General features: G+C 42.0%; 42 protein-coding genes and 1 pseudogene. 28 read left to right on the top strand and 15 right to left on the bottom strand.

Annotated elements, in window-relative coordinates; translation table 11 throughout:
* A pseudogene (locus CDG77_RS16645) lies at positions 1–224 on the bottom strand (AAA family ATPase); the annotation flags it as partial.
* 499 nt (positions 225–723) lie between these two features.
* On the opposite strand from CDG77_RS16645, the gene CDG77_RS16640 reads away from it, so the two are divergent.
* The 7 genes from CDG77_RS16640 (at position 724) to CDG77_RS16610 (ending at position 12,848) form a co-directional block, all read left to right on the top strand.
* On the top strand, positions 724–1,344 hold the full coding sequence (locus CDG77_RS16640; protein WP_181154515.1) for an alpha/beta hydrolase: 621 nt from the start codon (positions 724–726) through the stop codon (positions 1,342–1,344).
* Between the two features lie 154 nt (positions 1,345–1,498).
* Positions 1,499–1,711 (top strand): protein IsiD, encoded by a 213-nt coding sequence (isiD, locus tag CDG77_RS16635; protein ID WP_094330458.1) that lies wholly within the window; start codon positions 1,499–1,501, stop codon positions 1,709–1,711.
* A 111-nt stretch (positions 1,712–1,822) separates the two neighbouring features.
* Positions 1,823–3,028: a bifunctional phosphopantothenoylcysteine decarboxylase/phosphopantothenate--cysteine ligase CoaBC gene (gene coaBC, locus CDG77_RS16630; RefSeq protein WP_094330457.1), complete on the top strand. Its 1,206-nt coding sequence runs from the start codon at positions 1,823–1,825 to the stop codon at positions 3,026–3,028.
* Between the two features lie 132 nt (positions 3,029–3,160).
* The gene (locus CDG77_RS16625; protein ID WP_094330456.1) at positions 3,161–4,678 is read left to right on the top strand and encodes a restriction endonuclease-related protein; all 1,518 of its coding nucleotides are present in this window, start codon (positions 3,161–3,163) and stop codon (positions 4,676–4,678) included.
* On the top strand, positions 4,662–8,075 hold the full coding sequence (locus CDG77_RS16620) for a hypothetical protein (RefSeq protein ID WP_094330455.1): 3,414 nt from the start codon (positions 4,662–4,664) through the stop codon (positions 8,073–8,075). The genes CDG77_RS16625 and CDG77_RS16620 overlap by 17 nt, the downstream gene beginning before the upstream one ends.
* A gap of 2 nt (positions 8,076–8,077) precedes the next feature.
* The gene (locus CDG77_RS16615; protein WP_094330454.1) at positions 8,078–11,218 is read left to right on the top strand and encodes an RNaseH domain-containing protein; all 3,141 of its coding nucleotides are present in this window, start codon (positions 8,078–8,080) and stop codon (positions 11,216–11,218) included.
* A gap of 148 nt (positions 11,219–11,366) precedes the next feature.
* On the top strand, positions 11,367–12,848 hold the full coding sequence (locus CDG77_RS16610) for a site-2 protease family protein (protein WP_094330453.1): 1,482 nt from the start codon (positions 11,367–11,369) through the stop codon (positions 12,846–12,848).
* Between the two features lie 194 nt (positions 12,849–13,042).
* On the opposite strand, the gene CDG77_RS16605 is transcribed toward CDG77_RS16610, so the two are convergent.
* From CDG77_RS16605 to CDG77_RS16575, 6 genes are all read right to left on the bottom strand, one after another.
* The gene (locus CDG77_RS16605; protein ID WP_094330452.1) at positions 13,043–14,299 is read right to left on the bottom strand and encodes a glycoside hydrolase family 10 protein; all 1,257 of its coding nucleotides are present in this window, start codon (positions 14,297–14,299) and stop codon (positions 13,043–13,045) included.
* A gap of 118 nt (positions 14,300–14,417) precedes the next feature.
* A complete protein-coding gene (locus CDG77_RS16600; RefSeq protein WP_094330451.1) occupies positions 14,418–15,281 on the bottom strand; it encodes a hypothetical protein in 864 nt (287 codons plus the stop codon).
* Between the two features lie 442 nt (positions 15,282–15,723).
* Complete coding sequence (locus tag CDG77_RS16595; RefSeq protein ID WP_094330450.1) at positions 15,724–16,227, bottom strand: hypothetical protein; 504 nt, start codon at positions 16,225–16,227, stop codon at positions 15,724–15,726.
* Positions 16,228–17,039: 812 nt separating this feature from the next.
* Positions 17,040–18,083, bottom strand: a complete 1,044-nt coding sequence (speB, locus tag CDG77_RS16585) for an agmatinase SpeB (protein WP_094330448.1) — start codon at positions 18,081–18,083, stop codon at positions 17,040–17,042.
* 85 nt (positions 18,084–18,168) lie between these two features.
* A complete protein-coding gene (locus CDG77_RS16580) occupies positions 18,169–19,746 on the bottom strand; it encodes an FAD-dependent oxidoreductase (protein WP_094330447.1) in 1,578 nt (525 codons plus the stop codon).
* 2 nt (positions 19,747–19,748) lie between these two features.
* Positions 19,749–20,051, bottom strand: coding sequence for a hypothetical protein (locus CDG77_RS16575; RefSeq protein ID WP_223269836.1), 303 nt, complete (start codon positions 20,049–20,051; stop codon positions 19,749–19,751).
* A 388-nt stretch (positions 20,052–20,439) separates the two neighbouring features.
* Here CDG77_RS16575 and CDG77_RS16570 point away from each other — a divergent pair, with 388 nt between their 5' ends.
* Positions 20,440–21,105 carry a nitroreductase family protein gene (locus CDG77_RS16570; RefSeq protein WP_094330446.1) on the top strand — a complete coding sequence of 222 codons (666 nt, stop codon included), beginning with the start codon at positions 20,440–20,442 and terminating at the stop codon, positions 21,103–21,105.
* Between the two features lie 56 nt (positions 21,106–21,161).
* On the opposite strand, the gene CDG77_RS35515 is transcribed toward CDG77_RS16570, so the two are convergent.
* Complete coding sequence (locus tag CDG77_RS35515) at positions 21,162–21,350, bottom strand: hypothetical protein (RefSeq protein WP_143857040.1); 189 nt, start codon at positions 21,348–21,350, stop codon at positions 21,162–21,164.
* A 134-nt stretch (positions 21,351–21,484) separates the two neighbouring features.
* Between CDG77_RS35515 and CDG77_RS16560 the strand changes: the two genes are divergently transcribed.
* From CDG77_RS16560 to CDG77_RS37640, 9 genes are all read left to right on the top strand, one after another.
* Positions 21,485–22,930 (top strand): MFS transporter, encoded by a 1,446-nt coding sequence (locus tag CDG77_RS16560; RefSeq protein ID WP_223269835.1) that lies wholly within the window; start codon positions 21,485–21,487, stop codon positions 22,928–22,930.
* A gap of 53 nt (positions 22,931–22,983) precedes the next feature.
* The gene (locus CDG77_RS16555) at positions 22,984–23,337 is read left to right on the top strand and encodes a formylglycine-generating enzyme family protein (protein WP_094330443.1); all 354 of its coding nucleotides are present in this window, start codon (positions 22,984–22,986) and stop codon (positions 23,335–23,337) included.
* A complete protein-coding gene (locus CDG77_RS16550; protein ID WP_223269834.1) occupies positions 23,313–23,747 on the top strand; it encodes an SDR family oxidoreductase in 435 nt (144 codons plus the stop codon). Before CDG77_RS16555 ends, CDG77_RS16550 begins: the two co-directional genes overlap by 25 nt.
* 34 nt (positions 23,748–23,781) lie before the next feature.
* Positions 23,782–24,558, top strand: coding sequence for a class I SAM-dependent methyltransferase (locus tag CDG77_RS16545; RefSeq protein ID WP_094330442.1), 777 nt, complete (start codon positions 23,782–23,784; stop codon positions 24,556–24,558).
* A 40-nt stretch (positions 24,559–24,598) separates the two neighbouring features.
* The gene (locus CDG77_RS16540; protein WP_094330441.1) at positions 24,599–25,297 is read left to right on the top strand and encodes a glutathione binding-like protein; all 699 of its coding nucleotides are present in this window, start codon (positions 24,599–24,601) and stop codon (positions 25,295–25,297) included.
* A 259-nt stretch (positions 25,298–25,556) separates the two neighbouring features.
* A complete protein-coding gene (locus CDG77_RS16535) occupies positions 25,557–25,769 on the top strand; it encodes a hypothetical protein (protein WP_181154131.1) in 213 nt (70 codons plus the stop codon).
* A 169-nt stretch (positions 25,770–25,938) separates the two neighbouring features.
* Entirely contained in the window at positions 25,939–26,799 is an 861-nt protein-coding gene (locus tag CDG77_RS16530) for a lysophospholipid acyltransferase family protein (RefSeq protein WP_094330440.1), read from the top strand.
* Positions 26,796–26,954 (top strand): hypothetical protein, encoded by a 159-nt coding sequence (locus CDG77_RS36560; protein WP_181154132.1) that lies wholly within the window; start codon positions 26,796–26,798, stop codon positions 26,952–26,954. The genes CDG77_RS16530 and CDG77_RS36560 overlap by 4 nt, the downstream gene beginning before the upstream one ends.
* Positions 26,955–27,048: 94 nt before the next feature.
* Positions 27,049–29,994, top strand: coding sequence for a lamin tail domain-containing protein (locus CDG77_RS37640; protein WP_104900345.1), 2,946 nt, complete (start codon positions 27,049–27,051; stop codon positions 29,992–29,994).
* A gap of 102 nt (positions 29,995–30,096) precedes the next feature.
* On the opposite strand, the gene CDG77_RS16520 is transcribed toward CDG77_RS37640, so the two are convergent.
* From CDG77_RS16520 to acs, 4 genes are all read right to left on the bottom strand, one after another.
* On the bottom strand, positions 30,097–30,357 hold the full coding sequence (locus CDG77_RS16520) for a MoaD/ThiS family protein (RefSeq protein ID WP_094330439.1): 261 nt from the start codon (positions 30,355–30,357) through the stop codon (positions 30,097–30,099).
* Positions 30,358–30,432: 75 nt separating this feature from the next.
* A complete protein-coding gene (locus CDG77_RS16515) occupies positions 30,433–30,714 on the bottom strand; it encodes a hypothetical protein (protein ID WP_094330438.1) in 282 nt (93 codons plus the stop codon).
* 200 nt (positions 30,715–30,914) lie between these two features.
* Positions 30,915–31,595 carry a tetratricopeptide repeat protein gene (locus CDG77_RS16510; protein ID WP_094330437.1) on the bottom strand — a complete coding sequence of 227 codons (681 nt, stop codon included), beginning with the start codon at positions 31,593–31,595 and terminating at the stop codon, positions 30,915–30,917.
* A gap of 104 nt (positions 31,596–31,699) precedes the next feature.
* On the bottom strand, positions 31,700–33,673 hold the full coding sequence (gene acs / locus CDG77_RS16505; protein WP_094330436.1) for an acetate--CoA ligase: 1,974 nt from the start codon (positions 33,671–33,673) through the stop codon (positions 31,700–31,702).
* Positions 33,674–33,905: 232 nt separating this feature from the next.
* Here acs and CDG77_RS16500 point away from each other — a divergent pair, with 232 nt between their 5' ends.
* From CDG77_RS16500 to CDG77_RS16465, 8 genes are all read left to right on the top strand, one after another.
* Positions 33,906–34,550 carry a restriction endonuclease subunit R gene (locus CDG77_RS16500; protein ID WP_094330435.1) on the top strand — a complete coding sequence of 215 codons (645 nt, stop codon included), beginning with the start codon at positions 33,906–33,908 and terminating at the stop codon, positions 34,548–34,550.
* A 22-nt stretch (positions 34,551–34,572) separates the two neighbouring features.
* Entirely contained in the window at positions 34,573–35,301 is a 729-nt protein-coding gene (locus CDG77_RS16495) for a Uma2 family endonuclease (protein WP_094330434.1), read from the top strand.
* Between the two features lie 92 nt (positions 35,302–35,393).
* Positions 35,394–36,086 carry a hypothetical protein gene (locus tag CDG77_RS16490; protein WP_190233986.1) on the top strand — a complete coding sequence of 231 codons (693 nt, stop codon included), beginning with the start codon at positions 35,394–35,396 and terminating at the stop codon, positions 36,084–36,086.
* Positions 36,087–36,153: 67 nt separating this feature from the next.
* Entirely contained in the window at positions 36,154–36,594 is a 441-nt protein-coding gene (locus CDG77_RS16485) for a hypothetical protein (RefSeq protein WP_094330432.1), read from the top strand.
* Between the two features lie 381 nt (positions 36,595–36,975).
* A complete protein-coding gene (locus CDG77_RS16480) occupies positions 36,976–37,323 on the top strand; it encodes a hypothetical protein (protein ID WP_181154134.1) in 348 nt (115 codons plus the stop codon).
* Positions 37,324–37,354: 31 nt separating this feature from the next.
* Complete coding sequence (locus tag CDG77_RS16475) at positions 37,355–39,478, top strand: hypothetical protein (protein WP_094330431.1); 2,124 nt, start codon at positions 37,355–37,357, stop codon at positions 39,476–39,478.
* A 31-nt stretch (positions 39,479–39,509) separates the two neighbouring features.
* Entirely contained in the window at positions 39,510–40,160 is a 651-nt protein-coding gene (locus tag CDG77_RS16470; RefSeq protein WP_094330430.1) for an OmpA/MotB family protein, read from the top strand.
* 13 nt (positions 40,161–40,173) lie between these two features.
* Entirely contained in the window at positions 40,174–41,583 is a 1,410-nt protein-coding gene (locus tag CDG77_RS16465; RefSeq protein ID WP_094330429.1) for an EH signature domain-containing protein, read from the top strand.
* A gap of 6 nt (positions 41,584–41,589) precedes the next feature.
* Here the strand turns inward: CDG77_RS16465 and CDG77_RS16460 are convergent, their stop codons facing one another.
* Positions 41,590–41,895, bottom strand: coding sequence for a type II toxin-antitoxin system RelE/ParE family toxin (locus CDG77_RS16460; protein WP_094330428.1), 306 nt, complete (start codon positions 41,893–41,895; stop codon positions 41,590–41,592).
* A complete protein-coding gene (locus CDG77_RS16455; protein ID WP_094330427.1) occupies positions 41,895–42,164 on the bottom strand; it encodes a type II toxin-antitoxin system ParD family antitoxin in 270 nt (89 codons plus the stop codon). Before CDG77_RS16455 ends, CDG77_RS16460 begins: the two co-directional genes overlap by 1 nt.
* A 40-nt stretch (positions 42,165–42,204) precedes the next feature.
* Between CDG77_RS16455 and CDG77_RS36555 the strand changes: the two genes are divergently transcribed.
* Both CDG77_RS36555 and CDG77_RS16450 read left to right on the top strand, forming a co-directional pair.
* Positions 42,205–42,345 carry a hypothetical protein gene (locus CDG77_RS36555; RefSeq protein WP_181154135.1) on the top strand — a complete coding sequence of 47 codons (141 nt, stop codon included), beginning with the start codon at positions 42,205–42,207 and terminating at the stop codon, positions 42,343–42,345.
* Positions 42,346–42,435: 90 nt separating this feature from the next.
* A complete protein-coding gene (locus tag CDG77_RS16450; protein WP_094330426.1) occupies positions 42,436–43,158 on the top strand; it encodes a TerC family protein in 723 nt (240 codons plus the stop codon).
* A gap of 63 nt (positions 43,159–43,221) precedes the next feature.
* Here CDG77_RS16450 and ndk read toward each other — a convergent pair whose 3' ends face one another.
* Positions 43,222–43,671, bottom strand: coding sequence for a nucleoside-diphosphate kinase (gene ndk / locus CDG77_RS16445; RefSeq protein ID WP_094330425.1), 450 nt, complete (start codon positions 43,669–43,671; stop codon positions 43,222–43,224).
* A gap of 273 nt (positions 43,672–43,944) precedes the next feature.
* Here ndk and speA point away from each other — a divergent pair, with 273 nt between their 5' ends.
* Positions 43,945–45,963, top strand: coding sequence for a biosynthetic arginine decarboxylase (gene speA, locus CDG77_RS16440; protein WP_094330424.1), 2,019 nt, complete (start codon positions 43,945–43,947; stop codon positions 45,961–45,963).
* Positions 45,964–45,992: the final 29 nt, after the last annotated feature.

Genomic DNA, 45,992 nt, shown 5'->3' with positions numbered 1-45,992 from the left:
CAACCCCGGACAATATCCCAAAATAAAAGCTGTCGTTTGGGCACAGAACGCAATGCAACTTGCTGCAACACTTCTTCTACAGGTTCTTCTTCAACAGAAATCACATACAGTAAGGGATACCTTGCCCGAATCATCAAATCAAGTTGCTCTACTAAAGAGGCGTATTGCTGATTCTCGCTGTTATGAGTTGTATCTCCTTTTCCATATTGATGAAAATTGCTCATTTCTCTTGAAAATGGGTGTAAGGGTATAGGAGAAACAGTTTTGGCATTAGTTTTTAGCTATTTACTTCTAAAAAGTACCTTTGCCATCATAAATATGTTTTTACAGACTAGATTAGTAATTAGTTTGTCTTAATTAAGACTACTATCCTTGATAAAATATACTAGTATAAATTTATCAAAAAAAAAGATAAAACTTCAGGGCTTCTTTAGAACAGTATATACCAGCCTAAAAAGGCTGGCGATCGCTCACTACCTCCTAACTCCATTACCCTCAGGACTTACGCAACTGGCACAGTGCGATCGCTACTTGTATCTGAAAAATGAACACAAACCATTCCGTATGCTGAGTACTGTATGACTGTCCCTATTTGCCCTAACCTTGGGTCTTTGTCTGTAATTGTTCTAATTCCTGAAAAAATAGGCGAACCGGGAGCGATCGTACTAAGTCTGCTTGAAGAGATAGGATCTATTAGAAAAGTTAAATTTTAGGAATAAACCTCTGTCTTTACAATTTATTACCGTTCCCCCCGGAACTTCTCAACCCGCCGCAGGCTTAATTGTTACTTTGCATGGTTGGGGTGCTAATGCTGAGGATGTAGCATCTTTGTTACCCTTGCTCAACTTACCTGATTACCAGTTTATATTACCCAATGCACCTTATCCTTATCCCTATTCCCCTATAGGGAGGGCATGGTATGACTTGCGGGTGGAAAATATGTATGAAGGATTGGCCGAAAGTCGGCAACTGCTAATAGATTTTTTACAATCTTTAGAAACTAGCACTGGTGTACCTTTGTCACGCACCATCTTAAGTGGATTTTCTCAAGGCGGAGCAATGACTTTAGATGTCGGCTCAAAATTGCCCCTAGCAGGTTTAGCTGTCATGAGTGGGTATTTACATCCTGACGCATTAAGGGCAGATCAAAAAGGGATTCCCCCGACTTTAATCAGCCACGGTAAATATGATGAAGTTGTGCCACTGCAAGCTGCTTTGAAGGCACGAGAAACTTTAAAATCTCTAGGAGTGGCGGTAGAATACCACGAATTTGATATGGGACATGAAATAAATCCACAAACGTTAGATGTGCTACGGAAATTCGTTGTAAATGTAATTGGCTAGTCAGAATTACGAATTTTTTATAAATTCTGGTATAAATGCTGAAAATTTTCACGAAATCTATGTCTTCTAATGAGTAATATATATAGGGTGGCTGCGTTCAGCGCAACTTAACCCATGCTGAAGGCGAGTGCTGCATAAGGGAGGGGCTAGCATTATGACAACTCTAAGCATTTCCAGAAAAGAAATTGCTGCCATAACTGCGGCAGAAGTAGAAGAACTGGCTACACGTCTGGATCTGGATAATTACAATAATGCTTTTGATGGTTTAAATGATTGGCATCTATTGCGAGCGATCGCATTTCAGCGTCCAGAGTTAGTTGAACCCTATATCTACCTCTTAGACTTGGAACCTTACGATGAAGCGTAGTTGAGAGTTAGGAGAGACGCGATTAATCGCGTCTGTACATGAGTTAGGAGTTGGAAATTAATATTAGTAACTACTTGCTCCTAAATTACTACTTACTCCTAACTTTTTACCATGACTAATCCAACATTAAACAGGGTTCTAATAGGTGTAGGCGGCGGTATCGCCGCCTACAAAATTTGTGAGCTAGTTTCGACGCTGTTTAAAACTGGGGTGGAAGTGCGAGTCATCCTCACCCGTTCGGCGCAAGAATTTATTACACCTCTGACAATAGCCACCCTCTCTCGTCATCCCGCCTACACAGATGATGATTTTTGGCAATCAACTCACTCTCGTCCTTTGCATATTGAGTTGGGTGAATGGGCAGATGTTATGGTAATTGCCCCTTTGACGGCTAATACATTAGCCAAGTTAGCATACGGCATGGCTGATAATTTACTTACAAATACCGTGCTGGCTTCTACTTGTCCCATGCTGTTAGCACCCGCAATGAATACGGATATGTGGGAACAGCTATCGGTGCAACGAAATTGGCAACAGCTATTAGTCGATCGCCGATATCATGGAATGAATACAGCATCGGGTTTATTAGCGTGCGATCGCATTGGTGCTGGTAGATTAGCAGAACCTCCAGAAATTTTGGCTCACATCCAATCGTTGTTAAACACTCAAGGTAAACGAGATTTAGCAGGTAAACGAGTGTTAATTAGTGCTGGGGGAACGCGAGAGTATCTTGACCCAGTTAGATTTATTGGCAATCCTTCCACAGGTAAAATGGGATTAGCTTTAGCACAAGCAGCACTTCACCGAGGTGCAAACGTCACTTTGGTGCATGGCCCAGCTAATTGGGATGTACCATTAGGAGTACAAGCGATTTCCGTAGTCAGTGCCGAGCAAATGCAGCACGTCATGGTGGAATGTTTACCCAACGCTGATGTAATCGTCATGTCAGCAGCCGTGGCAGATGTGAAGCCAAAATATTATAGTACAGAAAAATTGCCCAAGCGATCGCTCCCCCAAGCCTTACCCTTGGAACCAGTACCGGATATAGTCGCCCAATTAGCAAAACTCAAACAGCCGCATCAGATATTAATTGGTTTTGCAGCACAGACTGGTGATATTGTCAAACCTGCATTAGAAAAATTACAGAGTAAAAAACTAGATGCTATTGTTGCCAATCCCATCGATCAGCCTGATAGTGGTTTTGGGAGCGATCGCAATCAAGCGATATTTTTAGATATACAAGGACGGCAGGTAGAAATTGCACCTTGTTCTAAATTGGAAATGGCGCATCATTTATTTGATTTTGTCCTATTGTGAACAAGTTCCTCAATCTCTAGTACCGCGCCAAGATACAAAAATTTCTCTTTGCGTCTTGCTGATGTATTGACATTCTATTTTACATCATTTAATGTAAACAGTAATTAATGTAAAAATAATCATGTTACAGTTATGTACTTTGAGGACGTGCGTCAGTGGCAGGGAACTGCGGAGGCTCTGACAAAAGAGCTAAAACGCCAGATTAAACATCTTGAACTGTCTATAGAATCACCTGCCCTGCGTACTGTTCGGTCGTGGAGAGCAAAACAACTTTTATCACAACCCAAAGGACAAGAATTTGGCTTTCGGCAAATTTTGGAGGGTTTGGCAACTGCTCTCTTATTAAAGAAAGGTTGGACACTTGCAGCGATCGCTCAAGTTTTGCCTTCCTTTCCTGAAGATGTTTTAGAAAGGCAAATTATTGCAGAGGCTCAAGGACACGATCCAACATGGCTACCTGCAATTTCAGCAACTTCTTTGCCTTTACCTACAGGACACCGCCCAGCAAGGGATCTGGCTGAAGATGCTGTGATGTTACTTGCTCAGGGAATTCTTCGCCAATACGATCGGGTTCTCCCAGGTCGAGAAATTGTGCGCCAAGAGGATAGTACGCTGCCACCAGAACTCTATCAAGCAATGTGCAAATTGGGTCGTCTATATATTGAAGAAGGATTAAGCGATCGCGCTGCTTGTGTGCATACTGTTTTAGATAACGCTCGATACTCTCTTGGTGGCGATCGCTGGCAGTTAGGGGTTTTTAACCAATCAGACTTTCGCTTTTCTAGCGTTACCTTAATCGATCCAGATTTACGAGTACCTACCTCAGACTGTGCAGAGATTGCCAATCTGAGCGGGGGTTTTGGCGAAGACAATGTGATTGAGCATCGGTTATATACTGACTTATGCCAAGCAACTGAACGATTGGGCGGTCGTCGCCAACACAAAGCTTACACTGCACTACGAGAGTTATTTGGTAGGTACTCTCTGATAGGAGAACGGCAACTATTAGATTACTTGGTTGAAAATGACTTAACCCCTTTACAGCGAATGATCGTGGAAAATTTCTTCAACTTAGTACCAGATATATGGCTAGTTGATGGACTAGCACATCGCTGCGCCCACTGTGGGACACTGATGCGATCGCATCCCAACAAAAAACTTTTTTCACAAGGGCGGTGTCCAATTCGCCAGTGCATTGGCCACAACTCACCAAAAGTATCTGAAAAACTAGATCCCAAAGACATTTTACGAATTGCCGAGCCACGAATTCTTACCTACTGGACAGGCCCAGCAATTGACGAATTAGCCATTTTTGATACAGCCCGACAAAATAAGCTCAATGCTGAACTTTACCCGGAGTCGGATTTATGCGATGTGGCAATTAACGAACGGGCAATTGGAATTGATGCCAAATCTTACACAAGTCCGGTGACTCTGGCTTTGCGTCTCAATCGTAGTATTGGCGGGCTGATTCACTATCGCCGCCGGATTCTTGCGGTTAGCGATCGCTTAATTGAGGACAACCCAAGCTACATTTCTACCCTCATTTCAACATTAGATAAAAAGGGCGATCCCGCCAGTTTAGAAATTATGTCGGTTTCCTCTGTAATTGATTTTTTAAAGAAGATGCCTTATGCGAACCAAACCTGATTTTTGGAAAGGTGCAGACCGAATTTGCTGGCTTTGCGTCTTAATGGAGGAATTTATTGATACTAATTCACTGGAGTACGCACCAGTAATTATGTCAGGCATGGCGAGCATTTTAAATGCACCTACATTAAAGCCTGCCCGTCAAGCAATTTTCAATATGCGGCAGATGTCGCTGACTTTTGTTACACAGCAATCAGTTAAACACGCAATTGCTCTCTATAACAATCATCATTACTGCAACCACACTAAAGGGACGTATGAGATTGACATTGAAACACTTCACTTTAAAAGAACAGACCCTTTAGAAGATTCTTTAATTACACAAGCGCGTCAAATTTTAAGTACTCCTTTGTCATACGACTCCTATGGTTTTACATTTGCCGATCCTCGTCAGCCGATGGCGGTTGCGTTAGGTGAAGAGTCAACAGCAGTAAGGATGCCGATCGCTCCGATTACCGCCCCGATTGCTGCACGTCGTACACATTCCCTCAACCGCCAACCAAGAGGAAAAATTCGCATTCCCCTAAGTGAACTGCGCGATCTGGCTATTGAGATGGACGAGCGTGAAAGGCAAGATCCTGAGCGACGATCTGGTAGTTGGGCAGATCGTTTTGAACGCTTTGACCTGATGGTATCGGAAGCTGGAAAGGGTCTGCGGAAAGAAGAAGATGTTCTGGAATTAGAAGACATCAAGCACTTAATTGGTTTGCCAGGGTCAGGTAAAACAACCATCCTCGTGTTGATAGCTGTCTGGCTGGGACTACATGACTATAAAGCAATGTTTGTGTTTCCCTCCATAGAAGTTGCTAGACAGTACATGGCTGAACTGGCATTTCATCAAGTTAAGGTGGGAATGCTTGTCGGACAAAGTGATGAAACTCGCCGTGGCCATGCAGATAATATTGCTGAAGCTATAGCAACACGAGGTAATGGTGGCTTTGCCCATACCTTAGAACAGGCAGAAGTTTTTGGGATGAACTGCGTCCTACCAGCCTTTTCAACTGCCGATATGTCTCTGTGGGGGTTTGGTTACGCACCTTGCAACAAGATATTGCAAGGTGGAGGGAAACAGGGAAAGATGAAGAAATGCCTGTGTCCCTTATGGACAATGTGCGGTCGAAACAAAGCACCGCGAGATTTATTGGATGCTAATATTTGGGTTGGTCATGTGCGATCGCTCGATACTCAAATATCACCTCACGCGATTCAAGAACAAGTACGATATTTTGAATTAATTGCCCGTACCTTCGACGTGGTTGTTTTCGATGAAGGCGACATGGTGCAATCAGTGTTAGATGGTTATGGGGCAGCAACCTTAAGTATTTCAGGCTCAGAGCGATCCATTCATCGGGTAATTTTAGAACAAATTCATAACCGCTTTGCTCGTGGTGAGAATTATCGATTATTCGATCGGGATGTAGAACTTTACAGTCGTGACTTGTCAGAATTTGGCAACCATAATACTTCCTTAATTACCACCCTTCAGAATATGTCTAAGTCGCGGGTGGGAGAACGCTACGAAAATCAATTACTGACTGTATTACGGATTGTTAGCGAACTATTGAATACTTTAAAGAAATCCTCTCAGCAGAATGATCTTGATGAGCAAGAAGCCAAACTAGGCTTTAGTAAAAGTCGGGCGCTGACTGAATTTTGGGAAGCGGCAGCATATAACGCCTTTTACGATCGCACAGGTGTTGAGAACCCTCAAGACTTTAAAGCAGATTTGTGGCCTCGGATTTTAGGCTATAACCGTGAAACCCTTGAAAAGCAATGGAAAACTCTCATTAATCATTTTCGCCGTTACCTAGCTGAAAATCTGATTAAGCGACGTGATGCGATCGTAGAAGAAATTGCCGAATTATTTCTTAAGCTCTGTTTTCCAGATCATTCACCAACAATAGAAGCAGAAGATTTAGCTAAATTACTTATAACTGTTACTTTCGTAATTGTGGGCTACCAGCGAATTGTACCAGGAACTAGAACAATGGTTGCAGAGGGATTCATTCGTGAAACAATTGGGGAGTCAACTGCATCACCAGAACTCCGAAAATTTATTCCAGAAAGCATTTTAGGTTCATTTTCTGGAGTGGAATACAGTTTTTCCAAAGCACAAACAACACGTACCGCCGCCAAAAATGTGCAATTGTCCTACATTACATTTGTTGGTGCGCCTCGAATGTTAATGCATCGCTTTCATCGGTTATTAGACGCAGATGATGGACATCCCAGCCCAGCCGTTTTAATTACTTCAGCAACTTCATTTTTAGAAGCTAGTCCCGCCTACCACATTAACGCTGGGCCGCATTATTTACTAAAACCGCGTCAGTCAGAACATAAACCAGAACAGAGCGTTTATCGTTTCAAATGGTTTCCAGATAGTGAACATGGTGATGAACCTCTCAAATATAGTGGTGCTGGCGAACTGCAAAACCATAATCTTAAGCGGATGGTGAATGCTCTTGTGCGCGGAGGAATTACTAAATCTGAAATTTACAAGTCCATGCGTAATTTTGATGTCAAATTTGGTATTCGCCGCAAAGCCGCTTTAGTTGTCAATAGTTACGATCAGGCTCGCACAATCAAGAAGTATATCAATGACTATCATCCTGAAGTTGGGCGGCATACAAAGGCAATTGTTAAATCCCTCAGAGATGGAGAACAACCGCAGGATTTTATCACCTCTGCTCAGTGTGAGGCATTAGGAGATGATGAAAACTGTGATATTTTAATTTTTCCCATGTTGGCAATTAATCGGGGTGTGAACATCGTTTTCACCAAAGGGGATAGGAAACTAGATGCGGCAATTGGCTCGATTTACTTCCTGACTCGTCCTCATCCTACCAAAGATGATATGCGGCTGTTGTACAGCTTGGCAGGACGGGCAACACAAGAATTTGATAGTCGAGTTTTTAGTCAAACAGAAGATTTAAATGCGATCGCAACTTCTTGGCAGCAATCTAGAAAAGACCTTTGGAAAACTGCCAATAGATTATTACGTGAACCCTTAATGGCTAGCCGTTTAGGCCCTGAACTATTCAAATCGTTTACAGCTAATCAAATGGTGGCGATTTTGCAAACAATTGGGCGAGGAATGCGGAATGGATGCCCAGTATCAGTTTACTTTGTGGATGCAGCTTGGGCTAAAAATTCAGCAGAAGATAAACCCGATTCTGGGCGAGATAGTATGCTGGTGCAGATGCGAATAATTTTAGAAGAATGTGTCAACCACCCCGATCCTGTAATTCGGGAAATTTATCAAGAACTTTACGGCGCATTTCTAATACCTTTACAACGCATTCAAGGAGTAAAATACCCGGATGAACTAGCTAATTCACAAGATTTTACGGATGAAGAAGACGGTTTTAATGATTTTTCAACACTATTGGAGATGTAAAAATGAGCGACAAATTTTCTGATGAAATTGAACTTGAAGAAGATTTATCTGAAGAAGATGAAGACGAAGAAACTGATGTTAATTTAGTTTCAGATACCTTTTATATTCAGCAAGGCCAAATCAAGCCTGTCAAGAGATTTACCCAAGCCTTCACTGTACCGGATAATCTGCCTCCAATCATAGTAGAGGGTTTTACTCTTGCTTGGACAAAGGCAGCTATGTTAGATTTCGCAGATATTCAAAAAGGAACTAATGTCAAAAATCTCCCCTATGCTTCATTTCGAGGATTTCTAGAAGTAGTACTAAAAGATGCAGCGCGAATTGAACCAGATGTAGGTCTTACGAAGTTTGCATTGAATAACGCTAAAAGGGGAAGCGATCCAGAACCTTTTGTTTACCTAAATGGTGGTAATGAAAAAGATATCAATCAAATGCTTCGCCCAATTATTAACGACTGGTTTACAAATCATCTCAGACCGTTTGTAAAAAAAGAAGACATATCAACGAATATTATTGACCGCTTGCAAGATTTGCAGGAAAGAGGAAAACTTCTGAAAATTTCTCCATTTAAATCTCAAGTATTCCCTTGGAATTGGTCTAAACAGACAGGTACAACTCAGCCAAAAGATCCCACAGATAAATATGCCTATCGTGCGATAGTAGATTACGTAGCTCGTCAAATTGCTGGACAAGAGATTTTTCCAGAGTTAGGGCCGATAAAACGTATTCTTTCCAGCAATTCTGGGATTGTAAAATTGATGACCGATCCGATAACCTTACCTGACGCAAAAGGGAAATTCAGTTTTGTGGTGAGCTTGGAAGTTGTGACTTATCCTTCTTTGCCTCAACCTTTGGTGAAAATTGAGGTTTCCAAACGTCGCTGGTTTACTCAGTTAAAAGATCCTAAATACGATCGTAAGAATATTAGCGGTTTCATCTTTTCTCAAGACTATCCCGATCGCGCTTTTACCTATAAAGTAAAATGCAAACAAGATAAAAATAATGAACAAGAGAAGAAGAATTGGAGTTGGGTGACAGATACAGATTTTGAAATCCTGCGGAGAGAATTGAAACTGCCTCTGGAATCTTTCGATGGGCAACAAATCGCTTTGGGGAAAGCCTCTACTGATAACTGTGAGGTAGTTCTGACTTACCGTAATGGACTTCAAGATAATTCAGAAGACGACCAAAATAGTTCAGAAGGATACGGTATTGAAACAGGCGTACCAGAGATTGATAAATTAGATGCCTTGGAAGCGATCGCTAAAATTCTTAACCCATTAGGAATCAAAATATTCGATGGTTACACAAAAGTACCATCTAAGCACAAACTAGATGATACAGCATCGCGGATGATTAATCTTCCTACACTGCTTGGTGGTGTTTTGGAAGCTCTCGAAACCAATTCAGAGTTGGAGCTTACTGCGAAATACCTCGATCAACTCGACGACAATCAAATCAATAGTTTGCTACGCAAACACTTTGACATTCGTTTAGAAGAGATTGAGTCGGGAAGAAAAGCTTTTCAATTTAATAAAGTTACGCCGAATCAAACGAATGCTCTCCAAACCATCATTCAGGCAAACCAAGCAGCGATGCAGCGATTATATCCTAATGAGCAACCGAGACTTTTTATATTTTATGAAGCTGATTTGGAGAAAGAAGCAAAGCTATTGCAGAAAATTACTAAAGTTTTGTGGGGAAACACACTCGAAATTTTTATTAATCGCTTGCCAGCAAATACTCACGGGCCACGAGAGGTTTTACCTGCAAAAGAGTTGAAAAATAAGGAGCGATCGCGTCAGCGAATTGAAGCATGGAAATCCACTGCAAAACAGATTGAAGACCCCAATAAGCCAACTTTCTCCTTGATAATGGCACGGCAATTTTACCCAGATCCTACTGGAAAAAACACTGTTAAACATGACGATAAAGTTAATAAACCTTCAACCCGCCAAGCACTAGCAAAGGTTGGTAGTGGCGTGCAGTTTCTTCTACCCATTGCAAAGACACGTAAAACAAAGCATCTCAAACTCGCAGATTTCTTCCATCGGATGCAGTCCGCTTTGAAAGATTTGTTCTCGGCTCATTCTGGTCGGATTGATGGTGTAAAAGAAAAGGTTGACAAGTACTTGCAAAATATCCCACCAGAAGCTAGACCAAAAGAAATTTTAGGATTCACAATCGTCCGTAAACAAAGGGGTCGCGCTCGTGGTGTTATTGAGAATACATTTTTAGCAGTGGTAATGCGCCTCAACGTAGATACAGGAAAATGTGAGCTTTGCTGTGCTTACGAGAAAGGAAATTTAGTAATCAGCCCGTGGTTTAGCTTTTCTGATGCACTAGCTTTTATTGCCCAACTTACTCCAATCAAACTAGCTGATAAGCGTAATGTGTCTCAAACTCGATTCATGGACTTTGTAAAACAGATTGTTTCTAACTCTGTGGAAGATGGGATGCAACCATTGGTTATGATTGATTCTTCCAACTGCGTCCAACTGTGGGATTGGCTTGCTGATAGCAGAATTAATGCTAATCAAATTAACCTTGGCCAGCAGTTTGAGAATATGCAGGATGAATGGCAAGACGCACGTCTAATTCGCATTCGCCAAGAACTCGCCCCTGGTATTATTGAGAAAAAAGCCAGACATTTAATAGAGACTTCTTTAGAAGATACCAGAACTAAAGAAGAACTAAACAAACTGCCGCCTACACTTAAAATAGATTCAGCATCTAGTTCGACTGGGTTATTTCGACTCAGCGCTACTAACCAAACTGGATGTGTGGCTTATCTATCTGTGGCACGTGAAGCACCACATCAATATTCACGTGGGCAAAGTTGTTATCGTTTAACCAAGACTCTAAGCAACAAAGCTGGATTAAAGATAAGTCAACTCTCTACAAAAGCTCCATTTGTAGGTCGCTGGCCTACTCCCAACCCCCTAGAGATTGTTGTTACCTTGAGACAACCAGAAGATAATCCTGATGACTTAGCTGCCCTTGTAGAGTCACTGCGCTATGGCTTTGGTCACTACAGCGATTGGACAGGTTTACCTGCTCCCCTATTTTTTGAGCGTGTTGTACGGGACTACATCAGTGATTTTGCGATCGCAGATGAGGAAACTGAAGCAGAGCTAGATTAATGATCTACCAAAAGTGCAATGCCTGTGGTTTTTGCTAGCCTACGCCAAACCGGATAATTTGAGCAGAGGACAGGCAACGTTATAAATTAATAGTGTATCTGCAATACCGGACTTGTTCTGGCTTAGTCTCAATAGCAAAGGTTTGGAGATGTTTACTTTATCAGAAACTTCTATCCTGGCGGCAATCCTACTGGTAGCTTTAGGCATTTTGGGCTGGGGCTTTTATCGCGCTAGACCTTTTGGTAAGCTGGGAATCTTAGCCTGGTTACAGTCGGTGGTGTTGATGACTCCCTGGCTCCTGTTTTTTGGATTGTTTGCCGCAGGGATTTACATCAATATAGCGGGTATATTGTTCTTAGTAGTGACTTCCGCCGGATTATACGTCTACTTGGGCAGACAGTTACGCGCAGCTGGGCAAGATGCCATCCTCAAGCAACGTGCAACCGAAAGACTCGCTGCTGCTTCTTCACTGGAAGCAAATTCCCCACAACTAGCAGTCGCAGAACTGAAAGCGGAAATTCCACCAATACCGGAAGAGGACTTGAATGCAATTAAAGGCATTTTTGGTATCGATACGTTTTTTGCCACAGAAACCATTGCTTACCAAGATGGAGCCATTTTCAAAGGCAATTTGCGGGGAGAACCAGAAGAAACTCACAACCGTCTAACTGCAAGTTTACAGCAACGTCTAGGCGATCGCTATCGTCTGTTTTTAGTAGAAAATACAGACGGTAGACCTGTGGTGATTGTCCTGCCGAGTCGCAACGATCCCAAGCCGATGTTGCGATCGCAAAAAGCTTTTGCAGGTATTCTGTTGATAGCAACTATTGCTACTAATTTAGAAGCTGCGGGATTACTGCTGAATTTTGATTTTTTTGGTAATCCAGGGCGGTTTCAAGAAGCTTTGCCCATAGGCGCTGGGATATTTGCGATTTTAGTAGCTCACGAAATTGGTCATTGGTTACTTGCCCAGCGTCACCAAATTCGCCTTAGCTGGCCCTTCTTTCTACCCGCAGTGCAAATTGGCTCCTTTGGTGCAATTACCCGCTTTGAATCTCTGTTGCCCAACCGTAAGGTATTATTTGATATTGCCTTGGCAGGGCCAGCCGCAGGTGGTATTGTCTCTTTGTTAATGCTGGTGACGGGCTTGCTGCTTTCCCACCCAGGTAGTTTATTTCAATTGCCCAATCAGTTTTTCCAAGGGTCGATTTTGGTGGGAAGTTTGGCGCGAGTTGTCCTTGGTTCGGCGTTGCAGTCACCCCTAGTAAGCGTTCATCCCCTAGTGGTGATTGGTTGGCTGGGGTTAGTAATTACCGCTTTGAACTTGATGCCCGCAGGACAACTAGATGGAGGGCGAATTGTTCAAGCAATTTATGGACGCAAAACCGCAGGACGAGCAACGATCGCAACTTTAATTTTACTGGCGCTAGTGTCTCTCGGTAATATGATTGCTATGTACTGGGCGATCGTGATTTTCTTTTTGCAACGGGATCAAGAACGTCCCAGCTTGAATGAAATTACTGAACCCGATGATGCTAGAGCCGCTTTGGGGCTTTTAGCTCTATTCTTGATGATTACCACACTTCTACCCTTAACTCCCGGCTTGGCTGGGCGTTTGGGAATAGGATAGTGTTTATGGAGACTACACCCAAACAAGCAATATCTGCAAAACAGATTCCGATGACAATTGAGGAAGCGGAGGCTGATTTACAGAGACGGTTTGGACAGCAAGCTAGTTAAATTACCATGACGGATTTTTAAGTGATTGTCGGTGAATCTTCACTGAAATTAAGTGATGTGTTCACCGACAGATTTCTAGGAAAATTAACTGAATGGTTTCCAACCGGCTAGCAAATTCGGGTAAGCTACGCGTGTGGGGAAAATTCTCTGGAAACTATTCTGACGCTCTTGAGGCTTTTCTTTGCCCATATTCCAGAGGGATTCATAGAAAAAGAAAGAGACTCCAGCAAAATTGCGATCGCGTACTTTTTGCACTTGTGTCTGAATCTGCTGCATTGGCACAGATCGGTTTTTCAACCCAGCCAAAATGCCTACACTCACTGGAATATGGCTCTTTGCCGCTTTCACTTCTGGGTACTCTAATTCGCTGATAAAAACATTCAAGTCATCCCGATATATCTGCAAAACTAAGTCTTCAACAATTCCCAGCCGTTCCCACTTCTGCCAGTCTGCTAAAAAGAAATCATAAGAAAAACGTTGAGGATTAGGAGCAACAGAAACTAGGCAATTTTTTTTAGTAACTTTGATGCTTGTAAATACCCGTTTCATAAACTCGGTAATTTTGTTGGCTCTCCAGCGCACCCATTCTGGATCTTTAAAGTCTTTGGAAGGAGCTTTACCACGGTGTTCTTTTTTATAAAGTGCCACTGTGTAAGCATCGTACCCTAATTCTGATGGTAAGCCAAAATGGTCATCAAATTGAATGCCGTCAATATTGTAATTTCTGACAATTTCAACGATTAAATCTTGAATAAATTCTTGGACTTCAGGGCGAAAGGGATTTAGCCAAACGCGATTATCATTCCCATCTTTGACAATCCGAGTTCCATCGCTACGGCTAGTGAGCCATTGGGGACGATTTTTAGCTAACAGAGAATCGGCTGGTGCCATAAAACCAAATTCAAACCAGGGAATCACTGTTAACCCTTTTTGATGTCCCACATCGACAATTTCTTTGAGGATATCTCGTCCTTGTAATCCAGGCGTGGGATCGAGCGATCGCCCGATAACTTTTTGGGCAACTTTGCTAGGATACAATGTATATCCCCAATTCCAAACCGCCGGATATATAGTATTAAAATTGAGTTCATCAAGGCGTTGCAAAGATCCCTTGAGGCGATCGCGCTCGAATAACACATCACTATCAATATTTGTTAACCACACTCCCCTTAACTCAGATGCAGTTCGCGGCAGACTAATTTGAGCGTTCAAGGGGAACGATAGCATTACCGTAGCTACCACACTCAAGATAACTATAACGGCAAACAACCCGGACTTTCTGCTTTGACCAATATTCCACCAAGAAGAAAACTCAACACACCACTTGAGAAACCTTTTCATCATTTGCTACAGACATTATCAAAATTATGAACAATTGGCATAGATAGCGATCGCTTCGATTGTAAGCGCTAAAACAATCGCCATCTAATCCGATCAACCTAATTCAGAATTATTTTTATTATTGGGCACTGGTTGCGAGATGATTCCAGGCTTTGACTACTGTCTGTAAATTCTTTGGCAGATTATCTTTAGAAATATCGTTGTACTGAACCGTACCCTCTGGGCTGGTAAGAGTGAAGGTGATATAGTCAGCAGCACCACTAGGGGCTGGGTAACTCAGATTTTGGAATTTACTAAATTTAGAACGTTCTAAAAATCTCCGAAATTGTTGTACCTGTTGTACAGAAACGCGGCGAACACTACGTTCAGAATCATTTGCATCACCAATCCGCACGCGAATTAATCGCCCATCTTTGAGTAAAACAGTCTGGTAAGTTCTACCAGCAAAGCCACCACTAGAAATTTGCCGAAATACTACATCTCTATCTAATGGTGGTGGTAACTCGCTGGCTGGAATTTGCACAGGGGACAATGTACCTTCGCTAGCCTTTTGATTCAGCCTGACTGTGGAACCTGTCTGATTGGTATGATAAGTCCAGTTTTGTTCGCCATTAGATACCACAATCAGCCAACCAGGAATTAACGCTTGGGTACAGAATTCATCAGCTTGAGGCAGTTCCAAACAACCATTGCGCCAAGTCTGTTGATTATAATCAATAATTTGCAGTTCTCTGGCTGAAATTCCCTGTCTGCGGGCTAAATCTTGTAGTACTGCGTTAGCTACTGGACGTGGCAAGCGGTTTGATTTAATATTCTCTTTGAGAACTTCATTACTTGTTTCTAACGATAAGTTTATAGAAGCGCCTTTAGCATCTTTGATAAGTGTTAAACCGCTAGTAACAGACAAAATTCCAGTCAAAATCAAAGCAGTTAAAATTCGTGCTTGGTTAATGTTAAAGTAGTCTTTCAGCATGAGCTTCATAGTAATATAGCGGTGTTAATCAAGAGTTATAGAGAGCAAAAATAATATCCAGACACTAATAGACAATAAAATACATAATTCCAGAACTTCAGCAGTTGGAATTAATTTAGTGGATGTTTTCTGAAACACATATAAAGACAGACGCTGATGTACTGATTGTTTGTTCCTTATACAAATTATCGATGAAAATGCATTCAATCAAAACTCCCTATAGTCTTATGGCAATAGAGTAATAACTTAGAAGCTCAAGCTTCATAAAATGAGGATTTTGTCAGAGAAGGGAATACATACCCTTGTTTTAAAAAATAGCTTGCGAGGACACCTAGCAAAGCTGTTTGCCTCACCGGTGTAAGCAGAGATTCAATAAAAGTAATTTTAAAGCTAAGGTTTTGCTCGGATAAACCTAGCGGATACAATATTTTGCAAGTAAGCTCAGGCAATATTAGGCGCTGATGGCTTGTTGTTCGGCTTCAACTAACTGATTGTGAGGTACATCAAATCTAATGGTACTAGCTGCCCAGTCTTTGAAATCTGGTGCCAGCCAGACTAGCTTGCGTAGAATTTCATCATTCACCCACAACACCAACGGGAACTGAAACTGTTTCCGAAACTCATCTCGCATGATATTGGTACTGATGATTAGTTGGTTAATTTCCACTACAGATTCTAAACCCCGTACCATTAAAGCTTCGGGTTGAGTAGCACCAATCGCAGTTGTAATTGCTGTATACAAAGTGTCAGCCGCAGGTGAGAGCAGGATTTCGTGGATATCTGCTGATGAAAATTCTGTTAACAGATTCAGCACTTGCTGCTGCCTTTCAACACAGTTACAACAAGCTAATATCAGCGAGAACTCGCCACCAGAAACCATCATTGCCCTTGCCAGCCTTTTAGTGGCTGCTATGCTGCTAACTATGCCGTTTTCCGAATTACTTAAGCCGATCATTAAAAAACCCTGCTTTGAATTTTAAAAATATCTGAGCAATATTCAGTTATTCTACCCTATGATTTTTTACTCAAAAGTGTTAGACGGGTAATTTGGATAAAGTTGTTACTTTAATACTAATGACAGTCTACGGATTATCTCAGGAAGAAGTACATTGTGTATTATCCCACACTTAATAATTAAGGAATAATGTAAAGGTAGCATCAAAATCATGTGAGCAAAAGATAATGCAGGCAAAAGGAAGCAAGTAAAGAATTAACAATCTAATTACACTGTATTTTCATAGATTTTCGCATCTCTCCTTGGTTAAGTAATTATTTTTTAATATAAAGTTATAAAAAATACTCAGTATTAAAGTAACGACAAGCATTGGGAAGTGCGATAAAACTTGACTGGCTAATGGTTTCCCGTCGCCTACAACAAGTCGCCTAGCAATTATTTTCCCTTGCAAGCTACTTTGGGGCGGGTGTAGAGTCGTGAAATGGTATCAGCCCAATATGCAAAAATCTCTCTTCATTAAAATTAACTCATCCGTTTGATAGACATGTAAATCGAAGATGTCGCCTCGTTATATCATGTCCGTTTAAGGACCGATCGTGAAGACCGCAGTTCTTGCTGGGGGTAGGAAGCGGGGGGAGTAAGAAAATATAATGTGAATAAATTGGATGGTTTATTTTCTGGAAGTCCCTAAATTCACTAGCAGGCTTGGTTTCTGGTAGTTTTAGGAATTCTTCGAGGGTGAGAGATCGAGGAGTTGCTGTTGTCATCGCCTTGAATGCAGTATTATTGCCACTCTGCCAAAATTGTATCGGTTATATTTTTGGCTGAGATAAATCCATCAAATTTGCTAACTTGTAAACTACCCGCGCTCCAACATTTCCATCCCATTCAGCATCACCGACTTCACAAATATCAAAGCCAATAATTTTTCTACCACTATTGACTAATTCCCGAAATAGACAAAATGTTTGTTCTAATTCCAGCCCACCTGGAACAGGAGTACCTGTACTGGGACAAAGTTTGGGATCTAGACCATCGACATCAAAGCTAATATAAACAAACTCAGGTAAATGACTGATAATTTCTCGGCATAAATCAAGCCAAGTTGTTCCAGAGTAAAGCTTTTGTTTAATGGCTGGGTCGTAATATGCAATAATGCGATCGCTAGATTGGTCTATCATTTGCACTTCATCATGACTTATATCGCGCAAACCCACTTGCACAAGCTTGGAAATTTGCGGTATTTTCATCGCATTAAACATAATCGACGCATGGGAAAACTCAAATCCCTCATAAGCATCGCGTAAATCTGCGTGGGCATCAATGTGCAAAATGCCATAGTTGGCGTAGTTAGCCGCTAATGCTTGGAAATAACCTAACGGCGAACTGTGATCTCCTCCAATGACTGCGACTTGCTTACCCTTGTTAATTGCTTCTTGACAATTTTCAAACAGCCATTGATTAACCTGTTGCCCAGCCTGATTAATTTCTGTGAGGACAGGTGTTAAATCTGGTGTATCTGAAAGTTCTTTACCTTGGGCTAATCGCTCAATAATTTTTGCTGCCAAGGCGCGATAATATGTATTTTTCTCTAAAATATCTTGGGGAATTTCTACCATGAAAATTCCCTGCTTCCAACCATTAGGGTTATCAAAATCGAATAAATCTAGTTGAGTCGAAGCATCGAGGATTCGCTGGGGGCCGTTAGCAGTGCCTGCACCATAGGAAACAGTGACTTCCCACGGCACACCAAAGACAATCAGATTTGCAGACTCATAATCGCAGGGCAAACCTAAGAGGTTGCCATTTATTTCACCTACGCCGCTAGGATTGTAGTCTTGTAGTTGATTACTCATCGATTATCTTCTGGATTTACGTGGATAGACAGCACGCCGCCTAGTGGACATCTGCATTGTAATCAAAATTTTCACAGACGGTTAACTACAATGCCTCTATTATTTGGTCGAAATTGCGGCGATACAACTGTTGATTGAACTTCTGCCACTGTTTTTCTGACGAGTGGGGCGATCGCTGTAATGTTGCCTCTTGGACGTATGCTATCAATGGGCGACGAAGATGTTCGTATTTCTCGAAGGCTTTGGCTATAGCTTGCAGATTATCCCAGTTATTCTCCTCAGCAATTTTAGCGATGAGTGTTGTAACTACTAATGCATCTTCCAATCCTTGATTAGCTCCTTGAGCCATGAAGGGAGGCATTCCATGTGCAGCATCGCCAACTAAGACGATTCGCCCTAGACTCCAGGCTGGTGGAATTGTGCCAGGATTAGCTTCTATATTGAGGTCAGTTGGGTTAGAAACTTGTAAAGAATCTGAAATGCTCGCGTGGTGAATATAGTATGGACGCTGCTGCATTTTGGCAGGAGGAGACAGACGCACTAATTGCTTAAGCGGATCGGGAAAACCTGCTTTTTCCAACTCATGCAAAGCTAAGTCAATTAAAGAACTTTCAGATTTTCCTTGCAATGAGTCTAAAGGCAAAGCAAGATGTATTATGTACCCTGCCTCACCAGTTGGTCTGTAATATAAAATTATCCTGATGTTATTTATACAAACAGAATTTCCAGATATTTCATCATTAGTAATTGTTACAAGTGGTGAGTCTTGAAAGAAATCTTCTTTTAGTTTTGTCCATAGTTCCTTTGGTACTTCAGCTATTTCCCTACACAATATAGCTGCAAACCCAGAGTATTCAGGTCGAGCAAAATCATGATGTTGAGTATCTGTGTAAAGCAGCTTACGAACTGTAGAATTAATCCCGTCTGCGGCAACAATTAGTTTAGCTCTAATGGATTTTGTTGTTAATTCTGGGGGAGGAATATCTGAGTTTTGGGGCTGCGGATCTTTATGTTTCTGCCCATCCGTCCAATAGGCATAGGGGTTGGTTTCTATTTGGGTATCACCTACACAATCTATGCGGATACAACCTTTTTCCGGCTCATTTACAACATTAATACAACGGTGATTAGCTTTAACTCGGTCTTCTGGAAGTAGCTGTCTGAGGGTTGTCTGCAAATTGTACCAAGAAATTGACACTCTTCCCTCGCCATAATCTTTAAACCAGTCATCGAAACTAAGCGAAATTGAGTTAATTATTTGTCCTTTTAAGTTTTTGTAAATCCATTTTGGTGAAGTTTTAGGGGGTTGATTCTCTTCAGTAGGTTCGACAGCTTTCTGGTCATTAGACTGCTGGGAATTCAATAAACCAAGTCCAGTTTTTTTGACTTCTTCGTAAGCGTTAGGATCTAAATATTTGAGAGATTGTAATCCATTGGGGAGAAGATCCACTGTTTGCCCAATTTGACGAAAGGCGCGAGTTTGATCGATGACAAGGATATTTTCAATTCCACGTTTACGTAAGCCAATGGCAGTTGCTAACCCAACAGGCCCAGCGCCAACCACTACAACATCGTAGATTTCTTGAGAGATAGAAGAGGCGATCGCAGATGCAGGTAATAATGTATTTGTATGTGTATGAGGACTTGATTTAGTTTCTGGCATATTTATACACAGGAATCTGGGATAGAAGCTGGGCAATTTGATAGTTTGTGTAAAAAAATACAAATTTTTGTTAAGTGTTGTACTTGCCGATACACTAGACTCAACACTATTGCTGCCATCACTGGTAGGGTTAGTAAACGATCGCGCAAGCTACGTTCTTTGTCTTTTACCCCTTTGAGATTGGCAAATGTACCTGGACTGATTAACTCAAATAGCCGCGATTCTATCTCTTGGCTTGATGGGGCGGGGACAGTGACTCGATGCCGAAAATCTGGATGCCCTTGTTTTTTGCGGGGTTTACTCATGACTAATATCAACACCTCTGTGTTGGTTTTACCATTGAATTTCTCCCACTTGACAACACTCTATTTTTCTTAACTTGACACCAATGGCATCTTGCCCGCCCCACAAGAAGTAGTTGAGTATTTTTTTAGGGAACTCCAAAAAATAAATTATCCCAATTTCTAGACTTAACACGATTATTCCTCCCCCTGCTCCCTGCTCCCTGCTCCCTGCTCCCTACCTACAAAGCGATGGGATATTTTTTAGTTGGAAGTCCCTTGTCAGGGCTGTAGGCAAGTTGTTTATTCTGAAACAGGGAATAATTTTTATTTTTGTTTCATGAATAAATAGATTTGGTTGTACTCTAGTTACGAATTATTTGGTCAATAACTCAATTATCAGGAGAATCTCATGAGTCCGATCACTCAAACTCAACCTTTAGATGTACCCAGTGCGATCGCTCAACGCCGTTCAATCAAAACTTTTAAAACAGATCCCATCGCCCCAGAACTGCTCAAACAACTGGTAGAATTGACCGTGGCAGCGCCTAGCAGCTTTAATATCCAAGACTGGCAAATTATTCTTGTGCAAGATGAGGCGCAAAAGGCAGCACTATCAGCAGCATCGTGGAATCAACAGCAAATTGTCCAAGCACCTGTAACCTTCGTCTTTGCCGCCGATCCTAACGTAGGCGAACGAGACTTAACCCCAATTTTTGAGCAAGCAAGTGAAACTGGAGCATGGAATGAAGGTACGGTAAACTACTTTAAAACCGCAATCCCACAATTTCAAGCTACGTTAGGCGACAAGCGACGCGAATATGCGATCAAAGATGCCATTATTGCCGCTACTCATTTGGTGTTAGCAGCAGAAAGTTTGGGATTATCCACTTGTTTTATGAACGGTTGGGTTGAGGATAAGGTAAAGGAAGTGATTGGTGCTGGGGATAATCCAGATTTAGCGATCGCTGTTGTTGTTCCCGTGGGCTATGCAGCCGAACCACGCTTAAATCCAGGTCGTTTACCATTCTCCTCCAACGTCTCTGTGGATAGAATCGGTAATCCTTATGCAGGTTAGCTTTCCCTAAATTGGGCATAAAGCAAGAGGTAAAAGAGTCGAGTTCTAAGCCTCATTCATGGAGTTAAAAAGCTCATCGATGAAGCTTTGAGGTTCATCGATGAAGCTTTGAGGTTAATCGACGAAGCTTTGAGGTTCATCGACGAAGCTTTGAGGTTCATTAACGAAGCTTTGAGGTTCATCGATGAAGCTTTGAGGTTAATCGACGAAGCTTTGAGGTTCATCGACGAAGCTTTGAGGTTCATCAACGAAGCTCAAGGACTCGTGAATGAGTCTTTAATAGTCATTCACAAGTCCCATTTATACCTACTCGATAAATTATAGATATTGATCTCTGCTCCACTACTGCCAATACTGTTCGGTTAAGACAAGAGACGCGATGAATCGCCGTCTCTACAATAATCAGTCCTTTGTCTTGACGGCGATTTATCGCGTCTTTGTAATTTGTAATGATTCATCGCGTCTTTGTGATTTAGAATTTTCATCAAAAAACCTTAACCGAACTTATTGCCACCACTCCCTACTCATCATGTCTTTAGCCTCCTTCCTAGCGCGTCGTTCTTTTCACTATGCTTGGCTTATTGCTGGCTTAACCTTCCTAGCCTTGCTAGTTGCAGCCGGAATTCGTTCTGCTCCTGGAGTTTTTATAGTGCCTCTCGAACAGGAGTTTGGCTGGAGTAGAGCAACTATATCTTTGGCAATCTCCATTAACTTGGTACTTTACGGATTAATTGGCCCTTTTGCTGCCACAGTTATGGAGCGAATCGGCATTCGCCGGATGATGGTATTCTCACTTGCTGTCATTGCTCTCGGTGTCGGTTTAACCACTTTGATGTCAGAATCTTGGCAGCTAGTCTTGCTTTGGGGTGTAGTTGTCGGTTCTGGTAGCGGAGTTATCGCCCTGGTTTTGGGGGCGATTGTTGTCAATCGCTGGTTTTTTGAGAAGCGGGGTCTAGTTCTCGGTATCTTAACTGCCAGTACAGCCACAGGACAACTGGTGTTTTTGCCCATACTGGCTTCAATATCCGATCGCTTTGGATGGCGAACTGCGGCTCTGGTTTTGACTGGTGCAGCACTTCTAATTATTCCAGCGATCGCAGCCTTTATGCGCGATCGCCCGGCTGATGTCGGGTTGCGACCCTTTGGCGACAACAGCGAAACTGTAGAGATATCACAGCCTAGAGCAAATTCCATCGCCTCTACCCTCAACGCTCTCTGGTTGGGAATGCATAAACGCGATTTCTGGCTGTTATTTGGTAGCTTTTTTATCTGTGGTGCTAGCACAAATGGGTTAATTGGAACTCATCTAATTCCCGCTTGTATTGACCACGGTATCCCGGAAGTCAAGGCTGCTGGTCTTCTAGCAATCATGGGACTATTCGATTTTTTTGGAACTACTATGTCCGGTTGGCTATCTGACCGATGGAATAATCGCTACTTATTGTGCTGGTACTACGGACTACGGGGTTTGTCTTTGATTTTCTTGCCCTTCAGTTTCAACTTTTCCTTCTATGGACTTTCCATTTTCGCCGTATTTTATGGACTTGATTGGATTGCTACCGTACCACCGACAGTCCGTCTTGTTGCCAATGCCTTTGGTAAAGAAAATGTCGGCGTGATGTTCGGTTGGATTGTCGCAGGACACCAGATTGGTGCAGCCACAGCAGCATTTGGAGCCGGAGTCTTGAGAACTTGGTCGGGTAGTTATTTACAAGCGTTTATTTTATCAGGAGTTCTCTGTCTGATTGCCGCAGTTGGTGTACTGCAAATTGGTCAAACTCCCACTAAGGGCAATTCACAGCAATCTTCAGTCACGCTCAATTAATTCTTAATTTATAAATAGATTAATCGAGTGACACTTTAAAGAGAGGTGTTGTAATGAACTCAATGCTTGATATGGTAATAATTCCAGAAGGATCTTTTCTTATGGGCGCTGATCCTGAAGTTGAGATTAATGCTGAGTATGAAGAACAGCCTCAAAGGGAAGTATGGCTATCAACTTATGCAATTCAACGAACCCCCGTCACAGTGGGTCAGTGGCAGGAATTTTTGAGGGACACTGATTATAACTGGTCGTATGATAATGAAACTTTGAGCGTATCTTTCCGTGATTTTTACTCGTCATTGCCTAACCTAGCAGCTGAGTTTTCCCCAGGAGAGATGTACCCAATAGTTTTTGTTTCTTGGTTTGATGCCTGCCAGTTCGGGTGCGGGGGCCTCTTATTGATTTAGATCCTGCTGAGGTGGCAAAAACCCTAGATGTAACTGCTTATGGAGGCTTTCTTGTTGCTCAAGCTGCTACCAAAAGGTTTTTGCAGCTTGGCGGCGGTGCTATATTTTTTACTGGAGCCTCAGCGAGTATTAAGGGTTATCCTCTGTCTGCTCCCTTTGCAATGGGTAAATTTGCACTGCGCGGTTTGGCTCAGAGTATTGCTAGAGAATTAGCACCAAAGAATATCCATGTGGCGCATTTTGTGATTGATGGGGCAATCCGTTCAGCAGTTCGCCAAGATCCATTAGATAATCCTGATAGTACTCTTGACCCAGACGCGATCGCTCAAACTTATCTCAGTATTCTACGCCAGCCGCGCAGTGCTTGGACTTATGAAGTAGAACTACGTCCTTGGGTAGAGAACTTCTAGCCTAGACAATTGTTACAAGGATGGTTTTGCAGGTATGAAAATTGATTTTGGTGCAACTGCTGTTGATTATGCAAAACACCGCGCTGGTTTTCCCAGTTCATTATTTAACAGACTGTCTGAATATGGTATAGGTTTACCAGGGCAGAATATTGTTGACCTTGGTACAGGAACAGGAACACTAGCGCGGGGCTTTGCTGATAGAGGTGCTTATGTAATTGGCATAGATCCATCAGCATCACTTTTAGAACAAGCCAGACAGTTAAGCGAATCTGCCCAAATCAAAGTAGATTATCGAGTCGCAACTGCCGAGAATACCGAGTTACCAGATGCAAGTGCCGATGTAGTCACTGCTGGACAATGTTGGCATTGGTTCGATCGTCCCCGTGCTGTCCAAGAAGTTACTCGGATATTGAGAAAAAATGGCTCAATTGCGATCGCACATTTTGATTGGATACCCTTAAAAGGTAATGTCGTTGAAGCCACAGAACAACTGATCCAGGCTCATAATCCCGCGTGGAATCTGGCTGGCGGTAATGGCTTACATCCCCTGTGGTTACAAGACATTGGCGAAGTTGGATTCCGAGATATCCGCACATTTTCTTACGATGTATTTGTATCTTATACACACGAGGCTTGGCGGGGACGAATTCGGGCGAGTGCTGGTGTGGGAGCCAGCTTGACACCAGAAAAAGTAGAAGTATTTGATCGAGAATTCGCAAAATTACTCGAAACAAAATATCCTACACCAATCCTTCAGGTTCATCATAGAGTTTGGGCAGCGATCGCCAAAGCACCAGAATCCAATTCGTAATTACGTACAACACAATCACACAATTTTAGGAAAAATAACCATGATCGATCTTTATTATTGGGCAACCCCAAACGGTCATAAAATCACGATTTTTTTGGAAGAAGTCGGCTTGCAATATACCATAATTCCTGTGAATATTAGCGCTGGGGATCAATTTAAGCCCGAATTTCTCAAGATTTCTCCTAACAATCGGATGCCTGCGATCGTCGATCGCGAACCGGTAGATGGAGGTGCGCCAATTTCAGTATTTGAGTCTGGGGCAATCTTGCTATATTTAGCTGAAAAAACCGGGAAATTAATCCCGCAAGATTTACGCCAACGCACTCAAGTTTTAGAATGGTTGTTCTGGCAAATGGGCGGGCTGGGGCCTATGGCGGGGCAAAATCATCACTTTAGTGTCTATGCTCCCGAAAAAATTGAATATGCCATTAAGCGTTATGTGAATGAAACGGGACGCTTATATGCAGTACTGAATAAGCAACTAGCAGATAGAGAATTTGTAGCTGGCGATTATTCCATCGCCGATATTGCTGCTTATCCCTGGATTGTCGCCCATGAGATTCAAAGTCAGAATCTAGAAGATTTTCCGCACCTCAAGCGGTGGTTTGAGACAATTAAAACCCGTCCAGCAACAATTCGCGCCTATGAAAAAGCCGAAGCATTCAAAACTCAAGCCCTCGATCCAGAGAAGTTACGAGATTTGTTATTTAACCAGTCGGCGAAAACTATTCAACCTTGAGCCTTTTGAATTGTCTTAGAGGATGTTTTAAAAGTCTTATTGTAGGTATCAAAACGTTCTAGATCCCCCTAAGTCCCCCGATAAATTGGGGGACTTTAAGAGACTTTTGCCCCCCTTTTTAAGAGGGGTTGGGGGGATCAAAAGCCTATGAGGCAATTCTAGAAGACTTGTGTGTACACCGTAGCCCTTTTGAAGGGGAGTTAGGGGGGATCGCTAAATACTTTTAAAACATCCTCTTATGGGCATGGGAGGAGGCTTGATGTGTATCAGCTTTTTAGCGATCGCATTTTTCCAAAACTGGATGCTGTTTATCCCCTTGAATATTTTAACGGGATTGGGCTTTTATATGATGCACAGCACCCTCCAGACCCAAGCCACTGAGTTAGCATCGGAAGCACAAGATACAGCCGTTTCGTTCTTTGCCTTTATGCTTGTTTGTCGGCCAGGGAATCGGCGTAGCAGTATTTGGTAGGATTGTGGATAACTTCAGCTAGATTTATTGTTTTATTGTGCTTGGTATGGCGATCGCTCTGCCCTGTGTTTGGTTAGTCAAGCTAGAAGCAATACGGCACTTGACTTGAATAATTGTAATTCAAGACTCCCCGCTTCCTCCGAAGTTCCGATCCTGTTAGAATGCATCGATGTCAAAAAAGCAACATCCCTTAAACAAAAAACCCGGTTGGTCTTTGGATGAGCGAGATCCAAAGTTCATAGAATCTGTAATGCCTCTATTGGGCTTTTTCTATAAGTACTATTTCCAAGTTAAAACTAGTGGCTGGGAGAATGTTCCCCACCAAGAAAAAGTCCTGTTTGTTGGTTCGCACAATGGCGGACTCTCATCTCCCGATATGGCGATGGTCATATACGACTGGTTCAGACGATTTGGTGTAGAACAACCCGTTTATGGTTTGATGCATCCCAAGGCTTGGCAGGTTAGCACACCACTAGCGCAACTGGTCGCCAAGGCTGGAGCAATCATTGCTCATCCAAAAATGGCTTACACTGCCTTGCACTCTGGAGCTAGTGTGCTAGTTTATCCAGGTGGAGCCGAAGATGTCTTCCGTCCGCATTATTTGCGTAACAAAATCTACTTTGCGGGGCGGCAAGGATTTATTAAGTTAGCGTTGCGAGAAAATGTGCCGATTGTGCCTGTGATTTCTTGGGGCGCTCACGATACGCTGATTGTATTGGCTGATTGCTACAAAATTATGCAGCAACTCCACGAATGGGGAATGCCTTGGTTGCTTGGGATCGATCCAGAAGTTTTTCCGATCTATCTTGGGCTACCTTGGGGATTAGCAATTGGCCCCTTGCCCAACATTCCATTACCTGTACCCATGTACACGCGGGTTTGTCCGCCAATTGTATTTCAACGCTACGGTCGAGAAGCAGCTAGCGATCGCTACTATGTTGATGAATGTTATGAATTAGTTGTTAGTCAGATGCAGCAAGAGTTAGATGACTTAGTGGAGCGAACTGCTAAGACCAATTCTCTACAATGATAGATATTAATAATTTAGTCTGCATCCTTTTGGCAGGGGAATTCCAGAATCTTTCTACCCCTGCCCCTTCAGTCAGAGCGATCGCCACAGTGAATCTGAATCAAGATGGTAGATTTTCGTACAACTTGGGTAATCTAAAAGCAGACATCGCCTAAGTGCATCAGGAATTTACTTTTGCTTTGTTCGGTGAATGCGGTATTGCAATCACTCGCACTCATCTAATTAAAATCAGGAGCTAGTAAAGCATAAATGAGCCTACTGTTAAAACATCTTTTAGCAGCCAATAATAGACTCCCTAATCGTTACAAAAAACTACTAAGTGGCCTTGCTCTATCACTGTGCTACCTGAGTTCTGGCATCCAATCTGCTCAGGCTGAAGGTAGCCGCACTCTGTATCCCAGTAGTGCTTCGGCCAGCAGTAGCAGAGCTAACCTAGAATGGCGGACTGATACTTATGGCGGTCTTGTCCTGCGGCGAACGTTGCTAAAAGTTTATGCCAATAAAGATGAGTATATTCTTTTGGGTTCCAGCGCAGTTGGGGTAAATAATGGTAATATCCGCGTTTACAACCCCGGTCGTGTCAGTGGAAGTATTGGCAGTGAAACTGTTCCTAACACACCAGATTTTGTGTGTACTTCTCAAGCTGGAAGAGGGGTTATCTCAACTCGTCAACAGGAGTTAAATGGCCCCCGTGCTATTTCTGGTGGAGGTAATCCCAACGGCTATATTCCCTGCTACTACCAAGCTCCATCTACTGGAATTTATGACATCGTTTTCTATGGGCCTGATGGCGGTAGCTCTTCAGCTAATGGCGCTCCTACTGGTGAAATGGATTTAAGTAATGGGAACAACTTTAATGCTCAACAAGGAACCAGTGTTGCAGCTTGGGATGTAACGGTACGCAGCAGCAATCAAACTTCAACAACCGACTTAAACGGACGCTTATTCAGCTACTATCTAGCCCTATTTACTGGTAATAACGGTCGATATCTCAACTTCCCAGTTTATCCAGTAACTACAGATGGCTACCGATATAAAGTAGAACTCAGAGGCACAGATCCAAATGGATTCGTTCTCTATGGGAATCAAACTGGCTTCTTTGACAGTGACGGGAAATCACCTCTCTACCACGACATATTAGGGGCCGATAGTCAACTGGCAAATCCCCAAGGTGGTGTCAGCTTGGCTCGTCCCCAATATGCTACCTTTTTCAACTCCATCGACACCAACGTACTTTCATCCGTTGAACGTTACAAACCAGATGGCACTTCAGACGGAACTGGTATTCCCCTTAGCCCAATTATTCCTGTTGTCACTAACTTACAATTCAACGGCACAGTTACAGGAAATAATAGTTCATTCGGCACTGGTGGTGCTTTATCCTTTGCCAGCAACGTTACAGGTACTTACGAACTCATTATCAGCCGAGACGGCACTAATTTCGATCCCGCTAACTCGCAAAATCGTCTTTTGCGAGGGATTATGACCATAACGGGACAGCAATCGGTTAGTTGGGATGGTAAAGACAACAGTGGCAATTTTTTCCCAGTTGGTAGTAATTACAAAGTCAGTGTCAGAACCTTTGGAGGTGAATATCACTTTCCCCTGCTAGATGCGGAAAATAATTTTACTGGTGGCCCTACCATTACAATGCTGAATGCCACTAATCCCATAGGCAACACCAGAGCATTTTATGACGATCGCGGTTATAAAACCATAGGTGGTACTCAAATCGGTACTTCTGGTCAAGTACTCTGTGGTATTAATCCACCAAACCCAACCTTCAGCGACCCGATTAATGGCTTTGACACCGCCAGCAATGACCGGAAATTTGGTCAGTCTGGTAGCGCTGGTAACGCCGGAACATCATGTAATGGCTCTTTTGGAGATACCAAAGCGCTGGATTTATGGACTTATTATCCTGGTCAAACTCAACCAACTCCATTAAACATTATTGATATAGTTTCACCGAATGTCGGCAAAGTCATAATCAACGAAGTTTTGTATCGCGAAACGGGTACTGCTACTAGCACTAACGATGAGTTTATTGAACTGTATAATCCTTCTGCATCACCTGTAGATTTGAGTGGTTTGAAGCTAGCAGACGGACATCTCACTGCTAATGATAATGATAGTACTAACGGCTTTACTTATACATTTCCTAACGGCACAACCTTACAAGCAGGACAATATGCTGTAATTTGGATTGGGGATAACAACGCCAACCATCAAGCAACAGCAGCAGCTTTTCAAGCTTGGTTGGGACAGACTCCCAAACTCAACAACTCTGGTGATGATATTTGGTTGTACGATAATCAGAATAAAATTATTGACTACATTGCTTATGGCGGTGGTAGTGAGGTAAATACACCTCCTGCAAGTGTTCTCAATCTTTGGGACAACACCTATCAATCTTCTTTGGCTGGGGCTAATGTGGGACAATCTATTAGCTTGACCCCCAATGGTAAAGATACTAATATCAGCGCTTGCTGGGAAGCAAGTACCAGTGGGAACGCCAGCACACGATGTCCAAACTACTTACCAACTAGAGACACTGATACTATAGGTAGTCGTGTTACCAGTGTTGGAGAAAATAATAACGGTGCTACTGCTGCTAATGCAAAACTTCTGTTAGTTAAACGTATAACTCGTATCAATAACCAAGATATCACCGACATTGTAGATGGTCGCAGTGATGTTGCTGTTACTGCTGCCAATTATGTCCCGGAACCATTCGCCTCTGATGATAACTATGTGACATGGCCTGCTGGCTATCTGCGGGGATTAATTAATGCTGGGACTGTCAAACCAGGAGATGAGTTGGAATACACTATCTACTTTCTCTCCAAAGGCCCAAGTGATGCTACTAATGTTAAATTTTGCGATCTAGTTCCTAGCAGTACTACTTTTATTCCCACTGCGTTTAATGGTAATACTCCTGGTGATGGTGGCTTAACAGTAGGAGATCGAGGTATTGCCCTTGCTCTTGGTTCTAGCAGTCCCACTGTTTACCTCACTAATATAGACGACGCAAGCGATCGCGGGCGCTTTTATGCTGTTAACGATCCAACCCCATCATACTGCGGTACTAACACCAACGGGGCTGTGGTGGTTAATATCACACGGAGTCCAGATTTACCCAAGTTAGTCAAAGATTTTTATGGCTTTGTTCGCTTCCGCGCCAAGGTTAAATAATATAAAGTTATGAATCATGGGATGATTTTGTCTGATACGGAACGACTTTTCAATGAAATATGCAACGCCTGAATTTTTAACTCCTAACTCCTAACTATTTCCCTACCCGCCACTAACTGGTGGAATCAGCACCACTTCATCACCATCTTGTAGTAGAGTATCTGGTTCGACAAATATTAAATTAATGCCAAAACGAGTGATGTCTCGCCATTGAGAGAGTTCGGGGTGTTCAGCTATGAGGCGATCGCATACTGATTTGACTGGTATATTATTGGGAAATTCCAGCACCAATTCCGAAACCCTAAAGGCTTCTTGATAAGCAGCGAACAGTTTGACGGTAACGGTAATTGCAGATTTAGACATACAACATGCTTTGGCAGTACCAGCAAGTAGTTTAATACTTGACAAGCACCCTGAACTCTTGGACTTAATTATACATTACAATGTCAATCTTTCTATATTAAAAAAGCTATTGCGATGATTGCGAATATCCTCTATATTTTCTCCAGGGTTAGCATTAGACTTAACTATAGACAATAAAAAACGAGAACCTACTATTCGTAATTCATTTGGTATTACATGAGTTGGTATATCAAAAATCCATCCTGTTCCTGCCCATGCAGTATTTTCTGACCTTTCCCAGATTACCTTTGTGTATCCGCCATCCAAATGAAAAATTATTCTTACAGTTTCTCTGGCTAACAAAAATCTTTCATTCATTAAAATAATTATGTAAATATATTTTTAAAAGGGCGGGCAAGATGCCCACCCCACAATAATTACAAACTTTATACCTGTTAACAAACGCCCAGATTCCTTAGCATCTGCCGCATTATAACCCATCGCATTTTTAGTCCAGCGTCCTTAAAGCTAACGATCGACAAGTATTTTTACTTTTTATCCCTTGAATAATCTGATTTTCATGAAACACTAGGATCTTCAGCAGTTTTGATCTCTTTCAATAGTCGTTCGACTTGGTTAACTTTTTCGGCTCTATTCTGTGCTTTGAAGATATTTAAAGCTTTCTCTAGAGAAGATAGTGCCTCGTCTTTTTTATTTGTTTGCCACAATACCAGCGCAAAATTAGTCAGGGCTTCGCCATAATTAGGATTGATTCCTAGAGCTTTTTTATATTCAGTCATGGCATCTTCCCAGCGACTTTGGCTAGCGTAAACCATACCGATCGCATTGTAAGCTAGAGCATATTTTGACTGGAGGCGAATGGCTTCTTGATAAGAGCTAATTGCTTCATCTGGTTTCTTTTGCCGAAAAAGCACATTTCCCAGTTGAAAGTGTCCAAAGGCATCATCTGGGAATTTTTTAATGAATTTGCGTAAATTTTCTTCTGCACCTGTTAAGTCTCCCTGATTAAATAAAGCATTGGCTTGTTGCAGCAGTTGCGATCGCTCTGCCGATCCTGTGTCTGAAGACTGTGCTAGTTTTTGTGGTTGTCTCTGTACATCAGGTTCAGGCGAATGCAGATAAACTTTTCCAGAAACTGCTAAGGCTGAGTGTGATAAACCAATTACAGTTATCGCACTCAGCGTTATGCCGCTAAATGATTGAACAAATGCTGATTTCAGTTTGCGCTTTACCTTCATCGCCCTGAATGCCTCAATAATGTTCTTATCTCCATAATAAAATGTGAGTGCGTTAGTAGGGGAACACAACATCTGTGCTACCCTACAAGGTCATTTCAAATTATTTACGTACCTTCTCGCAATTTATCCAATACGCTTCTATCTTCTAATGTCGAAGTATCACCAGATACCTCTTCTCCAGCAGCGAGATTCCGCAATAAGCGCCGCATAATCTTACCCGATCGCGTTTTGGGCAAAGCGTCTGTAAAGCGAATTTCTCCCGGACGAGCGATCGCACCAATTTCTTTGACGACGTGCTGCTTGAGTTCTTTACTCAGTTCCTCACTTCCCTGATAAGTGCCTTCTAAAGTCACAAAAGCAACTACTTCTTCACCTTTAAGTTCATCGGGTTTACCCACTACCGCCGCTTCTGCAACCGCTGGATGAGAAACTAAAGCTGATTCTACTTCCATTGTACCAAGGCGATGCCCTGATACATTCAGTACGTCATCAACACGACCCATTACCCAGAAGTAACCGTCTTCATCGCGTCTAGCGCCATCACCCGCAAAGTAAGTATAGTTACCATCTTGGGGCGGAATATGTTCCCAATAAGTGCGGCGGAAGCGTTCTGGATCGCCGTAGACTGTCCGCATCATTCCCGGCCAAGGATGACGCACCGCCAGATAACCGCCTTCGTTATTGGGTACGGTGTTTCCTTCCAAATCTACGACATCTGCAATAATTCCTGGGAAGGGAAGAGTCGCGGAACCTGGTTTAGTGGGGATTGCTCCTGGTAGCGGTGTAATCATGATACCGCCTGTTTCCGTTTGCCACCAAGTATCAACAATTGGACAGCGATCGCCACCAATTATTTTCTGATACCACATCCAAGCTTCGGGGTTAATGGGTTCGCCAACGGTTCCTAGCAAACGCAACGAAGACAGGTTTCGCGCGTTGGGATGGTGTTCGCCCATCTTAATAAATGCTCGAATTGCCGTAGGTGCAGTATAAAAAATATTAACGCCGTATTTTTCAATTACATCCCAAAAACAGCCAGGATTAGAAGCACGGGGCGCACCTTCATACATCAACGTGGTTGCACCGTTGGAAAGGGGGCCATATACTATATAGCTATGTCCCGTAATCCAACCTACATCTGCGGTACACCAATATACATCTGTATCTTGCAGGTCGAATATCCACTTGGTGGTGATATGGGTATACAAATTATAACCAGCAGTTGTATGCACTACGCCCTTCGGTTTGCCGGTGCTACCAGAAGTGTAGAGGACAAATAGCATATCTTCGCTGTCCATCGGTTCGGCGGGACAATCGGCTGATACACCTTTTTGTAAATCATGCCACCAACGATCGCGTCCGCCCAACTGCATATAAGTTTCTTGTCCGGTGCGCTTGACAACTAGGACATTTTTGACGCTGGGAACAGCACCATCAGCTAAGGCTTTATCTACCTGTTCTTTGAGAGGAACGATCGCATCTTTGCGCCAACCACCATCAGCCGTGACTACTAATTTAGCTTGAGCGTCAATTAAGCGATCGCGTAAAGCTTCGGCACTAAAACCACCAAATACCACGCTGTGGGGTGCGCCAATTCGGGCACAGGCTAACATTGCGATCGCAGCTTCGGGAATCATCGGCATGTAAATACCAACGCGATCGCCTTTTTGGACACCCAGTTGCTTCAACACATTGGCAAATTGACAAACTTCTCGATGCAGTTGGGCATAAGTGAGGGTACGAGAATCACCTGGTTCTCCTTCCCAAATCAATGCTGCTTTATTTTTGCGCCAAGTAGTGAGATGTCTGTCAAGGCAATTGTAAGAAATATTCATCTTACCGCCAACAAACCACTTCGCAAAAGGCGGTTGCCAATCTAGCACTGTGTCCCATTTTTGGAACCATTCTAATTCTTTTCCAGCCAAATCTGCCCAAAATTGCTGCGGATCGGCTTTGGCTTGGTCATATAGACGCTGATAGTCTTCTAGACTTTTAATATGGGCATTCTGCGAGAATTCACTAGGAGGATGGAAGAGGCGATTCTCTTGGAGGATAGATTCTATATTTGGTTCAGACATGGTTAGTTATGAGTGCGATCGCTATTATTACTAAAAACTATTCTTAGCTCAGTTGTGCTGCATGGTGTCTAGATTTTCGTTAAGCTAGGTGGAAATTGCCGAGTTATATAGTTTACATTGATTTTCAGCTAGTAAAAGCAAGCGCTCAAGAAATATAAAGACGTTACATTGCAGCCTATCTACTGCGAATGTTGCAAAATATAAGTAGTCTTGACAAATAACGCCTGAAACTATGACGCTCACCGTCGAAGCTAGCAGTCTATCTCTCAACGATGTTCATCGTCTTCTCAAACTAGAAGAACTTTCATCTGGTTCATTTACAGATTTTTTAAATTTAGAACCGTTGACAGAGTTTGAACAGGAGGATTTATTGCGAATTAGAAACGACTTCCATCGTTATCTCAAGCTTGGTAAAATCTCTGAAGGTTTAGTCAAATTTTTAACAATTGCGCCACTAATGCGGTTAGCAGGGTTTTATGATGTGCCGATTCGGTTGACAATGGAAGATAGCATTGCGATCGCAGTCGAAGATGAAGACAGAAGAATTACCGGACGGATGGATATTTTAGCAATCAATAGTTTTCAAAGTAATATTGCACCGCCTTTTTGGGTTGTAGTGATTGAAACTAAAAACAGTGCGATTGAAGTTGGTGAAGGTTTACCTCAATTACTGACTTATGCTTTTAAAAGTTTAGATCAACAAACATCAGTTTGGGGACTGGCAACTAACGGATTGCGTTATCAATTTGTTCATCTAAGACGTGACGAACAGCCAACTTATCAGTTAATGCCATTATTCAGTTTAAACGAATCTCCAGGTGCAATTGAGTTATTGCAAGTTTTCAAAGCCATCTGTAAGTTACCAAATTTTCAGTAGATAAATTGTGGAGCGATCGCTAATGTCTGAACCGGCTACTTTAGAATTGATCTCTGATAATATTTCAGAGGAAGAAGTAATTTTTCCTCCTGGCGATATACTGAGTGACGAACCACCCTTGGAAAGTGACCTGCACCGCGACCAAATCGATTTGCTGATTCGCATACTCAAATTATGGTGGCGAGAGCGACAAGATTTTTATGCTTCTGGTAATTTGACTGTTTATTATAGTCCTAACCAGAAAAAATCAGAATATTTCCGAGGCCCAGACTTTTTTGTAGTTTTGGGAACCCAGAAAAAAGACCGCAAGAGTTGGGTAGTTTGGCAAGAAGACGGCAAATATCCCAACGTGATTGTGGAAATTTTGTCAAGTTCAACCACAGCAGTTGATAAAGGTTTAAAAAAACAAGTTTATCAAGATACCTTCCGTACACCAGATTATTTCTGGTTTCACCCTGTAACAATGGAACTTCAGGGATTTCATTTAGTTGATGGCAAGTATCAAGAAATCCAAGTAACCACTGATGGACGTTTGTGGAGCCAGCAGTTAGAACTTTATTTGGGAGTATATGAAGGTAAATTAAGATTCTTCACTACTGAAAATCAATTAATACTATCATCAGAGGAACTGGCTGAACAAGAACGTTTACGTGCTGACCAGGCAGAAGAACGTGCCCAACAAGCAGAGCAAAAACTTGCTCGATTGCGGGAAGTATTACGCACACAGGGCATCGACTTAGAGAATATTTAACGACATTAGGAAATTAATTGAGTACACTTTCAAGTTAAAATTTAGTTATAAATGTGTAAAAAAAGCGTTATCTTCTGAAAGTAGGGCATAGTTTGCAAGCAACAGAGATTAAGGATAAATTAAAGTCCCTTACCCTGCAAGCTTCCTCGGTAGATGAGAATTTGGCGAGAAGATTAGATGAAATCAATCGTTGGGTAAAAGATATCAAGCCAGGTTCCCTGACTGCAAAACCATTTGTGATTGCATTTCTCTTAGAGGTAATTACGGATTCTACTATTTGGCTGATAATCAAATCCTTACCTTCGGAAGAAGAACAGAAAGCAAAGTTTGAGTTGATGACACCGATTGAGAGATATTGGTATGGTTATTTATTTCCTAGATGGATTAATGCAAGTGACTCCAAGTTTTATATTTGGAAACAAAAATTGATGTCAGGTGAATTTAATCAGGTTGATGATGATATCATTAAATCAATAGCCCAAGATGTTGTTAGTCGAGAAGGTAGTTTTTGGCAGCGTTATATCGCCGACCTATCGATGGCAACCGACCTAATTGTTAGTAATCGTAACAATCAACCCCTTTGCGTTCAAGTTACCAGTGTCTCTGAAGAACTTAATTACCAAAAGTACCAAGCTTGGCAAAATACACTGCGATCGTGGGAAATAGAGAGAGGATTGTTCTTAAGTTACAATCCCAAGGATGCCAATTTTGTCAACCAGTTAGTCAACGTGGCCCTGTATAACAGTGATTACCTTTCTGGTGGCAAATATTTAAAATTTTCGTGAACTTTAAGGAATTTGATATTCCAGATTTGTGTTCAGCCTACATACTTACGTGCTAATTAGAGCTTTTATGGCTAACAAAAGAGAAACTCACTGCAACAATCAAGTGGATACATTTGCTGAAGCTTTAGCAACAGCGCGACAAATGCAGCAGAACTGGCTAACTTACGGAGTTGATTTTGTAAATTTTTACGTTGAAGATGTAGATGGAGACTGGCTAGAAACGTGGGGACATGACGAAATTTTAGGTAATTCTCAATTAGATGTTATCAAAGAATTTTTGGTAAGTCATGATAGTGTCGCTGTGAAGGTAAGAGAGCATTTAGGCGAGCGATCGCTATTTGATTTTGCAGTAAGCTTAGAAGAATATTGGAGAATTTCTGAGCAAAATGATAGGTTATCTGCTGTGAGAAATCTGTTAGCTGGTGAAGGAAATAGTATTGATACACATAATATCAGGTTATTTGATTTAGTAAACAGTCTGCTAGTAAAGTTGGCAGAGATTTTGTGAGATTTTGAGTTGCGTAGTGGTAGAGTAAACTATGAACTTAATGACACACCTTGAATAATTCGATTGCTAGTTTTGCGTAAAATTGTGGCAATTGAGGGCGGAAATTGAAACGCAGAGGGACGCAAAGGTAAGCGCAGAGTTACGCGAAGAATTTGCTACTTCTGTAGGTCTAGGGTGTGTTACGGCTTCCGTAACGCACCATTTCAGGTTTTCGGTTCTTTACGCTAACACGGTAACACACTCTACATTTTTTCAACGCGCAAAGAGTATTTTGGCATCAAAAAACACTTTTATCAATATAGTTTTACTAAAAAAAGTTAAATAAATTTTTATTCTGGGAACTATAGACCTATTGAAGCTCAGGCAAGTAGGTCAAAAGCATTGATTAGTGAAACTGCAAAACTATTGCACCCCTCGGTGGAAAAATTAGTTAACGAAATTGTGGCAGTTAACCACGCTTGGAAAGTAGCTCGTGAATTATTTGGAGAAGATTCACCCCTATCTATTTCTTCACGGGATTTAAAAACCTGTTTGCAGGTGCGTTTATTACGAAGCTATGCACCAGAACAGGTTTATCTAATTGAGGACAAAAATGGAGAGGGTGAGCCGCTTTATAGCTTACGTTTTCGAAAACCTATAGGAGGCCGCCTCAATGCAGAACATCTCCCAATGCGGGTAGCTGAAGAAGTCCTTACGGATAAAGAATTACAGCAATTTCAAAAGATATAACCAAGATAAACAAGAGGGGTGCAGTGTCAAAATGGTAAAAGTTTGGGACATTATTTGGCATAACGAACCTTTTCATTGGGCAATTGCTTTTGTGTTAATAATCGCAACTATTATCGAGCTTTACACATTATGGCAATATTGGCTCTCAGAGTGTGGCACAACTGGAGCCTCTATTAAATTTTTGAGTAATTTGAAAAATGGTAAAAATGTAAAGATTTTAGATAAAATTCGCCCTTGGTTAAAAGAGCATTTAAAAACCGATGATTTAAACAGAATTAAGCAACAATTCCAACAGGATAGTAATTTTATACTTATAAAGTATCCATCTGTCTTAGCCCGCCCAATACCTCGTAGTTCCCTACGTTTTGTAACAACTTTGTGTACTGCTATTGGACTTTTAGGAACCTTTTATGGTATACAACAGGGACTCCAAGGAATCAATTTATCTACAGAAAATCCTAAAGAACTGATGACTGCCAGTAAAGAGCTATTGGTGGGAATGAAAACAGCTTTCTCTACTTCCATGATGGGGCTTGGTTCTGGTAGTGTATTCACCTTAGTTTTGTTTGTATGTGATTCGGGACGGCAGAAACGGCGCGATAGTTTACGGCATAAACTCAATGCGATCGCTACTTTAAAAACAACAGATAATAGCAATGGCGATCTAGTTGAAGCATTTATCCGTGTAGGAAATAAGTTGTCAGGGTTAAACCAACCGAGTGCTGAAGCCATCGGTCAAGCCGTAGGTAGGAGTATTGCAGAACAAAATGCCAACCGCGAAGTAGCTGAAGCACTTAGTCTCGTAGCAAAAAACTTAACCGGACTAAAACAGCTAAATGCAGAAGCCATTGGACAAGCTGTAGGTAGCAGTATTGCTGAACAATTTACAGGTTTAAATCAGTTGTCAGCCCAAGCTATTGGCCTAGCCGTGCGTCAGCAGATATTTCCAGCTTTAGAAGCAATTTTCAAAGAGCAGAAACAACTCCGAGAACTTCAAGAAAATCAGGGACAGAAAGTTTTAGAAGAACTCATCAAGGATATGCGAGTTCAGGTACTTGAACCGATTGCAGATAGACTCGATAGAAGTGCAGAGTTAACACAGCAAGCTTCCACCGCAGTGCTAACACTGCATAGAGAATTAGGTGGTATCTCTAAAAATTTGGCAAGTTCCATTTTGACAATTGAGAAATTTCAAAAAGAAACTTTGGTAGAACTTAAAGGATTTGCTAATAATTTGGGAGACACTCTCAATCAATTCCAGACAGATACAAGAGGTGTTTTACAAGAAACAGGACAGGAAATTAATCGAGCCGTAGTTCAGAGTATCGAGGGAATGACAGCCCAGCGAAGTGCTTTTGAAGCCAGTGCAGAAAAAGCGGCTGCTACCTTCAAAGGAATTCGAGAAGAACTGCAAACAGCACTACAAGAACGCGCAGCAGTAGAAAAAGAGATGCTTCAAGCTACTCAGACTGGAATTATCCATATTCTCACCCAAGCAAATAGAACCTTTCATCAGCAAACTAATACTCTAAAAACAGTGGGCGATCAAGCTTCTGGATTGATGAATGATGCGAAGGATAATCTTTTGGCTACTTTAGGAAATATTGATGTAAAACTTACAGCAACTCGCCAAACAGTAGAAGATGATCTAACCAGATTCCGGCAAGAATATCAAGCGAATTTACAAATGTTCTTTGAAGAACAAAACAGTTTACTTGAGGGGACGCTAGGCAACCAACGGAATGGATTATCTGAGGTTGTGAACAATCTTGATAAGGTCTTCCGAGAGGAATTTGAAAGACGTAGTAAATTGACTCAAGAAGTAGACGAAAGTATGACTAAAATTCAGAAATCTGTCGAAGAAATTAACAAGTTAGTTTGTGCGGCTGGATTAAACGATGCACACCGACTAATTCAACTAGAAAAGCTTGCTAGCGGTATTGCCCAGCAAGTGCAAATAGTTGACAACTCATACATAAATTTGAATCAAAAATTTGACCTTAGTCTTCAGTCTTGGCAGAGTCATCTTGAAGGCTCTATGCAAAGGACTGTTAACTTACAGGAAAGCTTTTTCAAACAAGCAGATACTTCTATGGCTAGAGTTTGTGGAGATTTACTTAAAACGGCAGAAGTGCTGGTAGCAGCAAGCAAATAAGAAATACTAAATTACCAATGGAGTAATTACAATGGCTGATTTTATCAGCGACGAATTTGTGGATACAGAAATTCCCGATGATGATTCTAGTATCTATTTGTCTATTGCCGATATGATGTCTAGTTTACTAATGTTTTTTGCTTTGCTATTTATCACTGTACTACTCCAGCTTGCAGAAAAAGATGCACCAAAACGAGTAGTAATTGGTAATGTCGTCGGACAAATGAAAAGCAACAATATTAATGTCAAAGTCAACCCAGAAACTGGGGATGTAAGTATCCAAGAATCAATTCTTTTTGCAAAGGGAAGTACCGAGCTTAAACCAGACGGTAAAGCCTTTCTACACCGCTTTATTCCCGTTTACAGTGGGGTGATTTTCTCAAAACCAGAATTTGAGCAGGAAATTAGCCGTGTAGTTATAGAAGGTCACACTAGCTCAGATGGAGACGATAAAACTAATTTACAACTAAGCTTGTTGCGATCGGCATCAGTTTACAAATACATTTTCTATGATATGAACTTCCCTACAAAAGCACCTTTAAGCCAGAAAATATTAGCTGCTGGTCGTGGAGAAATTGAATCTGACAAAACACGTGATAACCCAAGCGATCGCAAGGTAGTTTTCCGCTTTCAGTTTCGCAGTGATGAGTTAAGGAAAGATATCGTAAAAACCTCTCTTTAAAGGATAAATAATCTTGAATTCCCAATTTTCCATTCCTTCCCTACCTGAAACTCCTCAGTGTAGCCCTAATCAACTTATTCAGCTTGCAAGTAAGTTACCAGATGCAACAATATCAATACCAAGTGTTGATAAAGTATTAGAAGCGATTGAACAGGGTAAAGCTGATCGAGTAAGTAAATTGGACTGGGTTTACTGCATCCATGCTAAAGCACAGTGGGATCAGCAAAATCTTGACCGATCTGGGAAAACATCAGCAGCTATTTGGAAGGTAGCAATTTCTAATTTATGGTTACAACATCAGCTATTGTGGCGTTTAGCTCTTTATTATGGCGATCAGCAAAAACAGGTGTTAGCACAATCTTTAGCTGAATCTTTTGATATCTTTGCTAATTCTGATTTAGTTAGTCACCTGCTACCAGTTCAAATTATTCGGGCGCTTCGCAGTACACAAGCAGGTATAGAATTAGCAAAAGTTGCTTGTGAACAGCGTATTAATCGAACTGAATTACTAAACAAAATCAGAGAAGATTTGCCTATTTGGATTCCATTCTTCAGCCAATTTATAGAAGAAATAACTCCCTATTTTACTACAATTCGCTCTCCACATCAGCAGCAAGTAATATGGTTGTTAAGTTGTTTGGATGAAATGTCAGATAGTCAGCAAATAAATGCTGTTAATCATTTACTGACTAATGTTTCCAATAATATAGCAACCAATCATTCTTTACTGGTTGATTGGTTGCGAAATAACTATAGAAATGGTGAAAACTGGTATAAACTTTCAGATCCAGCAAGACAAAAACTTCGAGAGTGGATTGGAGGTATCAATTATGGTGACTTCCAAAAGTTAGTAAATCTAATATTGAACAGGCTGGATTTACAAGACTTCGAGTCCAATCAGCTACGTAGACGCAGAGACTTTTGGGCTAATTACAGTAACCGCTTTGAACGGCTTCGCATCTTGTTACCTAAAACATCACAAATTGCCATTGGCTATCAAATCCAAGGTGATATTGATCTATTGGAGGATGATGGTAGCGACCCGACAGAGGTTTGTATATTCGATTTTGGTGAGTGGTTTGTAGTCGAGTTCTTTCGTGGAAGAGGTAGTGAGACGCGCCTGTTTCCAAAAAACTCCAGAAATGAGCAAATCCTTTTTGGTGAATCCACTCTTTCAGTCAAGCGGATTCGTTGTCTGGGTGGCGATAAGCACGACCATCTATTTCTTTGGCAGGAATTTTCCCCCACTTGGCTTAAAAATCATGGAATTCTGCCTAATCTAAATACCCAGCCTTCCAGAAACCCGACAGTAGATAAATTGCAACAGCGAGAACACAAGCTTGAATCGTGGCAAAGAGAAATTGAACGTCTAGAACGGGAAGCTAAGTCATACTGTAACAAAAATTGTTTTTTAATAGACTGAAAATTATTACCTTGAATCATCATCTGAAAATAGCGCCTCTAAATCGCGGTAGCCACTCACTACCCGCACAACTTCAATCCCCTCTGCAATTGGGCGATAAAATATCAAATAATCATCAACTGGAAAGCTACGTAACGCAGGTAAAAGCTCATCTCGTCTACGTCCCATACTGGGAAACTGTGTCAAAGTATCCAACTTTTGAGTGATGAGTGTGAGCAATCTATCTGCAACATCTGGATTTCCAGCAAATAGGTAATCGTTAATTTCTTGTAAGTCTTGGGTAGCTTGAAATGATAGAAAATATAAACTCATTATTCTGCCTGAGTCTTTCTCAAAGCTTGGTTCTTTTGACGTAGTTGCTCGATTACTTCTCTACCGTCGAGTCGTAATCCGCGATCAAGTTGCTCAACCCCAATCATAATTTCCCTTTGGAGTTCCTCAAACTGACCCTTGTAAATACGTTCCCGCTCCTCTAACAGCCTAATGCCTGCAAGAATCACTTCTTCTGATGAGGTGTACTTCCCACTTGCAACCTGACTTTGAATGAACTGCTCAAGCTCGATGGTTAAGGAAAGATTCATAAACTATTACCATATTTTTGTTCTCATATTCTAATTCTAGATGCGAACTGACAGCAGTCCATTGCGATCGCATTCACTAAATGTTAAAACTTTGGGTGTATTGACTTATACACAAATTACCCAAATCGCACTGCGATCGCATCCATTCAACCCCCTTCAAAATGCACCACAACCACGTTAAGCTGGATTAGAGTAGCAATTTATTGCGCTTTTTAATATGCAAATCTCTGTTCTTGTCAAATTTTAATTTTTTCTGCTTGAGAAACCCGGAATGCTAGACCAAATTTTTGATTACCTCGACTTTCATTTCAGCCTTGAAGCCCTTATAGTTCTGTCGATCCTGGTGCTTTTAGAGGCGCTGTTATCTGCCGATAATGCCATCGCTCTCGCTGCGATCGCAAGGGGGTTGGAAGACAAGGAACTAGAGCGTAAAGCCCTCAACTTTGGTTTAGTCGTTGCTTATGTGCTGCGAATCAGCCTGATTCTCACTGCCACTTGGGTGCAACAATTCTGGCAATTTGAATTATTAGGCGCTGCTTATCTGCTGTGGTTGGTATTTCAACACTTTACCTCTCAAGAAAGTGAAGGCGAGCATCATCACGGGCCGCGTTTTAATTCATTGTTGCAAGCGATACCTGTGATTGCATTTACAGATTTGGCATTTTCTTTGGATAGCGTGACCACTGCGATCGCAGTTTCCCAAGAAAAATGGCTAGTGCTGACGGGTGCAACAATTGGGATTATTACGCTGCGATTCATGGCAGGATTATTTATCCGTTGGCTAGACGAATACGAAAACCTAGAAGATGCAGGCTATGTAACTGTAGCCTTAGTGGGCTTGCGCCTGTTGTTGAAAGTGGTGAACGATAGTTTGGTTCCACCAGAATGGATCATGATTGCTGCCATCTTCCTGATTTTAGGTTGGGGATTTTCCAAGCGTGTCAGCACAGAAGTGCCCGAATTAGAACCAGAAAAGAGCGAAGTCTCAAAATAAAAAGGGCATGGGGCATGGGGAAATAACTAAATTCCTAGTCCCCAGTCCCCAGTCCCTAATGCCTTACTCGTGCAACCAAGGGGTTATGTGTGGTTGCCAATTGACTAATTCTTCATCTTTAAACCATAGGGCGATTTCATGTTTCGCGGTTTCTGGAGCATCCGAACCGTGAATCAAGTTGCGACCAATATTGATGCCAAAATCACCGCGAATTGTTCCCGGTTCGGATGTTAAGGGGTTAGTCGCACCAATAATCTTTCTAGCAGATGCAACAACACCATCACCTTCCCATACCATCGCTACCACTGGGCTAGAAGTGATAAATTCCACTAGACTAGCAAAAAATGGACGTTGCCGATGAACACCATAGTGTTGTTCAGCCAGTTCCTTACTGACTTTCAGGAACTTTAAACCAACTAAGGTAAAACCTTTGGTTTCAAAGCGACGGATAATTTCTCCCACTAATCCCCGTTGTACTCCATCTGGCTTAATTGCTAAGAATGTACGTTCCATTGCCATCTCCCAAAGCTTAATAAAGTTTTTATCTTGTCATTAGTCATTTGTCATTTGTCCTTTGTCCTTTGTCATCAGTCTTTTGTCTAAGGGTTTTGCACTCTTGACCAATGACTAATGACCAATGACCAGTGACCAATGACCAATGACTAATGACCAATGACTCTTGACCAATCAGAGTTTATCTTAGAAATTATCCTTGGGTACATATACGTTCCCAAATGAATGCGTTAAATTGTTAAGTCGTGGGCGAAAAACAGAGGTTAGGAAGAAATGGGTGTTGAGTCAACTGCTACATCTGACGAGGTGGTACCAGTACCGTCCAATGGACAAAAATCTGAAGTGAAAAATCATAAACAAAAGAAACTTTTACCACCTACTACTACCACAGGAAGTTTACCTCGCTCCTGGAAAATTGAGGATAGCGAAGAATTATACCGCATTGAAGGTTGGGGACAACCCTATTTTTCCATTAGCGCTGCTGGTCACGTCACCGTGTCACCCAAGGGCGATCGCGGTGGTTCTCTTGACTTGTTTGAATTGGTTAACTCCATGAAACAGCGCAACTTGGGACTTCCGATGTTGATTCGCTTTTCCGATATTTTGGAAGACCGGATTGAGCGGTTGAATGCTTGTTTTGCCAAAGCGATCGCCCGCTACAACTACCCTGGTGTATACCGGGGTGTGTTTCCTGTCAAATGCAACCAAGAACGGCATTTGATTGAAGATTTAGTCAAATTTGGTAAACCCCATCAATTTGGCTTAGAAGCTGGTTCCAAGCCAGAATTAATGATTGCTCTGGCTGTCCTCGATACCCCAGGAGCATTGTTAATTTGCAACGGCTACAAAGACCGAGAATACATCGAAACGGCAATGTTAGCCCAAAGACTAGGACAAACACCAGTCATCGTCTTAGAACAGATTGAAGAGGTTGATTTGGTAATTGATGCCAATCGCCAGTTAGGTATTAAGCCGATATTAGGTGTCCGTGCCAAACTCAGTACCCAAGGTATGGGACGTTGGGGAGCCTCTAGTGGCGATCGCGCTAAATTTGGTTTGACAATGCCGGAAGTCATTGAGGCTGTTGATAAGTTACGAGAAGCAAACTTGCTCGATTCTTTGCAGCTGATGCACTTCCATATCGGCTCACAAATCTCTGCCATCAATGTAATTAAAGATGCCATCCAAGAAGCCAGCCGCATTTATGTGGAATTGGCCATGCTGGGGGCAGATATGAAATACCTTGATGTTGGTGGAGGCTTGGGCGTAGATTATGATGGCTCCCAAACCAACTTCTATGCGTCGAAAAATTACAATATGCAGAACTATGCCAACGATATCGTGGCAGAGTTAAAAGATACCTGTGCAGAGCGGCAAATTACCGTACCAACACTGATTAGTGAAAGTGGACGAGCGATCGCTTCCCATCAGTCGGTGCTGATTTTTGATGTTCTTAGTACCAGCGATGTCCCCCTCGATTCACCAGAACCTCCACAAGACGGAGAATCCCCAATAATTAATTACCTTTGGGAAAGCTACCAATCCATCAACCAAGAGAATTACCAAGAGTTGTATCACGACGCGGCTCAATTCAAAGAAGAAGCCATCAGCCGCTTCAACTTAGGAATTTTACGCCTCAGAGAACGAGCTAAAGCCGAACGGCTCTACTGGGCTTGTTGCCAGAAAATTTTGAACATTACCAGACAGCAAGAATACGTACCAGATGAACTAGAAGACCTTGAGAAAATCATGGCTTCCATCTACTACGTTAATATGTCAGTGTTTCAATCAGCACCAGATTGTTGGGCGATCGACCAGCTATTCCCCATCATGCCAATTCACCGTTTGGATGAAGAACCAATCCGGCGAGGAATTTTAGCCGACCTTACCTGCGATAGTGATGGTAAAATCGACCGATTTATTGACCTGCGCGATGTCAAATCGGTTTTAGAACTACACACCTACAAGCCTGGAGAACCCTATTATTTAGGGATGTTCTTGAATGGAGCTTATCAAGAAATCATGGGGAATTTGCACAACCTATTTGGCGATACCAACGCCGTTCACATTCAATTAACGCCCAAAGGCTACCAAATTGAACACGTTGTCAAAGGCGACACCATGAGTGAAGTAGTAAGCTACGTCCAGTACGACTCCGAAGACATGGTAGAAAACATCCGCCAGCGTTGCGAGAAAGCATTAGAAGAAAAACGCATCACCCTAGCAGAATCCCAGCGATTATTGCAAACCTACGAGCAGAGTCTCCAAAGATATACGTATCTAAATAGTTAGGACTGGGGACTGGGGACTGGGGACTGGGG

This window comes from Nostoc sp. 'Peltigera membranacea cyanobiont' 213 (assembly GCF_002245975.1).
Lineage (GTDB): Bacteria > Cyanobacteriota > Cyanobacteriia > Cyanobacteriales > Nostocaceae > Nostoc.
This window is presented reverse-complemented; position numbering and strand designations above follow the sequence as displayed.

Coding starts and splice junctions, on each gene's coding strand:
- CDG77_RS16615 (WP_094330454.1), top strand. CDS start 8,078: ATGAGCGACAAATTTTCTGATGAAATTGAACTTGAAGAAGATTTATCT.
- CDG77_RS16545 (WP_094330442.1), top strand. CDS start 23,782: ATGAAAATTGATTTTGGTGCAACTGCTGTTGATTATGCAAAACACCGC.
- acs (WP_094330436.1), bottom strand. CDS start 33,673: ATGTCTGAACCAAATATAGAATCTATCCTCCAAGAGAATCGCCTCTTC.
- speA (WP_094330424.1), top strand. CDS start 43,945: ATGGGTGTTGAGTCAACTGCTACATCTGACGAGGTGGTACCAGTACCG.
- ndk (WP_094330425.1), bottom strand. CDS start 43,671: ATGGAACGTACATTCTTAGCAATTAAGCCAGATGGAGTACAACGGGGA.
- isiD (WP_094330458.1), top strand. CDS start 1,499: ATGACAACTCTAAGCATTTCCAGAAAAGAAATTGCTGCCATAACTGCG.
- CDG77_RS16455 (WP_094330427.1), bottom strand. CDS start 42,164: ATGAATCTTTCCTTAACCATCGAGCTTGAGCAGTTCATTCAAAGTCAG.
- CDG77_RS16500 (WP_094330435.1), top strand. CDS start 33,906: ATGACGCTCACCGTCGAAGCTAGCAGTCTATCTCTCAACGATGTTCAT.
- CDG77_RS36555 (WP_181154135.1), top strand. CDS start 42,205: ATGCGAACTGACAGCAGTCCATTGCGATCGCATTCACTAAATGTTAAA.
- CDG77_RS16495 (WP_094330434.1), top strand. CDS start 34,573: ATGTCTGAACCGGCTACTTTAGAATTGATCTCTGATAATATTTCAGAG.
- speB (WP_094330448.1), bottom strand. CDS start 18,083: ATGAGTAATCAACTACAAGACTACAATCCTAGCGGCGTAGGTGAAATA.
- CDG77_RS16605 (WP_094330452.1), bottom strand. CDS start 14,299: ATGAAAAGGTTTCTCAAGTGGTGTGTTGAGTTTTCTTCTTGGTGGAAT.
- CDG77_RS16570 (WP_094330446.1), top strand. CDS start 20,440: ATGAGTCCGATCACTCAAACTCAACCTTTAGATGTACCCAGTGCGATC.
- CDG77_RS16555 (WP_094330443.1), top strand. CDS start 22,984: ATGAACTCAATGCTTGATATGGTAATAATTCCAGAAGGATCTTTTCTT.
- CDG77_RS16575 (WP_223269836.1), bottom strand. CDS start 20,051: ATGAGTAAACCCCGCAAAAAACAAGGGCATCCAGATTTTCGGCATCGA.
- CDG77_RS16595 (WP_094330450.1), bottom strand. CDS start 16,227: ATGATCGGCTTAAGTAATTCGGAAAACGGCATAGTTAGCAGCATAGCA.
- CDG77_RS37640 (WP_104900345.1), top strand. CDS start 27,049: ATGAGCCTACTGTTAAAACATCTTTTAGCAGCCAATAATAGACTCCCT.
- CDG77_RS16540 (WP_094330441.1), top strand. CDS start 24,599: ATGATCGATCTTTATTATTGGGCAACCCCAAACGGTCATAAAATCACG.
- coaBC (WP_094330457.1), top strand. CDS start 1,823: ATGACTAATCCAACATTAAACAGGGTTCTAATAGGTGTAGGCGGCGGT.
- CDG77_RS16610 (WP_094330453.1), top strand. CDS start 11,367: ATGTTTACTTTATCAGAAACTTCTATCCTGGCGGCAATCCTACTGGTA.
- CDG77_RS16460 (WP_094330428.1), bottom strand. CDS start 41,895: ATGAGTTTATATTTTCTATCATTTCAAGCTACCCAAGACTTACAAGAA.
- CDG77_RS35515 (WP_143857040.1), bottom strand. CDS start 21,350: ATGAACCTCAAAGCTTCGTCGATGAACCTCAAAGCTTCGTCGATTAAC.
- CDG77_RS16620 (WP_094330455.1), top strand. CDS start 4,662: ATGCGAACCAAACCTGATTTTTGGAAAGGTGCAGACCGAATTTGCTGG.
- CDG77_RS16470 (WP_094330430.1), top strand. CDS start 39,510: ATGGCTGATTTTATCAGCGACGAATTTGTGGATACAGAAATTCCCGAT.
- CDG77_RS16450 (WP_094330426.1), top strand. CDS start 42,436: ATGCTAGACCAAATTTTTGATTACCTCGACTTTCATTTCAGCCTTGAA.
- CDG77_RS16600 (WP_094330451.1), bottom strand. CDS start 15,281: ATGAAGCTCATGCTGAAAGACTACTTTAACATTAACCAAGCACGAATT.
- CDG77_RS16535 (WP_181154131.1), top strand. CDS start 25,557: ATGTGTATCAGCTTTTTAGCGATCGCATTTTTCCAAAACTGGATGCTG.
- CDG77_RS16580 (WP_094330447.1), bottom strand. CDS start 19,746: ATGCCAGAAACTAAATCAAGTCCTCATACACATACAAATACATTATTA.
- CDG77_RS16510 (WP_094330437.1), bottom strand. CDS start 31,595: ATGAAGGTAAAGCGCAAACTGAAATCAGCATTTGTTCAATCATTTAGC.
- CDG77_RS16515 (WP_094330438.1), bottom strand. CDS start 30,714: ATGAATGAAAGATTTTTGTTAGCCAGAGAAACTGTAAGAATAATTTTT.
- CDG77_RS16530 (WP_094330440.1), top strand. CDS start 25,939: ATGTCAAAAAAGCAACATCCCTTAAACAAAAAACCCGGTTGGTCTTTG.
- CDG77_RS16520 (WP_094330439.1), bottom strand. CDS start 30,357: ATGTCTAAATCTGCAATTACCGTTACCGTCAAACTGTTCGCTGCTTAT.
- CDG77_RS36560 (WP_181154132.1), top strand. CDS start 26,796: ATGATAGATATTAATAATTTAGTCTGCATCCTTTTGGCAGGGGAATTC.
- CDG77_RS16625 (WP_094330456.1), top strand. CDS start 3,161: ATGTACTTTGAGGACGTGCGTCAGTGGCAGGGAACTGCGGAGGCTCTG.
- CDG77_RS16475 (WP_094330431.1), top strand. CDS start 37,355: ATGGTAAAAGTTTGGGACATTATTTGGCATAACGAACCTTTTCATTGG.
- CDG77_RS16560 (WP_223269835.1), top strand. CDS start 21,485: ATGAATCGCCGTCTCTACAATAATCAGTCCTTTGTCTTGACGGCGATT.
- CDG77_RS16485 (WP_094330432.1), top strand. CDS start 36,154: ATGGCTAACAAAAGAGAAACTCACTGCAACAATCAAGTGGATACATTT.